The organism is Streptomyces sp. DH24 (genome assembly GCF_029813775.1).
GTDB lineage: Bacteria > Actinomycetota > Actinomycetes > Streptomycetales > Streptomycetaceae > Streptomyces.
This window is the reverse complement of record NZ_JARVKW010000049.1, coordinates 1-51,605: the sequence shown is the minus strand read 5'-3', so window position 1 is coordinate 51,605 and position 51,605 is coordinate 1. Positions and strand designations below refer to the sequence as shown.

The window sequence follows — 51,605 nt, the reverse complement described above, 5'->3', positions numbered from 1 at the left end:
CTGGAGCGGGAGTCGGATGCGCTTCGGAACGGGCATCGGGTTCTTGCGGTGGTGCGTGGCAGTGCGGTGAATCAGGACGGTGCGTCGAATGGTTTGACGGCGCCGAATGGTCCGTCTCAGCAGCGCGTGATCAGGCAGGCCCTCGCCAGTGCCGGTTTGCGGGCCGCTGACGTGGACGTCGTGGAGGCGCACGGCACGGGTACGACCCTCGGGGACCCGATTGAGGCCCAGGCCCTCCTCGCCACCTACGGGCAGGACCGTGAGCGTCCTCTGTTGCTGGGGTCGGTGAAGTCGAATCTGGGGCATACGCAGGCCGCTGCCGGTGTGGCGGGTGTGATCAAGAGTGTGATGGCGATGCGGCACGGGGTGGTGCCGCCGAGTCTGCACGTCGATGCGCCGTCGTCGCATGTCGACTGGTCCGCCGGGGCTGTGGAGTTGGTGCGGGAGGAGACTCTCTGGCCGGAGACGGGCCGGGTCCGTCGGGTGGGTGTGTCGTCGTTCGGGCTGAGCGGGACGAACGCGCACGTGATCCTGGAAGCCGGTCCGGAACCCGGTCCGGAGCCCGGGCCGGTCGACGATCGGCCCGACGGGGTGCTTGTCCCTCTGGTGGTGTCGGCCCGTTCCGAGCAGGCCCTGGACGAGCAGATCGAGCAGATGCAGGGTTGTGACCCTTCGGTGGACGTCGGCTTCTCGCTGGCGGTCGGGCGGGCGCGGTTCCCGCATCGGGCCGTGCTGCTCGCGTCCGGCGACGGCGTCACGGAGGTCGCCCGTGGTATGGCGGGTGAGGGTCCGCTGGCGTTCGTCTTCTCGGGGCAGGGCTCGCAGCGGCTCGGTATGGGCCGTGACCTGTACGAGCGGTTCCCCGTGTTCGCGCGGGCGCTGGACGCTGTCCTCGCCGAACTCGACCTCGGTCTGCGGGACATCATGTGGGGCGACGACGAAGAGGCCCTGAACCGGACCGAGTTCGCCCAACCGGCGCTGCTCGCGGTCCAGGTCGCCCTGTTCAGGCTGGCGGAGTCGCTGGGCCTGCGGCCGGAGTACCTGGCCGGGCATTCCGTCGGTGAGATCGCCGCCGCTCATGTGGCGGGTGTGTTGTCGCTGGCGGATGCGTGTGCGCTGGTGTCGGCTCGGGCTCGGCTGATGCAGGCGTTGCCCGAGGGCGGGTTGATGCTGGCCGTGGAGGCCGCAGAGGACGAAGCCACGCAGCTGCTGGGCGAGGGTGTGTCGATCGCGGCGATCAACGGGCCGTCGTCGTTGGTGTTGTCGGGGTCCGAAGAAGCCGTGCTGGCGGTGGTGGCCGGGCTGCCCGGCCGTCGTACGACGCGGCTGCGGGTCTCGCACGCCTTCCACTCGCCTCTGATGGACCCGATGCTGGAGGACTTCCGGGCCGCGCTGTCCGCGCTGGAGTTCCACGAGCCGCGCATCCCCGTCGTCTGCACGGGCGATCCGGGCGACCCCGAGTACTGGGTCCGCCACGTCCGGGAGACCGTCCGTTTCGCCGACGGCATCCGCACCCTCAGCGAGCGCGGCGTCACGCGTTTCCTCGAACTCGGCCCCGACGGCACCCTCACCGCCCTCATCGAGCAGTCCGCCCCCGGGGACAGCACGGTCGTTCCCGCGCTGCGCAGGGACAGGCCGGAGGAGGAGGCGTTCGCGGCGGCGTTGGGCCGGCTGTTCGCGCACGGTGTGTCGGTCGGCTGGGCGGAGTACTTCGCCGGCACGGGCGCCCGACTGGTCGACGTACCCACGTACCCCTTCCAGCGACGGCGCTATTGGCCTGCCGTCACCGCAGGTGTGCGGGATGCCGTCGCTCTCGGTCTGGAACCGGCCGGACATCCGCTGCTGGGGGCGGCCGTGCCGCTCGCGGAGTCCGACGGTGTCGTGCTCGCCGGGCGGCTCTCGGCGGGCACCCAGACCTGGCTCACCGACCACGAGGTGTACGGCCGGGTCCTGCTTCCGGGCACGGCGTTCCTCGAACTGGCGGTGCGGGCCGGTGACGAGGTGGGATGCGGGCGCGTCGAGGAGTTGACGCTCGGCGCGCCGCTCGTCCTGGACCGGCGTGACGCCGTGCGCATCCAGATCGTCGTCGGTACGCCCGACGAGGCGGGACGGCGCTCGCTGAGCGTCTACTCGCGCCCCGACGTGTCCGACGAGGAACTGCCCTGGACGCGGCACGCCTCGGGAACGCTCGTCGAGGACGGCGCCGTGGCAGGGGCACGGCAGGTGTCCGAGTGGCCGCCCGCGGACGCCCGGGTCGTGGACCTGGACGGTTTCTACGACGAACGGGCCGGTGCCGGGTTCGTCTACGGGCCGGTGTTCCAAGGGCTGCGCGCCGTGTGGCGCCGTGGCGGCGAGGTGTACGTCGACGCCGAACTGCCCGAGCACGTCCCGACCGCCGGGTTCGGCCTGCACCCGGCCCTCCTGGACGCGGTCCTCCAGGCCGCCGCCTTCGCGGGTGAGGGTGAGGCGCCCGAGGGCGGCCTGCTGCCGTTCGCCTGGGAGGGTGTGTCCCTGCACGCGTCCGGGGCCTCCCCGCCGTCCGGGCCGTGCTGCGGCGGACCGGGAGCGGTGGCATCGCCGTCACGGTGGTCGGCCAGGACGGCAACCCGGTCGCCACGGTCGACCGGCTCACCGTCAGGCCGGCCGACGACCGTCTGCCGACCGGTGTTCGGCGCGCGAACGACCTGTACCGGGTCGAGTGGACGCCCGTCGCCTCGTCCGGCACGTACGACGCCCCGTTCGCGCTCGTCGAGGACCGCGACGGGGGCATGGGCGAGACGCTGGGCGTTACCGCGTTCCCCGACCTGGACGGCGTCGGCGACGACGTGCCGGACGTCGTACTCGCCGTCGTCACCGGTGGCGGGACGGAGCCCGCCGACGTTGTCGGCGACCTGCACGCCGTGACGGGGCGCGTTCTGCGGCTCGTTCAGGCGTGGCTGGAGGACGGGCGGTTCACCGCGGCCCGGCTTGTTCTGCTGGTGCGGGACGACCTGCCGGAACCCGTGCTGGGCGCGGTACGGGGTCTGCTCCGCGCGGTGCACAACGAGTGTCCCGGCCGCGTCGGCCTGATCGCGTCGGCCGGTGAGCCCTTCGACCGGAACGCGGTCGTACGGGCCCTCGCGCTCGCCGACGAGCCGGAAGTGGCCGTCCAGGACGGTCGGTTGGTGGTGCCTCGTCTGGTCCGGGCCGCGCTGCCCGATGCCGCTTCCGACGTGTGGACGGGCATCGAATCGGTGCTGGTGACCGGCGGTACGGGTGGCCTGGGTGCACTGGTGGCCCGGCATCTCGTCCGCGCGCACGGAGTGCGGGAACTGCTGCTCGTCTCGCGTCGCGGAGCCCAGGCGCCCGGCGCCGGAGAACTCGTCGCGGACCTCGAAGCGCTGGGTGCCCGGGTCGACGTGGCCGCCTGCGACGTGGCGGACCGGCAGTCCCTGGCCACCGCCGTCGCCGGGCGGTCGATCCACGCCGTCGTCCACGCCGCGGGCGTCCTGGACGACGGGCTCGTGGGCGGTCTGACCGCCGAGCGCCTTGACGCCGTGCTCGCGCCGAAGGCCGACGCGGCATGGCATCTGCACGAACTGCTCCCCGACGTACGCGCCTTCGTGCTGTTCTCGTCGGCGGCCGGCACCTTCGGCGGCACCGGCCAAGCCAACTACGCCGCCGCAAACGCGTTTCTCGACGCCCTCGCGAGCCACCGGCACTCCCTCGGCCTGCCCGCCACCTCGCTCGTCTGGGGCCCCTGGGACCTCGACGGCACCGGCATGACCGGCGAACTCTCCGCCGCAGAGCAGGAACGCATGTCCCGCACCGGCTTCCCCGCCGTGACCGCGGAACAGGGCCTCGCTCTCTTCGACGCCGCCCTCACCACCGGACAGGACGTCGTCGCCCCGTTGCCCCTCGACCTGCGCGCCGTCCGCGCCCACGGCGAAGCTCCCGCCGTGCTGCGGGGCTTGGTGCGGTCGCGTCGTCGGGTGGTGGCGGCTGCGGGGAGCCTGGTGCAGCGGTTGGTGCCGTTGGATGTGGTGGAGCGGGGTGAGGTGCTGCTTGATCTGGTGCGGGGTCAGGTGGCGTTGGTGTTGGGGTATGAGGGTGTGTCGGGGGTGGATGCGTCTCGGTCGTTCCGGGATTTGGGTTTTGATTCGTTGCTCGCGGTTGAGTTGCGTAATGGGTTGCAGGCGGTGACGGGTCTGCGGCTTCCGGCGACGCTGGTTTTTGATTATCCGACGGTGGATCGGCTGGCGGAGTTTTTGCTGGGAGAGGTGCTGGGGGCCAACGCTGAGGCGGCGCCGCCGTCTGTCGCCGAGCGTCTGCCGTCCGTCGCGGATGATCCGGTCGTGATTGTCGGGATGGCGTGCCGTTTCCCGGGTGGGGTGGCTTCGCCCGAGGATTTGTGGCGGCTGGTGTCCGAAGGCGCCGATGCGGTGTCCGAGTTCCCGTCGGACCGTGGCTGGGATCTGGAGCGGCTGTATCACCCGGACCCGGATCACCCCGGAACGTCCTCCGCACGCGAAGGCGGATTCCTCACCGACGCCGGCGCATTCGATCCCGAGTTCTTCGGGATGAGTCCGCGTGAGGCGTTGGCGACGGATGCTCAGCAGCGGTTGCTGCTGGAGTCGTCGTGGGAGGCGATCGAGCGGGCCGGAATCGACCCGAGCTCGCTGCGCGGCAGCCAAACGGGTGTCTTCGCCGGCGTCATGTACAACGACTACGCCAATCTGCTCACTGGGCAGGAGTTCGAGGGCTTCCGGGGCAACGCCAGTTCACCCAGCGTCGCTTCGGGCCGCGTGGCCTACACGCTTGGCTTGGAGGGGCCGACGGTGTCGATTGACACGGCGTGTTCGTCGTCGTTGGTGGCGGTGCATTTGGCTGCGCAGGCGTTGAGGTCGGGGGAGTGCGGTCTGGCGTTGGCCGGTGGTGTGACGGTGATGTCGACGCCGACGACGTTTGTGGAGTTCTCTCGGCAGGGTGGGTTGGCGCCGGACGGCCGGTGCAAGGCGTTTTCGAATGCGGCTGATGGGGTGGGCTGGGCCGAGGGTGTCGGTGTTCTGGTGCTGGAGCGGCAGTCGGATGCGCTTCGGAACGGGCATCGGGTTCTTGCGGTGGTGCGTGGCAGTGCTGTGAACCAGGACGGGGCCTCCAATGGTCTTACCGCGCCCAACGGGCCCTCTCAGCAGCGGGTGATCCGGCAGGCTCTCGCCAGTGCCGGTTTGCGGGCCGCTGACGTGGACGTCGTGGAGGCGCACGGCACGGGTACGACCCTCGGGGACCCGATTGAGGCGCAGGCTCTCCTTGCGACGTACGGGCAGGACCGTGAGCGGCCTCTGTTGCTGGGGTCGGTGAAGTCGAATCTGGGGCATACGCAGGCCGCTGCCGGTGTGGCGGGTGTGATCAAGAGTGTGATGGCGATGCGGCACGGGGTGGTGCCGCCGAGTCTGCATGTCGATGCGCCGTCGTCGCACGTGGACTGGTCTGCCGGGGCTGTGGAGTTGGTGCGGGAGGAGACTCTCTGGCCGGAGACGGGCCGTAGCCGTCGGGTGGGTGTGTCGTCGTTCGGGCTGAGCGGGACGAACGCGCACGTGATCCTGGAAGCCGGTCCGGAGCCCGGTCCGGAGCCCGGGCCGGTCGACGAGCGGCCCGACGGGGTGCTTGTCCCGCTGGTGGTGTCGGCCCGTTCCGAGCAGGCCCTGGACGAGCAGATCGCGCGACTGCGTGCCTACGAGCCCACGGCGGACGTCGGCTACTCACTGGCCGTCGGCCGGACGCAGTTCACGCACCGCGCCGTTCTGGCCGGCTCCGCCGATGGTGTCGCGGAAGTCGCCCGGGGCGTCGTCAGCGAGGGTCTGTCGGCGTTCGTCTTCTCGGGGCAGGGCTCGCAGCGGCTCGGTATGGGCAGGGACTTGTACGAGCGCTTTCCCGTCTTCGCCGAGGCCTTGGACACCGTGCTCGCGGAGCTTGATCCCGCTCTGCTAGGGGTGATGTGGGGCGAGGACGAAGAGGCCCTGAACCGGACGGGGTTCGCGCAGCCCGCTCTCTTCGCCGTGGAGGTCGCCCTCTTCCGGCTCGTCACCTCTCTCGGCGTCACTGCGAAGTACCTGGCCGGGCATTCCGTCGGTGAGATCGCCGCCGCTCATGTGGCGGGTGTGTTGTCGCTGGCGGATGCGTGTGCGCTGGTGTCGGCTCGGGCTCGGCTGATGCAGGCGTTGCCCGAGGGCGGGTTGATGCTGGCCGTGGAGGCCGCAGAGGACGAAGTCACGCCGCTGGTGGGCGAGGGTGTGTCGATCGCGGCGATCAACGGGCCGTCGTCGTTGGTGTTGTCGGGGTCCGAAGAAGCCGTGCTGGCGGTGGTGGCCGGGTTGCCCGGCCGTCGTACGACGCGGCTGCGGGTCTCGCACGCCTTCCACTCGCCTCTGATGGACCCGATGCTGGAGGACTTCCGGGCCGCGCTGTCCGCGCTGGAGTTCCACGAGCCGCGCATCCCCGTCGTCTGCACGGGCGATCCGGGCGACCCCGAGTACTGGGTCCGCCACGTCCGGGAGACCGTCCGTTTCGCCGACGGCATCCGCACCCTCAGCGAGCGCGGCGTCACGCGTTTCCTCGAACTCGGCCCCGACGGCACCCTCACCGCCCTCATCGAGCAGTCCGCCCCCGGGGACAGCACGGTCGTTCCCGTCCTCCGCAAGAACCGGGACGAGGAGACCGCCGTTCTCACGGCGCTCGGCCGGCTGTTCGTGGCGGGCGTGTCCGTGGACTGGCCCGCGCTGTTCACCGGCAGCGGTGCGCGGCTGGTCGACGTACCTACGTATCCCTTCCAACGGCAGCGCTACTGGCCCGAGGTCCAGGCGACGGCCCGCGCGGCGGACCCCGCCGACGCCGAGTTCTGGGACGCGGTGGACCGTACCGACCTGGACGGCCTGGCGGGTCGGCTCGGCCTCGACACCGGGGTGCTGAGCGACGTCGTCCCCGCGCTGTCGGCATGGCGGAGTCGGCGGCGGGCGCGTTCCGTCGTGGACGCCCGGCGCTTCCGTGAGACGTGGCGGTCGCTCGGTGATCCGGTCTCGGCTGAGCGGTCCGGCGGTGTCTGGCTGGCCGTCGTGCCCGAAGGACGGGCTGACGAGCCGTGGGTGCGGTCCGTGTGCGACGGGCTCGGCGCCGCGACGCTCCTGGTGGAGGTCGGTCCGGGTGACGACCGGGAGGCAATGGGCCCACAACTGCTGCGCGCCACAGAGCAGTTGTCGGAAGGAGTGGCGCCGGCCGGTGTTGTCTCGCTGCTCGCGGCGGACACGCAGGTCACGGCCTCCGGGGTGCCGGTTGCCGTCACCGCAACGACCGCCCTGGTGCAGGCCATGGAGGACGTGCGGCTCGACACGCGTCTGTGGGTGGTGACGTGCGGTGCCGTGGCCGTACCGGGGTCCGGGGAGCGCGTCGAGCCCGCTGCCGCCGCCGTCTGGGGGCTCGGGCGGGTCGCCGCACTGGAGTACCCGGAGCGGTGGGGCGGCCTGCTCGACCTGCCCGCGGAACTGGACGGGCAGGCCCTGCGGCGGTTCCTCGTCGGACTGACGCGCGCCGACGGCGAGGACCAGATCGCCGTGCGGTCCGACGGGACGTACGGCCGGCGCATCGTCGCCGCGCCCGCCCCCGCCCCGACACCCGCTGCCCCTTGGCAACCGTCCGGCACCGTCCTCGTCACCGGCGGCACCGGCGCCCTGGGTGCCCACGTCGCCCGGTGGCTGGCCGCACGCGGGGCCCAGCACCTGCTGCTGGTCGGCCGACGCGGCCCCGACGCGCCCGGCGCTGCCGAGCTCAAGGACGAACTCACCGCGCTCGGTGCCCGCGTGACCCTCGCCGCGTGTGACGCCGCCGACCGGGACCGGCTCGCCGGACTGCTCGCCGCGCTCGACGCCGGGCAGCCGCTGACCGCCGTCGTGCACACCGCCGGTGTGCTGGACGACGGGACGCTGCACAGCCTGACGGCGGACCGCTTCGAGAACGTCTTCCGCGCCAAGGTCGCCGCCGCGGACGCGCTGGACGAGCTGACGCGCGGCCACGACCTCGACGCCTTCGTGCTGTTCTCCTCCCTCGCCGGTTCCGTCGGCAACCCGGGACAGGCCAACTACGCTGCGGCCAACGCCGCGTTGGACGCCATCGCCCGCCGTCGCCGGGCCGCCGGACTGCCCGCCACGTCCGTCGCCTGGGGCGCCTGGAGCGGCGCCGGCATGGCCGCCGACGGGCGGCTCGGACGGCATGCCGCGGGAACGGCGCTGGAGCCGCACCTCGCCCTCGAGGCGATGGCCGAACTGGTCGGCGAGGGCGTGGCGGACACGGTCGTCGCCGACCTGGCCGCGCCCGAGCTGCTGGAGAACATGTTCGCGCTGCGGCACACCGCGTCCCTCACCGCGCTGCCCGGCGCCCGGCAGATCGCCACCGCCGCGCAGCAGGCACGGCGGGAACGCGCCGGCGCGGCGGCCGAATTGCGCGACCGGCTGGCCGCCGCCCGCGAGGCCGACCGGCTGCCGCTCCTGCTCGACGTGGTCCGCACCCACGCCGCCGCCGTGCTCGGTCACCCCGGCCCCGACGCCGTCAAGCCCGAACGTGCCTTCCAGGAGGCCGGGTTCGACTCGCTCATGGCAGTCGAGCTGCGCAAACGGCTCACCGTGGCCTGCGGGCTCACTCTGCCCGCGACCATGGTGTTCGACCACCCGACACCGGTCGCCCTCGCGCGGCACCTGCTCGGCGAACTTCTCGCCGACGCGGGCGCCGGGGCCACCGAGGCCGTCGTCGCCGACGTGTCCGAGGAGCCCATCGCCGTCATCGGCATGAGCTGCCGCTTCCCCGGCGGCGCCGACTCCCCGGAGGCGTTCTGGGAGCTGATCGCCTCGGGCACGGACGCCATCGGGGAGTTCCCCGGCAACCGCGGCTGGGACGTCGCCGGCCTGTACGACGCCGACCCCGACCGCAGCGGCACGACATACTCGACGCAGGGCGGATTCCTGGAGCGGGCCGGGGAGTTCGACCCCGTCTTCTTCGGGATCTCGCCGCGCGAGGCGCTGGTGATGGACCCGCAGCAGCGGCTGCTGCTGGAGACCGCCTGGGAGGCGATCGAGCGCGCCGGCATCGACCCGGCCGCGCTGCGCGCCAGCCGCACCGGCGCGTTCGTCGGCTCCAGCTACCAGGACTACGGGCGTGGCGCGGGCGAGGGCAGCGAGGGCCACATGGTCACCGGCTCCAGCCCGAGCGTGCTGTCCGGGCGGCTGTCGTACGTCCTCGGCCTGGAAGGACCCGCCGTCACCGTCGACACCGCCTGCTCGTCCTCGCTCGTCGCGCTGCACCTGGCCTGCCAGTCGCTGCGCAACGGGGAGAGCACGCTGGCGCTGGCCGGCGGTGCGACCGTGATGACGACGCCGGACTCGTTCGTGGCGTTCAGCCGGCAGCGGGCGCTGGCCGCCGACGGCCGGTGCAAGGCGTTCGGGGACGGCGCCGACGGCATGACCCTCGGCGAGGGCGTCGGGCTGCTGCTCGTGGAACGCCTCTCCGACGCCCGCCGCAACGGGCACCCCGTCCTCGCCGTCATCCGGGGCTCCGCCGTCAACCAGGACGGCGCCTCCAACGGCCTCACCGCGCCCAACGGCCCCGCGCAGCAGCGCGTCATCCGGCAGGCCCTCGCCAACGCCCGCGCCGTGCCGGACGACATCGACGCCGTCGAGGCCCACGGCACCGGCACCGCGCTCGGCGACCCCATCGAGGCTCAGGCGCTGGTGGCGACGTACGGGCGCGACCGTGACCCGGAGCGGCCGGTGTGGCTCGGGTCGGTGAAGTCCAACATCGGGCACGCCCAGTCCGCCGCCGGTGTCGCCGGGGTCATGAAAATGGTGCTGGCGCTGCGTCACGGCGTGCTGCCGCCGACGCTGCACGCCGAGACGCCGTCCCGGCACATCGACTGGACGTCGGGCGCACTGCGGCTGCTGGCCGAGGAACGGCCCTGGACCACGAACGGACGGCCGCGCCGCTGCGCCGTCTCCTCGTTCGGCATCAGCGGCACCAACGCGCACGCCGTCCTGGAGGAGGCACCCGCCGAGGCCCCTGTCGCGGCGCCCGTGCGGGACGTGGGACCCGCCGAGGCCGCAGCCGCGACGCCCGTTCGGGACGTGGGGGCCACCGAACTGCCGGCCGCGGCACCGGCGCCGGAAGGGGCACCGGCCGAGACACCAGCCGAGTCGCCCGCCGAGGCACCCGTGCGGGAAGCGGCGCCCGTCGGGCGGCAGGTCCCGGGCGTCGCCACGGCCGCCGTCCCGGTGTCCGGCGCGCTGCCGTGGGTGCTGTCCGCCCGTGGCCGGGCCGCCCTGCGCGACCAGGCCGCCGCGCTCGCCCCGCACCCCACGGCCACCGGCGCCGACCCCGCCGACGTCGGATTCGCCCTCGTCACCACCCGCTCCCTGTTCGAGCACCGCGCGGTCGCCCTCGGTGCCGACAGCGCCGAACTCATCGCCGCGCTCCACGCGTTCGCCGGGCAGGAACCGGGCGCCCGCGTCGTGCACGGCGAGGCGGACGTCGACGGGCGGACCGTGTTCGTGTTCCCCGGCCAGGGCACCCAGTGGGCCGGCATGGGCGCCCGGCTCCTGGACTGCTCCCCGGTGTTCGCCGAACGCGTCACCGCGTGCGCCGCCGCCCTCGCCCCCTTCGTCGACTGGTCGCTCACCGCCGTACTCCGCGAGGAACCCGGCGCGCCCGGCCTCGACCGGGTCGACGTCGTGCAGCCGGTGACCTGGGCCGTGATGGTGTCCCTGGCCGCCGTGTGGGAGGCGTACGGCGTGCGGCCCGACGCCGTCGTCGGCCACTCCCAGGGCGAGATCGCCGCCGCCGTCGTCGCGGGCGCGCTGTCCGTCGAGGACGGCGCACGGGTCGTCGCCCTGCGCAGCCAGGCCATCGGCCGCACCCTCGCCGGGCGTGGCGGCATGATGTCCGTGCCGCTGCCCGCCGAGGAGGCCGCCGCCCGGCTGGAGGCGTGGGACGGCAGGCTGTCCGTCGCTGCCGTCAACGGGCCCGGCACCGTCGTCGTCTGCGGCGACCCCGAGGCACTGGACGCCCTCCACGGCGAACTCACCGCCGAGGGAGTGCGCGCCCGGAAGATCCCCGTGGACTACGCCTCGCACTCCGTCCACGTGGAGGACCTGCGCGACGAACTCCTCGACGTCCTCGCCCCCCTCACCCCGCGCGAGCCCCGCGTCCCCATGCTGTCCACGGTGACCGGCGCATGGCTGGGCGACCCCGCCCGCACCGGCGGCACGGACGCCGACTACTGGTACCGCAACCTGCGGCAGACCGTCCGCTTCGGGCCCGCCGTCGACGATCTGCTGGCCGCGCAGCACCGGGTGTTCATCGAGGTCAGTGCCCACCCCGTGCTCACCATGGGCATCCAGGCCGCGATCGACGGGGCCGGGGTTGCCGCGTTCGCAGGCGGCACCCTGCGGCGCGGTCAGGACGACGCGCGGCGCGTACTGACGTCCGCGGCCGAGGCGTTCGTACGGGGTGTACGGGTGGACTGGACGGCGGCGCTCGGCGGGAGCGACGCGCCACGGCCCCGAGTCGACCTGCCGACCTACCGCTTCCAGCACCAGCAGCTGTGGGTGCCGCCGGTGACACCGGGCGCCGGGAGCGGCGCGGGCGAGGCGGACGACGCGGCGTTCTGGAGCGCCGTCGAGGAAGCGGACCTGACCGGCCTCGCCCGGGACCTGGACGTCGCCGAGGACGCGCTGGCCGCCGTACTGCCGGGGCTGACCGCGTGGCGGCGGCGCCGCAGCGAGCAGTCGACGCTGGACGACTGGCGGTACAAGGTCCGCTGGGTGCCGCTGTCCGGGCCGCCCGCCGCCACCGCCACGGGCCGCTGGCTCGTCCTCACGGCCGACGGCGTGGACGACGCCGACGTGATCGCCGCGCTCGGCGCGCACGGCGCCGCCGCCGAGCGGCTGCTCCTGGACCCCACGCACCTCGACCGCGCGGCGCTGGCCGCGTTGCTCACGCAAGCGGGCGTCCCGTCGGGCGCCACGTCGGGCGCCACGGCGAGTGCCACGGCGAGTGCCACATCGGGCGTCCCGTCGGGCGTTACGGCTGGCGTCACGTCGGGCGAAGACGGCACCGAGCCGTCCGTGGCCGTCGCCGCGCCGCCCGTCGCCGTCACCAGCTCCGCGCCGCCGGTCGCCGGCATGGAGCCGCCGGTCGCCAACCCCGCGCCGTCGGTCGTCGACCCCGCGCCGCCCGTCGTCGGTGTCGTGTCCCTCCTGGCCGGCGCCGAGCAGGACTGCCCCGGGCACCCGGGCGCGGCCCTCGGCACCGCCCTGAACGTCGTCCTCGTCCAGGCCCTCGCCGACCTCGGCGCCGACCGGCCGCTGTGGTTCCTCACCCGGGGTGCCGTGGCGACCGGACGCGCCGACCGGGTCACCCGGCCCACGCAGGCGCAGTCGCTCGGCATCGGCTGGACCGCGGCCCTGGAACACCCCCGCTTCTGGGGCGGCGCCGTCGATCTGCCCGACACCCTGGACGAACGGGCCGCCCGGCGCCTGTCCGGCCTCCTCGCGGGCGGCGACCACACCGCCGAGGACCAGCTCGCGCTGCGCCCCTCCGGCGTCTTCGCCCGCCGCGTCGTCCGCGACCGCACCGGTGACCGGCCGGCGAGCGGTACGTGGACGCCGCGCGGCACCGTCCTCGTCACCGGCGGCACCGGCACCCTCGGCCCCCACGTCGCCCGCTGGCTCGCGGCACAGGGCGCGCGGCGCGTCGTCCTGGTCAGCAGGCGCGGCCCGGACGCGCCCGGCGCGGCCGGACTCGTCGCGGAACTCGGCGAGTCCGGCACCGAGGTCACCGTCGCCGCCTGCGACATCACCGACCGGGCCGCGCTCGGCGGCCTCCTCGACGGGCTGCGCGCCGCCGGGCACGAACTGCGCACCGTCATCCACGCCGCCGCCGTCATCGAACTGCACACTCTCGCCGCCACCGACCTGGCCGCCATCTCCCGCGTCCTGCACGCCAAGGTCGAGGGCGCCAGGAACCTCGACGCGCTCCTCGGCGACGCCGAGCTCGACGCGTTCGTGCTGTTCTCGTCCGTGGCCGGACTGTGGGGCAGCGGACAGCACGCCGCCTACGTCGCAGGCAACGCCCACCTCGGCGCGCTCGCCGCCGAACGCCGTGCCCGGGGCCTGGCCGCCACCTCCGTGCACTGGGGCATCTGGGCCAACGAACTCGGCGTCGGCCGCGTCGCCCCCGACCACGTGCGCCGCACCGGCCTCGTCTTCATGAACGCCGACCTGGCTCTCGCCGGGATGCGGCGCGCCCTGGACGACGGCGAGTCGGTGATCGCCGTCGCCGACGTCGACTGGGACCGCTACTACCCGGTGTTCGGCTCGGTCCGCGAAACCCGCCTGTTCGACGAGATCCCCGAGATCCGGCGGGCGGCCCGGGCCGACGAGAGCAAGTCGCGGGACGGCGCCGGGGAGTTCGCGACCCGGCTGGCCGCACTGCCGGCCGCCGAGCGGGACCGGCTGCTCCTCGACACCGTGCGCGGACAGGCCGCCGCCGTCCTCGGCCTCGCCGGACCCGACGACCTGTCCGAGCGGCGCGCCTTCCGCGACGCCGGCTTCGACTCGCTGACCGCCGTCGACCTGCGCAACCGGCTCGCCCAGGCCACCGGGCTCACCCTGCCCGCCACGCTGGTGTTCGACCACCCGACCCCGGCCGCGCTCGCCGCACACCTGCGCGGCAGGCTCGGTGACCGCCGCGCCCTGCCATCCGGACCCGCCGCGCCCGTCGCCGTCGGCCTCGACGAACCGGTCGCCGTCATCGGCATGGCCTGCCGCTACCCCGGCGGAGTCGACTCGCCCGAGGCCCTGTGGGACCTCGTCATGGCCGGCACGGACGCCATCACCGGCTTCCCCGCCGACCGCGGGTGGCCCCTGGACTCCCTCTACGACCCCGACCCGGACACCCCCGGCCGCACCTACGCCGTCCAGGGCGGCTTCCTGGACGACGCCGCCGGCTTCGACCCGCGGTTCTTCGGCATCTCGCCGCGCGAGGCACTCGCCATGGACCCGCAGCAGCGGCTGCTGCTGGAAACCTCCTGGGAGGCGTTCGAACGGGCCGGCATCGTGCCCGAGCGGATCCGGGGCAGCCGCACCGGCGCGTTCATCGGCGCCAGCTACCACGACTACCCGGTGGCGGGCGGCGACGGCGCCGACGGACACGCCGTGACCGGCTCCCTCACCAGCGTCCTGTCCGGCCGCGTCTCCTACCTGCTCGGCCTGGAGGGCCCGGCCGTCACCCTGGACACCGCCTGCTCCTCCTCCCTGACCGCCCTCCACCTCGCCTGCCAGTCGCTGCGCAACGGCGAGAGCGACCTGGCGCTCGCCGGCGGCGTCAGCCTCATGGCCACGCCCAACACCTTCATCGGCTTCAGCGGCCAGCGCGCCCTCGCCCCCGACGGCCGCTGCAAGGCGTACGGCGACGGCGCCGACGGCATGGCGCTCGCCGAAGGCGTCGGCATCGTCCTGGTGGAACGGCTCTCCGACGCCGTACGCAACGGGCATCCGGTCCTCGCGGTCGTGCGCGGCTCCGCCGTCAACCAGGACGGCGCGTCCAACGGCCTCACCGCGCCCAACGGTCCCGCACAGCAGCGCGTCATCCGGCAGGCCCTCGCCGGCGCCCGCCTGGAACCCGGTGACGTGGACGCCGTGGAGGGCCACGGCACCGGCACCGCGCTCGGCGACCCGATCGAGGCGCAGGCCCTCCTCGCCACGTACGGGCAGGACCGGGAGCGGCCGCTGCTGCTGGGCTCGGTGAAGTCCAACATCGGTCACACGCAGGCCGCTTCGGGTGTCGCCGGGGTCATCAAGACGGTGCTGGCACTGCGGCACGGCATCCTCCCGCCCACCCTGCACGCCGAGCGGCCGTCGCGGCACGTGGACTGGTCGGTGGGTGAGGTGCGGCTGCTCGCCGAGGCCGTTCCGTGGCCCGAGACGGGCCGGCCCCGGCGGGCCGCCGTGTCGTCGTTCGGGATCAGCGGGACCAACGTGCACACGGTGCTGGAACAGGCGCCTGAGACGTACGGGACGCCGGTACCCGCAGAGCTTTCGAAGCCGTCCGAGCCGTCCGAGCGCCGCGGTCCGTCCCAGCCGTCCGAGCCCCGCGATCCCTCCGAGCCCCGCGAGCCGTCCGAGCAGTCGGAGCAGACGGAGGCAGTCGGGCCCTCCGCCGGGGCCGAGCCGCCCGGGACCGTGGGTTCGCACGGCGCGGCACCGGGGCAGCCGGGGCCGGGCCGGCCCGTCGGGCCGCTGCCCGTGCTGGTTTCCGCCCGTGGTGACGACGCCCTGCGGGCCCAGGCCGCCCGCCTGCTGGACTTCGCCGAGGACCGGCCCGAGCTGCCCGTGGCGCACCTCGCCGGCGCCCTCGCCCTGCACCGCTCCGCCTTCGAGCGGCGCGCCGCCGTCGTCGCGCACGACCGGGACGAGCTCCTGCGCGGGCTGCGTGCCGTCCGGGACGGGCAGCCCGACCCGGCGGTGGTCCGCCCGTCGGCGCCCGGCGCCGGCCGGGGCAGGCAGGCGTTCCTCTTCACGGGGCAGGGCGGCCAGCGCCCCGGCACGGGACGTGAACTGTACGACCGTTTCCCGGTGTTCGCCGACGCGCTGGACGCCGTCCTCGCGCATCTCGACACCGGGCTGGACGTCCCGCTGCGCGAGGTGATGTTCGCGCCCGAGGGCAGCCCCGAGGCGGCCCTGCTGGACCGCACCGGCTACACCCAGCCCGCTCTGTTCGCCCTCGAAGTGGCCCTGTTCCGGCTGGTCGAGTCGTGGGGGATCACCCCGGATCACGTAGCCGGACACTCCGTCGGCGAGATCGCCGCCGCGCATGCCGCGGGCATCCTCAGCCTGCCCGACGCCTGCGCCCTGGTGTCCGCCCGGGCCCGCCTCATGGCGGAACTGCCCGAGGGCGGCGCGATGGTGTCCGTGGCGGCCGGCGAGGACGAAGTCACGCCGCTGCTCGGCGAGCGGGTGTCCGTGGCCGCCGTCAACGGCCCGGCGTCACTCGTGATCGCGGGCGACGACGACGCCGTCGAGGCCGTCGCCGCCACCCTCGCCGGACGCGGTCACCGCACGCGCCGGCTGCGCGTCAGCCACGCCTTCCACTCGCCCCGCATGGACGCCATGCTGGACGCCTTCGCCGAGGCCGTGGCCGGAATCCGGACCCACCGGGCCGCGCTGCCCCTGGTGTCCACGCTCACCGGCGACGTCGTCACCGGCGAACAGCTCGCCGACCCCGCGCACTGGGTGCGGCACGTCCGGGACACGGTCCGGTTCGCCGATGCCGTCGGCACCCTCACCGGGCGCGGCGTGCGGACCTTCGTCGAGATCGGACCCGACGCCGTGCTCAGCGGCATGACCCGCGCGATCCTCGACTCCGCACCGGGCGGCGACGCGGCGCCGGCGGCCGTACTGCCGCTGCTGCGCCGCGACCGGGACGAGGTCACGCACCTCACCACCGCCCTCGCGGGCGTCCACGTGCACGGCGCGGCCGTCGACTGGGCCGCCTTCCTCGCCGCCGTCGGCGTCCAGGACCGTCACGTCGACCTGCCCACCTACGCGTTCCAGCGGCAGCGGTACTGGCCGTCGGCACCGGACACCGGGGCTCACCGGGCCGCCGACCCCGCCGACGCCGCGTTCTGGGCCGCCGTCGAGCGGCAGGACGGCGCGGCCCTGGCCGCGCAGCTCGGTCTCGACCCGGACACGGCCGACGCGCTCGCGCCCGCCCTGTCCGCCTGGCGCCGGCGCCGCCACGACCGCGCCCGGCTCGACGCCCTGCGCCACCGGGTCGTCTGGCGGCCCGTCGCCTCTCCCGCCGCCCCGGGCACGCTCGGCGGACGCCGACTGGTCCTGCTGCCCGCCGAGGCCGACGGGGACGCGTGGGCGGAGGCGGTCGTCGCCGCCCTCGGCACCGACGTGGAGCGTGTCACCGTCACCGGCGACCGCGAGGAGACCGCCGAGCGGCTCCGGGCGGCGGGGGGCGGCTTCACGGGTGTGCTGTCGCTGCTCGCGCTCGCCGGTGAGGGCGCCGCCGCGCTCACCGCCACCGCCTTCCAGGCGCTCGGGGACGCGGAGGTCGACGCCCCGCTGTGGTGCCTCACCCGGGGCGCCGTCTCCGTGCTCGGTGAGACGGAGCCGGTCGACCCCGAGCAGGCCGCCGTGTGGGGCCTCGGCCGGGTCGTCGCCCTCGAACACCCCGGCCGGTGGGGCGGCTTGGCCGACCTGCCCGCCCGGGTCGACGCCCAGGTGACGCGCAGGCTGCGCGCCGTCCTGGCGGGCGACGAGACCGAGACCGCCGTACGCGACTCCGGCGTGTACGTCCGCAGGCTCGTCCCCAGCCCCCGAGAGGCGGCGGGGGAGGCCCGCCCGCACGGGCTCGCCGACCCGCACGGCACCGTCCTCGTCACCGGCGGCACCGGCGCCCTCGGTGCCCACGCGGCCCGCCGCCTCGCCCGCGAAGGCGTCGGCCACCTGCTGCTGCTCAGCCGCCGCGGGCCCGACGCGCCCGGCGCGGACGAGCTGCGCCGCGAACTCACCGGGCTCGGCGCCCGGGTGACCGTCGCCGCCTGCGACGCCGCCGACCGGGACGCGCTCGCCGCCGTGCTGGCCGCGCTGCCCGCCGACGCGCCGCTGACCGCCGTCCTGCACACGGCCGGCGTCGTCGAGGACCGCGTCGTCGACGCCCTCACCCCCGACGCCTTCACCGCCGTCCTGCGCGCCAAGGCGACCGCGGCCCGCAACCTGGACGAACTCACCCGGGACCTGCCGCTGACCGCGTTCGTGCTGTACTCCTCCACCGCCGGCGTGATCGGCGCCGCCGGGCAGGGCAACTACGCGGCCGCCAACGCCTGGCTGGACGCCTTCGCCGCCCGGCGCCGCGCCGAGGGCCGGCCCGCGACCGCTCTCGCCTGGGGCCCCTGGGCGGGCAGCGGCATGGCCGGCGGCGAGGACATCGACCGACGGCTGCGCCGCGCCGGGTTCACCCCGCTCGACCCCGAACTCGCCGTGGACGCCCTGCTGGACGCCGTCGCCCACGACGACACCGCCGTCACCGTCGCCGACGTCGACCGGCAGCGGCTCGCCGGTCTGCAGCCCGGCTCCGCCGCGTTCCTCGGGGAATTGGCCACCGCCCCGACCACGCGGGAAAGCGCACAGCCCGCCGCCGCCGACGACCTGCGGGCCCGGCTTTCCGCACTGCCCGCCGCCGAACGCGGCCGGTACCTGCTGAACCTGCTGCTCACGCAGGTCGCGGCCGTCCTCGGGCACAGCGACCGGCGGACCGTCGAGGCCGACCGGACCTTCCGCGACCTCGGCTTCGACTCCCTGACCACGCTCGAACTGCGCAACGGCATCTCCGCCGCCACCGGCCTCACCCTGCCCGCGTCCCTCGTCTACGACCACCCGACCCCGCAGGACCTGGCCGCCTTCCTGCTCACCCGACTCTTCGGCGAGACGGGCGGCGAGCCCGCTCCCCAGGCCCCGGCGGCCCGGCGGGCGGGCGCGGAGACGGCTGACGACCCGATCGCGGTCGTCGGCATCGGCTGCCGCTTCCCCGGCGGCGTCACCGGCCCCGACGACCTGTGGCGGCTCCTCGCCGACGGGCGGGACGCCGTCGGACCGTTCCCGGCCGATCGCGGCTGGGACCTGGCGAGCCTCACCGCCACGGGCGGCGGCGGATTCCTCGACGCAGTCGCCGACTTCGACGCCGACTTCTTCGGCATCAGCCCCCGCGAGGCCCTCGCCATGGACCCGCAGCAGCGGCTCCTGCTGGAGACCTCGTGGGAGGCACTCGAACGCGCCGGCATCGACCCGAGCGCCCTGCGCGGCAGCCCCACCGGCGTCTTCGTCGGCACCAACGGCCAGGACTACGCCACCGTGCTGCGGCGCGGCACCGAGGACGTCCAGGGCTACGCCGCCACCGGCAACACCGCCGGCGTCCTGTCCGGCCGCCTCTCCTACGTCCTCGGCCTGGAGGGCCCCGCCGTCACCGTCGACACCGCCTGCTCGGCCTCGCTCGTCGCCCTGCACTGGGCCACGCGTGCGCTGCGCGACGGGGACTGCGAACTCGCCCTCGCCAGCGGCGTCTCGGTGATGTCGGCACCGGACGCGTTCGTGGAGTTCGGCGCGCAGGGCGGGCTCGCCGCCGACGGCCGCTGCAAGGCGTTCTCCGCCGACGCCGACGGCACGTCCTGGTCCGAGGGCGTCGGCGTCCTGGTCCTCGAACGGCTCTCCGACGCCCGCCGCAACGGCCACCCCGTGCACGGGCTGATCCGCGGCTCCGCGATCAACCAGGACGGCGCGTCCAACGGCCTCACCGCCCCCAACGGCCCCGCCCAGCAGCGCGTCATCCGCCACGCCCTCGCCGACGCCGGACTCACGCCCGCCGACGTCCACGCCGTCGAGGCGCACGGCACCGGCACGCGGCTCGGCGACCCGATCGAGGCGGAGGCCCTGCTCGCCGCCTACGGCCGGGACCGCGAACGGCCGCTGCTGCTCGGCACGGTGAAGTCCAACCTCGGGCACACGCAGGCCGCCGCCGGTGTCGCCGGCGTCATCAAGATGCTCCTGGCCATGCGGCACGGAGTCCTGCCGCGCACCCTCCACGCCGAGGAACCCTCCCCGCACATCGGCTGGACGGCCGGCGGCCTCGCGCTGCTGACCGAGCCCGCCGACTGGCCCACGGCGGCGGGACCGTACCGGGCCGGAGTGTCGGCGTTCGGCATGAGCGGCACCAACGCGCACGTCATCGTGGAACAGGCCCCCGAGACAGCCGGGGCGCCCGAGCCGGCGACGGACGGCGCGGCCCCGCCTACCGAAGAACCCGCACCGCACTCGGTGCCCTGGCCCTGGATCGTCTCCGCCCGCACGGCCGCCGCCCTCGACGCCCAGGTGGACCGGCTGCTCGCCCACACCGCGAACCGTCCCGACCTGCCCGCGCCCGACGTGGCCCGCACCCTCGCCACCGCCCGCGCCGCCTTCCCGCACCGCGCGGTACTGCTCGCCACGCCGGACGGCGTCACGGAGGTGGCACGCGGCCGGGCACGCGGCACACGCGGCCCGCTCGCCGTGATCTTCTCCGGCCAGGGCAGCCAGCGCCTCGGCACGGGCCGTGAACTGTACGGCCGCTTCCCGGTGTTCGCGGACGCCCTGGACGCCGTGCTGGCGCGGCTCGACGTCGGACTCGGCCGCTCCCTGCGCGCGGTGATGTGGGGCGAGGACGCCACCGCCCTCGACCGCACCGGCAACGCGCAGCCCGCCCTGTTCGCCGTCGAGGTGGCCCTGTTCCGGCTGCTGGAGTCGTGGGGGATCACCCCCGAATACGTCGTCGGCCACTCGGTCGGCGAGATCGCCGCCGCCCATGTCGCGGGCGTGCTCGGCCTCGACGACGCGTGCGCCCTGGTGGCCGCGCGGGCCCGGCTGATGGACGCCCTGCCCGCCGGCGGCGCCATGGCCGCCGTACGGGCCACCGAGGACGAGGTGCGGCCGCTGCTCGCCGACGGTGTCGCCGTGGCCGCCGTCAACGCGCCCGACGCGGTGGTCCTGTCCGGCGAGGAGACCGCCCTGGACGCCACGCTGGCCCGGCTCGACGCCGCACGCGTCACCCGCCTGCGCGTCAGCCACGCCTTCCACTCGCCGCTCATGGACCCGATGCTCGACGCCTTCCGGGCGGCCATCGCCGGACTGGACTTCCGCCCGCCGGCCCTCACGGTCGTCTCCGACCTCACCGGTCGGCCCGCCACCGACGCCGAACTGCGCACCCCGGACTACTGGGTGCGGCACGTCCGCGAGACCGTGCGGTTCGCCGACGGCATCGCCGCCCTGCGGGACGCCGGGGTCAGCACTTTCCTGGAGATCGGCCCGGACGCGGTCCTCTCCGGAGCCGTACGGGCCTGCCTCGCCGACGACGGGACGGACGCGGCCGTGGTGCCACTGCTGCGCCGGGACCGGGACGAGCAGACCGCCGCGCTCACCGCGCTGGCCCGGTTCCACACCGACGGAGTCCCCCTCGACTGGGCCGGCTTCTTCACCGGAACCGGCGCCCACGTCGTCGACCTGCCGACGTACGCCTTCCAACGCCGCCGGTACTGGCCCGAGGCCGCGCCCGTGACGGCCACCGACCCTCTGGAGGCCGAGTTCTGGCAGGCCGTCGAGGCGGCCGACCCGGAGGCGCTCGCCGCGGCGCTCGGCACCGACCTGGGCACCGAGGCGACGGCCGCGCTGGCCGCCTGGCGACGCCGGCACCGCGCCCGTGCCGCCGCCGACGACCGGCTGTACCGCGCGGAGTGGGTGCCCGTGCCCCTGCCCGACGCGCCCGCTCCCGGGCGCTGGCTGCTGCTGGCCACCGCCGGGGACGAGGCGTGGGCCGAGGCGGTGGCCGCCGCGCTGGGCACGGAACGCCTGCTGAGTACGGGCGTTGCGGGCTTCGACGTGGATGCCGTCGCGGGCGCCGCCGCCGGTGGCGAGGTGACCGGTGTGCTGGCCCTGCCCGGCGCGGTGCGTGCCCACGGGCCGGGCGGGCTGCTGGACGCGCTGGAGCGAGGCGGTGTGACGGCGCGGCTGTGGTGCGTGACCCGCCTCGGTGTGTCGGCCGGGTCCGGCGATCCGGCGCCGGACGCCGAGTCGGCCGCGGTCTGGGGCGCCGGACGGGTCGCCGCCGTGGAAGCGGCGGACAGGTGGGGCGGGCTGCTCGACCTGGCGGACACCCCCGACGAACGGCTGGGCCGGCTGCTCGCCCTCGCGGCGCGCGGCGGACACACCCGCGAAGGCGAACTCGCCCTGCGCGACGGGGGAGCCCTGGCCCGCCGGATCGTCCGCGCACGGCCCGCCCCGGACGCCGTCGGCTGGTCGCCGCGCGGCACCGTACTGGTCGTCGGCACGGGCCCGATGGGCGTCGCGGTCGCGCGCCGGGCGGCCGTCGGCGGCGCCGAGCACGTCGTACTGGTCGGTCGCGCGCCCGCGCCGGACACCGCGGACCGGGTCCTCGCCGGGGTGCCCGGCACCGCCTGCCCGGTCACCGTCCAGGCCTGCGACACCGCCGACCGCGCCGAACTCGCGGACCTCCTCGCGGCACTGGACGGGGACACGCTGACAGCCGTCGTCCACGCGGAGGAGGCCGCCGGAGAGGCGGCCGAGGGCTCGACGGGGGACTGCGCAGGGGATCGCTCACGGGCGTCCGGCGGGGAGTCCCCGGCGGAGGCCGCCGCGGTATCCGCCGGGGAACCCGCGCGGGCGACTGTCCGGGAGCCGAGGGAGGCCGGTGTCGAGGTGTCCGCGGGGGAAGCCGCGCGGGCCACTGTCCGGGAATCGGCGGAGGCCGCCGCGGTACCCGCCGGGGAACCCGCACGGGCCACTGTCCGGGAGTCGGCGGAGGCCGGTGTCGAGGTGTCTGCGGGGGAAGCCGCGCGGGCGACTGTCCGGGAGCCGGGGGAGGCCGGTGTCGAGGTGTCCGCCGGGGTGACCACCACCGCGGAACGCGTCGGCCTTCCCGCCGGGCGGGCCGCGGCGCTTGGCGGCGGGGAATCCGGCACGGGCCTCGCCGGGGATTCCACCCGGGCCCGGCGCGGGCACGTGCCGACCGGGGTCCGCCATCTCGACGAACTCCTCGCCGACCGGCCGCTGGACGCGTTCGTGCTGTTCGGGTCCGTCGCCGCCACCTGGGGTGCGCGGGGCCGTGCGGCCGAGGCCGCCGCGGGGGCCGCCGTGGCGGCCGTCGCCGAGCGGCGCCGGGCGCGCGGACTGGCGGCCGTGGCGGTCGCCTGGGGCGCCTGGGCCGACACGGTCGAGCCGTCCCTCGCCGGACACCTGCGACTGAGCGGCATGCCCGCCCTCGACACGGAGGCCGCGCTGGCGGCACTCGACCGTGCCGTCGGCCTCGGCCTGCCCTCGGTGACGGCGGTCGACGTGGACTGGGCGGCCCTTATGCCCGCGCACACCGCGGGCGGCGCCTCCGCCGCGCTGTTCACCGCGCTGCCCGAGGCCCGCGACGCCCTCACCTTGGCCGAGGACGGCCCCGGTGACGATCCGGCCGCCGGACTGCGGACGGAACTGCTCGCGCTGCCCGGCACCGAACGGGCCGGCGTGCTGCTCACCCTCGTCCGCGAGAAGAGTGCCCTCGTCCTCGGTCACGGCACGAGCGGTGCCGGAATCGACGCCGTCGAGGCCGACCGGCCCTTCCGCGACCTCGGCTTCGACTCGCTGGCCGCCGTCGACCTGCGCGACCAGCTGTCCCGCGCCACCGGACTCGCGGTCCCCGCCACCGCCGTCTTCGACCACCCGACGCCCGAGGCGCTCGCCCGGCACCTCCTGGCCGAACTCCTCCCGGGCGACCAGGGCGGCGAGCTCGCTGCGGTCGCTTCCCCGGCGGCCGTCGGCGACGTCGCCGACGACGACCCGATCGTCGTCGTCGGCATGAGCTGCCGCTACCCCGGCGGCGTGCGCACCCCCGAGGACCTGTGGGACCTCGTCGTCGCCGGCGCCGACGCGACCGGGGACATGCCGCTCGACCGGGGCTGGGACTTCGACCGGCTGATGTCCGGCGGCCCCGGCGGCAGCGTCACCCGGCGCGGCGGATTCCTGGACGACGCCGCCGACTTCGACCCCGGCTTCTTCGGCATCTCGCCCAACGAGGCCCTGGTGATGGACCCGCAGCAGCGTCTCGTCCTGGAGGCGTCCTGGGAGGCCCTGGAGCGGGCGGGCATCGACCCGACCGGTCTGCGCGGCACGGACGCCGGTGTGTTCGTCGGCGGCACCAGCGGCGACTACCGGCTGCCGGACGACCTCGGCCGCTGGGAGACCGCCCAGTCCGGCGCCCTGCTGTCCGGCCGCGTCGCCTACACCCTCGGCCTCCAGGGGCCGACCGTCTCCGTCGACACCGCCTGCTCCTCCTCGCTGGTGGCCCTGCACCTCGCCGTGCAGGCGCTGCGGGCGGGGGAGTGCGCGGTGGCGCTGGCCGGCGGTGTGACCGTGATGGCGACGCCGGTCGGGTTCGTCGAGTTCACCGCCCAGGGCGCGCTGTCCGCCGACGGCCGCTGCAAGGCGTTCTCCGCCGACGCCGACGGCACCGGCTGGGCCGAGGGCGTCGGCATGCTCGTCGTGGAACGGCTGTCCGAGGCCGTACGCCACGGGCACCCGGTGCTGGCCGTCGTGCGGGGCACCGCGATCAACCAGGACGGCGCCTCCAACGGCCTGACCGCGCCCAACGGCCCGGCCCAGCAGCGCGTCATCCGCCGCGCCCTCGCGAGCGCGGGCCTCGCCCCGGCCGAGGTCGACGCCGTCGAGGCGCACGGCACCGGCACGAGCCTCGGCGACCCGATCGAGGCGCAGGCCCTGCTCGCCGCCTACGGCCGGGACCGCGAACGGCCGCTGCTGCTCGGGTCGGTGAAGTCCAACATCGGCCACAGCCAGGCCGCGTCCGGCGTCGCCGGCGTGATCAAGACGATCCTGGCGATGCGGCACGGCCTCCTCCCGAGGACCCTGCACGCCGACACCCCGTCGCCGCACGTCGACTGGGCCTCCGGCGCCGTACGCCTGCTCACCGAGGCGACCGACTGGCCGGAGACCGGACGGCCGCGCCGCGCGGGCGTGTCCTCCTTCGGCGCGAGCGGCACCAACGCGCACGTCGTCCTCGAACAGGCCCCCGCCGGCACCCCCGAGCCGGAACGGCGGCCCGACCTGCGCCACCCGCTGCCCGTCGTGCTGTCCGCCCGCACGCCCGCCGCCCTGCGCGACCAGGCCCGCCGCCTCCTGGACCGGGTCACCGCAGAACCCGGCACGGGCGTCGCGGACCTGGCCTACTCGCTCGCCACCGGGCGCGCCCTGTTCGAGCACCGGGCCGCCCTGACCGTCACGGGCCGGGACGAGCTCACCGCGGGCCTCGCGGCCGTCGCCGACGGGGAGGACACCGGCCCCGACGTGCTGCGCGCGGACGCGCCGCGCCCCGGCCGGACCGCGTTCCTCTTCCCCGGCCAGGGCAGCCAGCGGCTCGGCATGGGCCGCGAACTGTACGAGGCCTTCCCGGTGTTCGCCGCCGCGCTGGACGAGGTGCTGGGGCACTTCGACCCCGCCGTACGCGCGGTGATGTGGGGCGAGGACGCCGCCGCCCTCGACCGCACGGGCAGCGCGCAGCCGGCGCTGTTCGCCGTCGAGGTGGCCCTGTTCCGGCTGCTGGAGTCGTGGGGCATCACCCCGGACTACGTCATCGGCCACTCGGTCGGCGAGATCGCCGCCGCCCATGCCGCGGGGGTGCTGTCGCTCGCCGACGCCTGCCGGCTCGTCGCCGCCCGCGCCCGGCTCATGGAGCGGCTGCCCGAAGGGGGCGCGATGCTCGCCGTGCGGGCGACCGAGGACGAGGTGCGTCCACTGCTCGGCGACCGGGTGTCCCTGGCCGCCGTCAACGGCCCCGACGCCGTCGTCGTCTCCGGCGACGAGAGCGAAGTCCTGCGTGTCGGCGCCCACTTCGCCGGCCCGGGCCGCCGTACGCACCGGCTGCGGGTGAGCCACGCGTTCCACTCGCCGCTGATGGAACCGATGCTGGAGGAGTTACGGCGGGCGCTGACCGGCCTGACCGGACGCGCGCCCGTCGTCCCGGTCGTCTCGAACGTGACCGGCACGCTCGCCGGGGACGAACTCGGCACGGCCGACTACTGGGTGCGGCACGTCCGGGAGGCCGTCCGCTTCTCCGACGGCGTACGTACTCTGACGGACCGTCAGGTGTCGGTGCTGGTGGAGGTCGGCCCGGGCGGCGTGCTGCTCGGCATGGCGTCCGCCGGGCACGCGGCCGACGCCCTCGCCGTACCGCTGCTGCACCGGGACCGGACCGAGCCCGACGCGCTGGGCCGGGCCGTGGCGCGGCTGCGGCTGGCCGGACTCGGCGTGGACTGGGAGGCGTACTTCGCCGGCAGCGGGGCGCGGCGCGTGGACCTGCCGACGTACCCGTTCCAGAACGAGCGGTTCTGGCCCGACCTGCCCGCCACTGCCACCGCACGTGTGCGTGACCCCCTGGCGGGGCTCGCCGACGAGGACCTCACCGCGCTGGGCGCCCGGCTCGACGTGGACGACGACGCCCTGGCCAAGGTGCTGCCCGCGCTGGCCGACTGGCGCAGGCGGCGCGACACCGAGGCGGAGCTGGACAGTTGGCGCCACCGCGTCGTCTGGCAGCCGCTGTCCGGCGCCCCGGCCCGCCGCCCCGCCGGGACCTGGCTCGCGGTCCTCCCGGAGTCCGGCGCGGACGAGGCGTGGACGGACGCGGTGCTGGGCGCGCTCGGCCCGGACGTGGTGCGGCTGCGGACCGGCACGTACGAGCGTGCCGGACTCGCCCGGCGGCTCAGGGAGACCGGCGGGTCCTTCGCCGGGGTGCTGTCGCTGCTCGCGCTCGACGAGGCCGTGACCGGCGACGGGGTGCCCGTGGGCACCGCGGCGACGGCCGTACTGCTCCAGGCGCTCGGCGACGCGGGTCTCGCCGCGCCGGTGTGGTGCGTCACCCGGGGCGCCGTGTCGGTGGGCGCGGCGGACGCCGTCACGGCGCCGCTCCAGGCCGCCGCCTGGGGGCTGGGGCGGGTGGCCGCGCTGGAGTACCCCGACAGGTGGGGCGGTGTGGTCGACCTGCCCGCCGGCGCGCCGGCCGCCCGTGACCTGGCCGCGCTCGCCGGGGTGCTCGCCTGGCCCGACGGGGAGGGTCACGTGGCCGTCCGCGCGGGCACCGTCTTCGGCCGACGCATCGTCCCGGCGCCCGCGGACCCGGCGCCGACCGGTGCGCCGGGCGAGGCCCCCGCCACGTGGCAACCCACCGGCACCACCCTCCTCACCGGCGGCACCGGGGCGCTCGCCGCCCATGTCGCCCGCCGGCTCGCCCGCGCCGGGGCACCCCACCTCGTACTCGCCGGGCGGCGCGGCCCCGACGCACCGGGCGCCGTCGCCCTGCGCGACGAACTCGCCGCGCTCGGCACCCGGGTCACCCTGGCGGCCTGCGACGTCGCCGACCGCGAGCAGCTGAGCGCGCTGCTCGCCGCGATCCCGGCGGACCTGCCGCTGACCGCCGTCGTGCACACCGCCGGGGTCGTGGACGACGGCATCCTGGACCGGCTCACCCCCGAGCGGTTCGGGCCGGTGTTCCGCGCCAAGGCCGCCTCCGCGCTGCTGCTGGACGAGCTGACGCGGGACGCGGACCTGGAGGTGTTCGCGCTGTTCTCCTCCGCGACCGCCGTCGTCGGCAACCCCGGCCAGGCCAACTACGCCGCCGCCAACGCCGTACTGGACGCCCTTGCCGAACGGCGCGGGGCCGAAGGACTGGCCGCGACCTCCATCGCGTGGGGCGTGTGGGGCGGCGGGGGCATGGCCGGGGCGGCAGCCGCCGAGGCCGCCGCGCGGCGGGCCGGCGTCGCGCCGATGGACCCCGGTCGGGCCGCCGAGATGCTGTGCCGCCTCGTGACCGAAGCCCCGCCGACCGCGCTGGTCGCGAAGGTGACGGAGGGCGCGTTCGACCGCGCGGCGGCCGGCGGCGGGCCGACCAGGCTCCCCGCCGACGGCGCCCCGCAGCCGGACGGCTCGCTGCGCGCCCGGCTGACCAGGCTGCCCGCCGCCCGCCGCACGGAGGCCGTGCTCGACGTCGTACGGGCCCGCACCGCGGAGGTGCTCGGCTACCGGGACGCGGACGCCGTCGGCGCCGAACGCCTCTTCCGGGACCTGGGCGTGGACTCGCTGGGCGCCGTCGAGCTGCGCAACCGGCTCACCGCCGCCACCGGCCTGGCCCTCGCCGCCACGCTCGTCTTCGACCACCCGACCCCGCTGGCCCTCGCCGAACACCTCACGCGGCGGCTCGCGCCCGAGGCACCCGCCCCGGCGCACGACGGCCCGGAGGACGCCCGGATCCGGTCGGTCCTCGCCGCGCTGCCGGTGGCCAGGCTCCGCGAGGCGGGCCTCCTCGACGGCCTCCTCGCCCTCGCCGGGGACGCCCCACCCGCGCCCACCGCGCCCGAGGACGCCGAACCCGCCGCCGACATCGACGCGATGGCCCTGGACGACCTCGTCCGCGCCGCCCTCAAGGGCCACGGCCCCGACACCGCCGACGGCCCCGGACCCGACGACTTCGACGACACCGCCGACGACACGGACGACGACGCGGACGGCGTCGACGTCTCCGCCCAGTGACGGAGCCAGCCATGACCACGACGCCCGACGAGCAGGTCGTCCAGGCCCTGCGGGCCGCGATGAAGGACGTCGAACGCCTGCGCAGGAAGAACCGGCAACTGGTCGCCGCCGCGGCCGAACCGGTCGCCGTCATCGGCATCGGCTGCCGCTACCCCGGCGGGGTCCGCTCCCCGCAGGACCTGTGGCGGCTGGTCGCCGACGGCACCGACGCGATGACCGAGCTGCCCGCCGACCGGGGCTGGGACCTCGACGCGCTGCGTGCCGCGGGAGCCGACGAACGCGGCAACGAACTGAGCACCCGCGGCGGCTTCCTCGACTGCGTCGCCGACTTCGACGCCGGCTTCTTCGGGATCTCGCCGCGCGAGGCACTCCGCCTCGACCCGCAGCAGCGTCTGCTGCTGGAGACGTCCTGGGAGGCCGTCGAACGCGCCGGCATCGACCCGACCACGCTGCGCGGCAGCCGCACCGGCGTCTACATGGGCACCAACGGCCAGGACTACGCCCACCTGGTGCTGCGGACCCTCGAAGACGCCGACGGCGAGGTGGGGAGCGGGATCGCCGCCGGCGCCCTGTCCGGCCGGCTCTCCTACACCCTCGGTCTGGAGGGCCCCGCCCTCACCGTCGACACCGCCTGCTCCTCCTCCCTCGTCGCCCTGCACCTCGCGGCCCAGGCGCTGCGCGGCGGCGAGTGCGCGCTCGCGCTGGCCGGCGGCGCCAACGTGATGGCCACCCCCGGACCGCTCGTCGAGTTCAGCAGGCAGGGCGGCCTCGCCCGCGACGGCCGCTGCAAGGCCTTCGGCGACGGCGCCGACGGCACGGGCTGGGCCGAGGGCGTCGGCGTACTGCTGCTGGAACGGCTCTCCGACGCCGTGCGCAACGGGCACCCGGTGCTTGCCGTCGTCCGCGGCTCGGCCGTCAACCAGGACGGCGCGTCCAACGGCTTCACCGCCCCCAACGGCCCCTCCCAGGAGCGCGTCGTCCGCGCCGCGCTCGCCGCGGCCCGCCTGACCCCCGCCGACGTCGACGTGGTGGAGGCGCACGGCACCGGCACCCCGCTCGGCGACCCCATCGAGGCGCAGAGCCTGCTCGCCACCTACGGCCAGGACCGTGCACGGCCCCTGCTGCTGGGGTCGGTGAAGTCCAACTTCGGGCACGCCCAGGCCGCCTCCGGTGTCGCCGGCGTCATCAAGACGGTGATGGCCCTGCGGCACGGCGTCGCGCCGCGCACCCTGCACGCGGACACCCCGACCCGGCTCGTGGACTGGACGTCCGGCGCGGTGCGCCTGCTCACCGAGGCGACCGACTGGCCCGACACCGGCCGCCCGCGCCGCGCCGGCGTGTCCTCCTTCGGCGTGACCGGCACCAACGCCCACGTCGTCCTCGAACAGGCCCCGCCCGCGCCCGAACCGGCCCCGGGGCGGCCCACCCGCGTCCCGGGCGCGCTGCCCTGGCTGCTCTCCGCCGCGACCCCCGCCGCCCTGCGCGACCAGGCCGGGAGCCTGCGCGACCTGCTCGCCCGCGACCCGGCCCTGCGCCCCCTGGACGTCGCCTACTCGCTCGCCGTCACCCGCGCCGCCCTCGACCACCGCACCGCCCTGGTCGGCACGGCCGACGACTGCGCCCCCTACGCGGCGGCCCTCGCCGATCCCACCGGCCCCGGCACCGTCTGCGGGCACGTCACCGGACGCCCCGGGCTCGCCCTGCTCTTCTCCGGGCAGGGCAGCCAGCGCCTCGGCATGGGCCGCGAACTGCACGCCCGCTTCCCGGTGTTCGCGGCGGCACTGGACGAGGCGCTGGCGCACTTCGGCACCGGGCTGCGCGAGGTGATGTGGGGCGCCGACGCGGCCCTGCTGAACCGCACGGACCACACGCAGGGCGCGCTGTTCGCCGTCGAGGTGGCGCTGTACCGGCTGCTGGAGTCGTGGGGCGTGCGGCCCGGGTTCGTCGCCGGGCACTCGGTCGGCGAGATCGCCGCCGCGCACGTCGCCGGCGTGCTGTCCCTCACCGACGCCTGCGCACTGGTCGCGGCGCGCGGCCGGCTGATGGCGGCGCTCCCGGAAGGTGGCGTGATGGTCGCCGTCGAGGCGGGCGAGGACGACGTACGGCCGCTGCTCACCGACGGCGTGTCGATCGCGGCGGTCAACTCGCCCACCTCGGTCGTCGTCTCGGGCACCGAGGACGACGTCGACCGGGTCCTGGCGGCCCTGGACGGCCGGCGCCGCACCCGGCTCGCGGTGAGCCACGCCTTCCACTCGCCGCTGATGGAGCCGATGCTGGACGACTTCCGGCAGGCGGTCGCGCAACTGGAGTTCCACGAGCCGCGGATCGCCGTCGCGTCGGGGGTGACCGGGCGGATCGCCGAGCCGGAGGAGCTGTGCTCGGCGGAGTACTGGGTGCGGCACGTCCGGGAGACCGTGCGCTTCGCCGACGGCGTGACCGCCCTGTCGGACGCCGGTGCCACCGCCTTCCTGGAGGTCGGCCCGGACGCCGCGCTGACCGCCCCGGCCCGCGCCGTCCTGCCCGAGCGGGCCGTCGCCCTGCCGCTGCTGCGCCGGGACCGCGCCGAGGAACCCGCCCTGGTCACCGCGCTCGCCGGGCTGCACGTGCACGGCGTGGGCGTCGACTGGGCCGCGTTCTTCGCCGGCACGGGCGCCCGGCGCGTGGACCTGCCCACGTACGCCTTCCAGCGCGAGCGGTACTGGCCGTCGGGCGGCCTGCGGACCGCCGACGTGACCGGCGCCGGGCTGGAGGCCGTCCGGCATCCGCTGCTCGGCGCCGCGATGCTGGTCGCCGGGACCGACGAACTGGTGCTGACGGGCGTGCTGTCCCCGGCCGTCCAGCCGTGGCTGGCCGACCACCGCGTCGGCGGCATGATCTTCTTCCCGGGCACCGGCTTCCTGGAACTGGCGATCCGGGCGGGGGACCAGGCGGGCTGTGCCCGCGTGGCCGAACTGACCCTGGCGGTACCGCTGGTACTGCCCCGGGAGGCCGCCGTCCAGGTGCAGGTGAAGGTCGGCGAACCGGACGACGCGGGACGGCGGGAGATCCGCTTCCACGCCCGGCCCGCCGACCGGCCCGACGCCCCCTGGACCCTGCACGCCACCGGACGCCTCGCCCCCGAGGCCGCCGAACCGGCCGCCTTCGACGCGTCCGTGTGGCCGCCGCGCGACGCGACACCCGTCGGCATCGCGGACCGCTACGACCGCTACGCCGAGGCCGGCCTGGAGTACGGGCCCGCCTTCCGCGGGCTGCGCGCCGTGTGGCGGCGCGGCGAGGACCTGTTCGCCGAGATCGCCCTGGACGAGTCCGTCCGGGACACCGGCGACTACGGCGTCCACCCCGGCCTGCTCGACTCCGTCCTGCACGCGGCGGCCCTCGCCGGCGACGAGGAGCGGCTGCTGCCGTTCGAGTGGCGCGGGGTGACCCTGCGCGCGTCCGGGGCCGGTCTGCTGCGGGCGCGGCTGCGGCGCACCGGGCCGGAGACGGTGGTGGTGGACGCCGCCGACGCGCACGGCGCCCCGGTGGTCTCGGTCGAGGGGCTCACCCTGCGGGCCGCCCCGGACGACAGCGCCCCCGTCGCCGTACCGGACCCGGCCGGGTCGCTGTTCCGGCTGGAGTGGCAGGCACGCCGCACGCCCCCTGTCGCGGAGGGCGACTGGGCGGTCGTGGGCGCGGACCCGTTCGGGCTCGCCGGGCACGTGCCGGGCGCGGAACTCGTGCCGTCTCCGGCCGACTTGGGCGGTGAGCGAGCACCGCGTCACCTCGTCGCCTCGGTCGCCGGCTCCGGCACCGGGCCCGAGGCGGCCCACACCGCGACCCGCCACGTGCTGTCCCTGCTGCAGGAGTTCCTTGGCGCGGACCGCTTCCGCCGCTCCCGCCTGCTCCTGGTGACGCGCGGCGCGGTCGCCGCCGACGCCGGTGAGGACCCGGCCGACCTGGCCGCCGCGGCGGTGTGGGGGCTCGTGCGGTCCGCGCAGGCCGAACACCCCGGCCGCCTGATGCTGGTGGACACGGACACCGACGCGGCCTCCGCCGGGCTGCTGCCCGCTCTCCCGGCCCTGTTCGAGGAGGCGGAGCCGCAGGTCGTGCTGCGGGCGGGCGAGGTGCGCGTCGGGCGGCTGGCCCGCGGCGCCGGCGCCGGCTTGGTGCCGCCGGGGCGCGGCCCGTGGCGGCTGGACGTGCGGGAGAAGGGCAGCCTGGACGGGCTCGCCCTCGTGCCGTGCGACGACGCGGAGCCCACGGGACGCCAGATCCGCGTCGCGGTGCGGGCCGCCGGGATCAACTTCCGGGACGTGCTCAGCACGCTCGGCATGTATCCGGGCGAGGCCGGGCCGCTGGGCTCCGAGGCGGCCGGCGTGGTCGTCGCGACCGGCCCGGAGGCCCGGCTGTGGCAGCCCGGCGACCGCGTGATGGGCATGGTCGCGGGCGGTTTCGGACCGTCCGTCGTCGTGGACGAACGGCACATGACGCGCGTACCCGGCGACTGGTCGTGGGAGACGGCCGGATCGGTGCCGCTGGTGTTCCTCACCGCGTACCGGGCGCTCGTCGAACTCGCCGGCCTGCGACCGGGGGAGAAGGTCCTCGTGCACGCCGGAGCCGGAGGCGTCGGCATGGCGGCGATCCGGCTCGCCCGGCACCTCGGCGCCGAGGTGTTCGCCACCGCCAGTGAATCCAAGTGGACCGTGCTGCGCGAACTGGGCCTGGCCGAGGACCACATCGCCTCCTCCCGCGACACCGCGTTCGCCGACCGCTTCGCAGCCGTCGCGGGCGAGCGGGGCATCGACGTCGTCCTCAACGCCCTGTCCGGCGAGTTCGTGGACGCCTCGCTGCGGCTCCTCGGCGACGGCGGCCGGTTCCTGGAGATGGGCAAGACCGACATCCGGGACCCCGGCAGTGTTCCCGAGGGCATCCGGTACGAGGCGTTCGACCTGGGCTGGGTCGAACCCGACGGCATCCGCCGGATGCTGCTGGCCCTGGACGACCTGTTCGCCACGGGCGCCCTGCGGCCCCTCCCGGTGCGCTCCTGGGACGTACGGCGGGCCCCGGAGGCCTTCCGCCTCATGAGCCTGGCCCGGCACACCGGCAAGCTCGTCCTGACCCTGCCGCCCGCCCTGAACCCCGACGGCACGGTCCTGATCACCGGCGGCACCGGCGGCCTCGGCCGTCTCCTCGCCCGCCACCTGGTGACCGCGCACGGCGTCCGGCACCTGCTGCTGGTCAGCCGCGGCGGCCCCGACGCGCCCGGCGCGGGCGACCTGCGCGACGAACTCACCGGCCACGGCGCCCGGGTGGAGGTCGTCGCCCGGGACCTCGCCGAACCCGGCGCCGTACGCGCCGTGCTGGACGCGCTGCCCGCCGCGCACCCGCTCACGGCCGTCGTGCACACCGCGGGCGTCCTGGACGACGGAGTGCTCGACGCCCTCACGCCCGACCGGCTCGCCGCCGTGCTGCGCCCCAAGGCGGACGCCGCCTGGCAGTTGCACGAGGAGACCAAGGACCTCGGCCTCGCCGCCTTCGTCCTGTACTCGTCCACCGCCGGCCTGATGGGCAGCCCCGGCCAGGCCAACTACGCCGCCGCCAACGCCTACCTCGACGCCCTCGCGCAGCACCGCCGGTCGGCGGGCCTGCCCGCGCTGTCGCTGGTGTGGCCGGGCTGGGAGCGCACGGGCGGCGGCATGACCGCAGGCCTCACCGACCGCGACCTGACACGCGTCTCCGCCCTCGGCCTGCCGCCGCTGACCGCCGAGCAGGGCCTCGCCCTGTTCGACGCCGCCGTCACCACCGGCGCGGCCGTCCTGGCGCCGCTGCCCGTCGGCGGCGCGCCCCTGTCGCCCGGGGCGGCCGTCCCCGCGCTGCGGCGCGGCCTGGTGCGCGCCGGACGCCGCACGGCGGGCAGCGGCGCCACCGTCTCGCGCGGCGCGCTCGTGGACCGGCTCGCCGGCCTGCGCCCGGACGAGCGGCAGCGGCATCTGGTGGACCTGGTGCGGGCCGAGGCGGCGGGCGTGCTGGGCCACGGCACGGCCGCCGCCGTCGACGCCGACCAGGAGTTCCGCCGGCTCGGCGTGGACTCGCTGACCGCGATCGAACTGCGCAACCGGCTGGCCTCCGCCACCGGCCTCACCCTGCCCGCCACCCTCGTGTTCGACTACCCGACCCCGCGCCGGGTGGCCGCGCACCTGCTCGGCGAGCTGATCGAGGAAGGCGCCGTGGCCGAGGGCGCGGCGCCGGTGTCCACCGCCGCGCCCGCCCCGGACGAGCCGCTCGCCGTCGTCGGCATGGCCTGCCGCTTCCCCGGCGGCATCACCTCGCCCGACGAGCTGTGGGAGTTCGTGGCGGCGGGCGGCGACGCCATCTCCGGCATCCCCGACGACCGGGGCTGGGAGGACCACACCGGAGTCGGCGCCGACGAGGGTGTGGCGGGCGGATTCCTGCGCGGCGCCGGGGAGTTCGACGCCGGCTTCTTCGAGATCTCGCCGCGTGAGGCGCTGGCGACGGACCCGCAGCAGCGACTGCTGCTGGAGACCGCCTGGGAGGCCCTGGAACGCGCCGACCTCGACCCGCACAGCCTGCGCGGCAGCCGCACCGGCGTCTTCGTCGGCCTCAGCGGACAGGACTACGGCACCCTCGTCATGAACTCCGGCGTCGACGTCGAGGGGCACGCCACCACCGGCCTCAACACGAGTGTCGCCTCGGGGCGGCTGGCGTACGTGTTCGGCCTCGAAGGGCCCGCCCTCACCGTCGACACCGCCTGCTCCTCCTCCCTGGTCGCCCTGCACCTCGCCGGGCAGGCCCTGCGGGGCGGCGAGTGCGGGCTGGCACTCGTCGGCGCGGTCACGGTCATGTCGACCCCGGTCGGCTTCGCCGGGTTCTCCCGCATGGGCGGCCTCGCACCCGACGGCCGCTGCAAGGCCTTCGGCGACGGCGCCGACGGCACCGGCTGGTCCGAGGGTGTGGCGGTGCTGGTCGTGGAGCGGTTGTCGGACGCCGTGCGCGACGGGCACGACGTGCTCGCCGTCGTCCGCGGCACGGCCGTGAACCAGGACGGCGCCTCCAACGGCCTCACCGCGCCCAACGGCCCCTCCCAGCAGCAGGTCATCCGCCAGGCCCTCACGGCGGCCGGTCTCACCCCCGCCGACGTCGACGCCGTGGAGGCGCACGGCACCGGCACCCCGCTCGGCGACCCGATCGAGGCCCAGGCCCTCCTCGCCACCTACGGGCAGGACCGGGACCCCGAACGGCCGCTGCTGCTCGGGTCGGTGAAATCCAACCTGGGCCACACCCAGGCCGCCGCCGGTGCCGCCGGACTCATCAAGACCGTCATGGCGATGCGGCACGGTGTCCTGCCCCGCACCCTGCACGCCGACACGCCGACCCGGCACGTCGACTGGGCGGCCGGGGCCGTGGCCCTGCTGACCGCCAACACGCCCTGGCCGGACACGGGCCGGCCGCGCCGCGCCGCCGTGTCGTCCTTCGGCATCAGCGGCACCAACGCGCACGCCGTCCTCGAACAGCCGCCGACGGCACGGGAACCCGGCCCGCCGCCGACGGCACGGGAACCCGGCCGCGAGCCGGTGACCGCCCTGCTGCCGTGGGTCTTCTCCGCCCGCACGCCCGCCGCGCTGGACGCGCAGATCGACCGCGTCCGCACGGCCGCCGAGGGCCTCGACGCGCCGGACGTGGCCCGGACCCTGGCCGGACGCGCCGCCCTCGAACACCGCGCGGTCCTGCTCACCACGCCCGACGGCACCCTCGAACTCGCCCGGGGCGTGGCCGCCGAACGCCGCCTCGCCGTCGTCTTCACCGGCCAGGGCAGCCAGCGCCTCGGCATGGGCCGCGAACTGCACGCCCGCTTCCCGGTGTTCGCCAGGGCGCTGGACGAGGTGCTGCGGCACTTCGACACCCCCGTCCGGGACGTGATGTGGGGCGAGGACCCGGCCCTGCTGGACCGCACCGACCACGCGCAGTGCGCGCTGTTCGCCGTCGAGGTGGCCCTGTTCCGGCTGGTGGAGTCCCTGGGCGTCACCGTCGCACACGTGGCCGGGCACTCGGTCGGTGAGGTGGCGGCGGCCCATGTCGCCGGGGTGCTGTCCCTGGCCGACGCCTGCGTGCTCGTGGCGGCGCGCGGCCGGCTGATGGCCGCGCTGCCGACGGGCGGCGCGATGGTGGCCGTCGAGGCGGCCGAGGACGAGGTGCGGCCGCTGCTCACCGACGGCGTGTCCCTCGCGGCCGTCAACGGCCCCCGCTCGGTCGTCGTCTCGGGCGCCGAGGCCGAGGTGGACCGTGTCGTCGCGGCCCTCGGCGGGCGACGCCGTACCCGGCTCACGGTCAGCCACGCCTTCCACTCGCCGCTCATGGACCCGATGCTGGACGACTTCCGGCACGCCCTGGCCGGCCTGGAGTTCCACGCACCGCGCCGCACGGTGGCGTCGGCGCTGACCGGCCGCGTCGCGGAACCGGGGGAGCTGTGCTCGGCCGAGTACTGGGTGCGGCACGCGCGGGACACCGTCCGCTTCGCCGACGCCGTGACCGCCCTGTCGGACGCCGGGGCCACCGCTTTCCTCGAGGCCGGCCCGGACGGCGTCCTCAGCGCACTGATCCTGTCCGGCGGACCGCGCGACGACACCACCGTCACGCCCCTGCTGCGCCGCGACCGGGGCGAGGAGGAGGCCTGCGTCGCCGCGCTGGCCACGCTGTACGCGGCGGGCGTCCCCGTCGACTGGCGCGCGCTGTGCGCCGGCACCGGGGCGCGCCGGGTGGACCTGCCCACGTACGCCTTCCAGCGCGAGCGGTACTGGCCCGACGCGGCCACCGCGGCGCGCACCGCGCGACGCGAGACCGGGGCCGGCCGGCCGGCGGCCTCCGGCACGGCGCTCCCGGAGGACCTGCGCGCCCTCGGCGCCGGCGAGCGGCAGCGGCACATGGTGGGACTCGTCCGCGCCGAGACGGCCGTCGTCCTGGGCCACCGCGGCCGTGACGCGGTGGACCCCGACCACGAGTTCGGCCGACTGGGCATGGACTCGCTCACCGCCGTCGAACTGGGCCGGCGACTGGCCGCCGCCACCGGCCTCACCCTGCCCGCCACCGTCGTCTACGACTACCCGAGCCCGCGCCGCCTCGCCGCGCACCTGCTCACCGAACTCGTCGGAAACGGCACGGCCACCGGCAGCCGGACCACCGACAGCCCGGGCACCGGCGCCGTCGCCCCCGACGAACCGCTGGCCGTCGTCGGCATGGCCTGCCGGTTCCCCGGCGGCGTGCGGAACCCGGAGGAGTTCTGGGAGTTGATGCTGGGCGGGCGCGACGGCACCGGCCCGTTCCCGGCCGACCGAGGCTGGGACCTCGAAACACTGCACGGCGACGGCCCCGGCAGCAGCGCCACCACCCGCGGCGGATTCCTGTACGACGCCGCCGAGTTCGACGCCGGGTTCTTCGGGATCAGCCCGCGCGAGGCCCTCGCCATGGACCCGCAGCAGCGGCTGCTGCTGGAGACGTCGTGGGAGGCGTTCGAGCACGCCGGGCTCGACCCGCGGTCGCTGCGCGGCAGCCGCACCGGTGTCTTCGTCGGCACCAACGGCCAGGACTACGTGCACCTCGCCACCCGCGCCCGCGAGGACATCGGCGGCCACCTCGGCACCGGTCTCGCGGCCAGCGTGATCTCCGGACGGCTGTCCTACGTGTTCGGCCTGGAGGGTCCGGCCGTCACCGTCGACACCGCCTGCTCCTCCTCCCTGGTCTCCCTGCACCTGGCCTGCCAGGCGCTGCGCACCGGCGAGTGCTCGATGGCGCTGGCCGGCGGCGTCACCGTGATGACCACCTCCGTCAGCTTCGTCGGCTTCAGCATCCAGGGCGGACTCGCCGCCGACGGGCGCTGCAAGGCGTTCTCCGACGACGCCGACGGCACGGTGTGGTCCGAGGGCATCGGCATGCTCGTCGTGGAGCGGCTCTCCGACGCCGTGCGCAACGGGCACGACGTGCTCGCCGTCGTACGCGGCTCGGCCGTCAACCAGGACGGCGCCTCCAACGGGCTCAGCGCCCCCAACGGCCCCTCCCAGCAGCGCGTCATCCGCCAGGCCCTCGCCGCCGCCCGCCTCGCCCCCGCCGACGTGGACGCCGTGGAGGCCCACGGCACCGGCACCCGGCTGGGCGACCCCATCGAGGCGCAGGCCCTGCTCGCCACCTACGGCCAGGACCGCGAACGCCCGCTGCTGCTCGGCTCGGTGAAGTCCAACATCGGGCACACCCAGGCCGCCGCCGGTGTCGCCGGGGTCATCAAGTCGGTCCTCGCGCTGCGCCACGGCCGCCTGCCCCGCACCCTGTACGCGGACACCCCCTCCAGCCGCGTCGACTGGGACGCCGGCGCCCTGTCCCTCCTCACCGACACCACGCCCTGGCCGGAGACCGGACGGCCACCCCGTATCGCCGTGTCGGCCTTCGGGATCAGCGGCACCAACGCCCACCTGATCCTGGAGGGCGCGCCCGCGCCGGAACCGGAGCGGGCCGGGCCGGAGCCCGCGGTGACACCCTGGCCGGTGTCGGCGCGCACGGCCGAGGCCCTCGACGGCCGGCTCACCGCACTGGCCGACTGGGCCCGGGACCGCGACCCCCGCGACGTGGGCCGTTCCCTGGCCGCCCGCACCCCCTTCACGCACCGCGCCGTGGTCCTCGGCGACGGCGACGTCCCGCGCGGCGCCGCCGCCGAACGCACCCTCGCCCTGGTCTTCTCCGGCCAGGGCGGCCAGCGCCCCGGCATGGGCCGCCAACTGGCCGCCAGGTTCCCGGTGTTCGCCGACGCCCTGGACGAGGTCCTGGCGCACTTCGAGGCGCCGCTGCGGGACGTGATGTGGGGCGACGACCCCGGACCGCTGAACCGCACCGAGCACGCCCAGCCCGCCCTGTTCGCCCTCCAGGTGGCCCTCCACCGGCTCGTCGCGTCCCTCGGCGTGCGCCCCGCCCACGTCACCGGCCACTCCGTCGGCGAGATCGCCGCCGCCCATGTCGCGGGCGTGCTGTCCCTCGCCGACGCCTGCGCCCTGGTGACCGCGCGGGCCCGGCTGATGGGGGAGCTGCCGCCCGGCGGGATCATGGTCGCCGTCTCCGCGACCGAGGACGAGGTCCGGCCGCTGCTCACCGGCGAGGTGGCGGTCGGCGCCGTCAACGGGCCGTCGTCCCTGGTGCTGTCCGGCACCGAGGACGCGGTGGCGGCCGTCCTCGCCCGGCTCGGCGACCGCAGGTCCCGCGCGCTGGACGTGTCCCACGCCTTCCACTCGCCGCTGATGGACCCGGTCCTCGACGGCTTCCGTGCCGTCGCGGAGCGCCTCACGTACCACCGGCCGCGCATCCCGCTGGTCTCCACCCTGACGGGCGCCCCGGCCGCCGACGCCCTCACCTCGCCCGGCCACTGGGTGCGGCACGTCCGGGAGACCGTGCGCTTCGCGGACGCGGTCGGCGCGCTCACCGGCTCCGGAGCCGACGCCTTCCTCGAACTCGGCCCCGACGGCGCACTCACCTCCCTCCTCGCCGACCTCGCCCCCGACGCCGCCGTCGCCGTCCCCGCGCTGCGCCGCGACCAGGGCGAGGAGCGCGCCGCGGTGAGTGCCCTCGCCGCGCTCCACGTGCACGGCGTCACCGTCGACTGGGCCGCCCTGTACGCCGGCACGGGCGCCCGCCGGCTGCCCGACCTGCCCACGTACCCCTTCGAGCGCCGCAGGCTGTGGCCCACCGCCTCGCTGCGCCGGGCCGACGCGGCCGGGCTCGGGCTCGCCGCCACCGACCACCCCCTGCTGGGCGCGGCGCTGCCGGTCGCGGGCGCGCGGGAGCTGGTGCTCACCGGCACGGTCTCCCGTGCCCTGCAACCGTGGCTCGACCGGTCCGCCGTGGACGGCGCGGTCCGGCTGCCCGGCGCCGCCCTGCTGGAGGCCGCCGTGCGCGCCGGCGACCGGGCCGGAAGCCCGCACGTCGCCGAACTCGCCCTCACCGAACCGGTGTTCCTGCCCGAACAGGGCGCGCTCCGGCTGCAACTGCGGATCGGCGCCCCCGACGAGCAGGGCCGCCGCCCTCTGTGGTGCCACAGCCGGCCCGCGCACGAGCCGGACGACGCCGAGTGGACCGAGCACGCCCACGGCCTGCTCACGGCCGAGGAGCCGCCCGTGGACGCCGACGCGACCGCGTTCGCGGCCGGACCGTGGCCGCCGCCCGGGGCGACCGCGCTCGACCTGACCGACCTGTACGACCGGTTCGCCGACGCCGGTGTCGACCACGGCCCGGCCGGGCGCGGCCTGCGCGCCGCCTGGCGGCACGGCACCCGTCTGTACGCCGACGTCGCCCTGCCCAAGGAGGCCGGTGAGCATGCCGGTTTCGGCCTCCACCCGGCGCTGCTCGAGGCCGCCCTGCACGCCGCGCACCTCGTCGCGGGAACCGGGGCCGACGAGCGTGAGCGGCTGCTCGCCGTCGAGTGGCGGGGCGTGTCCCTGCACGCCGTCTCGGCGACCGAACTGCGCGTACGGCTGACCGGAACCGGCGACACCCTGGAACTCGCCGCCGCCGACCCCTCCGGGGCCCCGGTGCTCACCGCGCGGGCCGTCGCCCTGCGCCCGGCGGAGCGCCGCGCGGACGCCCCCGCCGCCGGACCCGACCTGCGCACCTCCCTGTTCCGCCTGGACTGGGAGGACCGGCCCGTGCCGCCCGCGCCCGCCGCCCCGGCGCCCTGGTACGTGCTCGACCCGGGCGAGCCCGCCACCGCGCCCGGCCCCGGCGAGGGTTGCGCCGCCGTGCCCGGCGTGGACGCGGCGGCGCTGCTCGCCGGGCTCGGCCCGGTCGCGGAACCAGTGAAGTCCCTAGCCGGACTGCGAGAAGGTGACGGTGCGCCGGTACGGCTCGTCGCCGTCCCCCTCGCGGGCCGCTCCGCCGAGGGACCCGGGACGGTCCACGAGCTGACGCACCGCGCGCTGACGCTGATGCAGGAGTACCTGGCCGAGGACCGGTTCGCCCGCACCCGTCTGGTGTTCGTCACCGGCGGCGCGGTCGCCCCGGACGGCGAGGACGTCACCGACCCGGCCGCAGCGGCGGTCTGGGGCCTGGTGCGGTCCGCGCAGATGGAGCACCCCGGCCGGTTCCTGCTCGCCGACGTCGACGGCGACCCGGCCTCCGCGGCCGTGCTGCCGACCCTGCCGGGCACGGACGAGGAGCAGTTCATGGTGCGCGACGGATGCCCGCGGGTCCCGCGGCTCGCCCGGGTGCCCGACGCCCCCTCGGCCGTCGCCGCCGCGCCGGCCGGACCCGGCCGCTGGCGCACCGACGGCACGGTCCTGATCACCGGCGGCACCGGCGGCCTCGGCCGCGTCCTCGCCCGGCACCTGGTCACCGCCCACGGCATGCGCCACCTGCTGCTGGCCGGCCGGCGCGGCCCCGACGCGCCCGGCGCCCGCGCACTGCGCGACGAACTCGCCGCCCACGGAGCCCGCGTCACCCTCGCCGCGGCCGACGTCGCCGACCCCGACGACGTGGCCCGCCTCCTCGCCCGGGTCCCCGCCGGGCATCCGCTGACGGCGGTCGTGCACACGGCCGGTGTCCTCGACGACGGCGTCCTCGAAGCCCTCGACCCCGGCCGCCTCGACACCGTGCTGCGGCCCAAGGCGGACGCCGCCTGGCACCTGCACCGGGCCACCCGCCACCTGGACCTGGACGCGTTCGTCACGTACTCGTCCACCGCCGGCGTCATGGGCAGCCCCGGCCAGGCCAACTACGCCGCCGCCAACGCCTTCCTCGACGCCCTCGCCCAGCACCGCGCCGCCAACGGCCTGCCGGGACACTCCCTGTCCTGGGGCCCCTGGGCGCAGGACTCCGGCATGACCGGCTCCCTGAGCGAGGCGCACAGCCGGCGCATGAACCGCTCGGGCACCCCGCCCCTCGATCCCGGACTCGGCCTCGCCCTGTTCGACGCGGCCACCGCCCGCGACGACGCCCGGCCGGTGCTGATGCGCACCTCGGCGCGCGGCGGCGCCGCCCCGCAGTTCGCCGGGCCGGTGCCGCCGATCCTGCGCGGACTGATCGGCGGCCGCCGCACCGCCGCCGGGACGAACCGCGCCGCCGGACTCGCCGCCCGGCTCGACGGACTGCGCCCGCGGGAACGCACCCGGCACCTCACCGACCTGGTGCGCGCCGAGGCCGCCGCCGTCCTCGGCCACGACAGTCCCGAACACGTCGGCGCGGAGGACGAGTTCGCCGGGCTCGGCTTCGACTCCCTCACCTCCGTGGAGATGCGCAACCGGCTCGCCGCCGTCACCGGGCTGCGCATCCCCGCCACCGTCGTCTTCGACCACCCCACACCGCTGGCCGTCGCCGAGCACCTCGCGCGGCGCCTCGGCCGCACCGAGGCCCCGCCCCCCGGCGGGCTGCGCGCGGAACTCGACCGCCTGGACGCCGCCCTGGCCACCGCGCTCGCCGACGGCGGCCTCGACCCGGCCGCCCGGACCGGCGCCGCCGACCGGCTGCGGGCCCTGCTCGCCCGGATCACCGAGGACGGCGGCCCCAAGGAGCGGGGCGCGGACGACGACGTCCGCCGGCGGATCGCCACCGCCGGCGCCGAAGAGATCATCGCCTTCATCGACAGCGAGATCGGCCGACCCACCGACCACTGAACCGGTCGCATCCCACCCCGTGGAAAGGGCATGGACCATGCCGGACGAAGCGAAACTCGTCGAGTACCTCAGGTACGTCACCGCCGACCTGCACGAGACCCGGCGGCGCCTGGCCGAGGCCGAGTCGGGACGCCACGAGCCGGTCGCCGTCGTCGGCATGGCCTGCCGCTTCCCCGGCGGCGTGCACACCCCGGAACAGCTGTGGGAACTGGTCGCCTCCGGCACCGACGCCATCACCGGCTTCCCCGCCGACCGGGGCTGGGACGTACGGGGCAGGGGCGGATTCCTGCACGACGCCGCCGAGTTCGACGCCGGGTTCTTCGGGATCAGCCCGCGCGAGGCGCTCGCCATGGACCCGCAGCAGCGGCTGCTGCTGGAGACCGGCTGGGAGGCGTTCGAACGCGCCGGTGTCGATCCGCAGGCGCTGCGGGGCAGCCGCACCGGCGTCTTCGTCGGCACCAACGGGCAGGACTACGTCCGGCTCGTGCACACCGCCAAGGAGGACCTGTCCGGACACGCCGGCACCGGCCTCGCCGCCAGCGTGATCTCCGGCCGGCTCGCCTACGTCCTCGGCCTCGTCGGACCGGCCGTCACCGTCGACACGGCGTGCTCCTCCTCACTGGTGTCGCTGCACCTGGCCGCGCAGGCGCTGCGCAGCGGCGAGTGCTCGCTGGCGCTCGCCGGTGGTGTGACGGTGATGACGACCCCGGCCGCGTTCGCCGGGTTCGACGTCCAGGGCGGCCTCGCCGCCGACGGCCGCTGCAAGGCGTTTTCCGACGACGCCGACGGCACCACCTGGTCCGAGGGCGCCGGTCTCGTCGTACTGGAGAAGTTGTCGGACGCGGTCCGCAACGGCCGCCGCGTCCTGGCCGTCGTCCGGGGCAGCGCCGTCAACCAGGACGGCGCCTCCAACGGGCTGACGGCGCCGAACGGCCCCGCGCAGCAGCGCGTCATCCGGCAGGCCCTGGAAGCGGCGGGACTGCGGCCCGCCGACGTGGACGCCGTGGAGGCGCACGGCACCGGTACCCGGCTGGGCGACCCGATCGAGGCGCAGGCCCTCCTCGCCACCTACGGGCAGGACCGTGAACGGCCGCTGCTGCTCGGGTCGGTGAAGTCCAACATCGGCCACACCCAGGCCGCCGCCGGTGCCGCCGGGCTCATCAAGACGGTCCTGGCGATCCGGCACGGCGTCCTGCCGCCCACCCTGCACGTCGGCCGGCCCTCCCGCCACGTCGACTGGTCCGAGGGCGCCGTCGAACTCCTCACCTCGGCCACCGACTGGCCCGCCACCGGCCGCCCGCGCCGCGCCGGTGTGTCCTCCTTCGGCATCAGCGGCACCAACGCCCACGTCATCCTGGAACAGGCGGAACCCGCGCCCGGCGAACCCCGGGCCGCCGCCCCGCCCGCCGTCGTCCCGTGGCCCGTATCGGCCCGCACCTCGGGCGCGCTCGACGCCCAGCTCGACCGGCTTCGCGCCCACGCCGAGGACCACAACCCCCTGGACGTCGGCCACTCGCTGGCCGTGGGACGGTCGCGGTTCGACCACCGCGCGGTGCTGCTGGCCACCGGGGAGGGCGTCGCGGAGGCCGCCCGGGGCGAGGCCCACGACGGGCCGCTCGCCGTGGTGTTCCCCGGCCAGGGCGCCCAACGCCTCGGCATGGGACGTGCGTTGTACGGACGCTTTCCGGCCTTCGCGACCGCCCTGGACGAGGTCCTCGCCGAACTGCCGCCCGCCGTACGGGAGGTGATGTGGGGCTCCGACGCGACCGCGCTGGACCGCACCGGCACCGCCCAGCCCGCGCTGTTCGCCGTCGAGGTGGCGCTGTACCGGCTGACGGAGTCGCTGGGCGTGACGCCGCGGTACGTGGCCGGGCACTCCGTCGGGGAGATCGCCGCCGCCCATGTGGCGGGCGCGCTGTCCCTGCGGGACGCGTGCACGCTGGTGACGGCCCGCGCCCGGCTGATGGAGGCGCTGCCCGAGGGCGGCGCGATGGCCGCCGTGGAGGCCGCCGAGGACGAGGTACGGCCGCTGCTCGCCGACGGCGCCGCGCTCGCCGCCGTCAACGGGCCGCACTCCGTGGTCGTGTCCGGCACCGCCGAGGCAGTCGCCGCCGTCACGCAGCGACTGGCCGCGCGGGGCCGCAGAACCACCCCCCTGAAGGTGTCCCACGCCTTCCACTCCCCGCTGATGGACCCGATGCTGGAGGAGTTCCGCACCGCGATCGCCGGGCTCACCCTCCACGAGCCCGCCGTCGACGTGATCTCCACGCTCACCGGGGCGCCCGTCAGCCCCGCCGAACTGGCCGACCCCGGCCACTGGGTGCGGCACGCGCGGGAGACCGTACGGTTCGCGGACGCGGCCCGCGCCCTCGCCGACGCCGGCGTGCGCCACTTCCTGGAGGCCGGCCCCGACGCCGTACTCACGCCCCTCGTCGGGGCCGCCGTGCCGGAAGCGGTCGCCGCCGTGCCGGTGCTGCGCCGCGACCGCGACGAGGAGACCGCCGCCGTCACCGCCCTCGCCCGGCTGCACACGGCCGGCGTCCCCGTGGACTGGGCGGCGTTCTTCGACGGCACCGGCGCCCGTCCCGTCGACCTGCCCACCTACCCCTTCCAGCGCGAGCGCTACTGGCCCGAGACCGCCGACGCCGTACCGGTCTCCGGGGACGGCGACGGGGCCGACGCCGAGTTCTGGGCCGCCGTGGAACGCGAGGACCTGGACGCACTCGCCGCCCGCCTGGACATCGACACGGAGGCGCTCGGCGGGGTCGTACCGGCCCTGTCCGCCTGGCGCAGCAGGCACCGCGCCCGCTCGCTCGCCGACGCGCTGCGCTTCCGGGAGACCTGGCAGCCGCTGCGCACCACGCCCGCCGCCGCGCCGCCCGGCACCTGGCTGGTCGTGCTGCCCGCCGACGGCCCCGACACGGACGCCGCCTGGCTGCGCACCCTCACCGACGGGCTCGGCCCCGACACCGTCACGCTCACCCCGGGCAAGCGCCCGAGCCGCGCCGGCCTCGCCGAGCGGCTGACCGGACTCACCGCCGACGGCACCCGGTTCACCGGCGTCCTGTCGCTGCTCGCCGGCACGGACGCCACCCGCTGGACGAGCGTCCCGGTCGGCCTCGTCGACACCGCCGTACTGCTCCAGGCCCTCGACGACGCGGGCATCCGCACCCGGGTCTGGGCCGCCACCCGCGAGGCGGTCGCCGTCTCGCCCGGCGACCGCGTCAGCCCCGGCCAGGCCGCCCTGTGGGGTCTGGGCCGGGTGGCCGCGCTGGAGTACCCGGACCGGTGGGGCGGTCTCGTCGACCTGCCGCGCGAGGTGGACGAGCGCGCCCTGCGCCGCTTCACCGCGCTGCTCGCCGGCGGCGGCGAGGAGGACGAGGTCGCCGTCCGCGCGACCGGGGTGTACGGCCGCCGACTCGCCCCGGCGCCCGCGAGCGACGGCGCGCCCGTCTGGCAGCCGTCCGGCACGGTCCTCGTCACCGGCGGCACCGGCGCCCTCGGCGGACACCTCGCCCGCCGGCTCGCCTCCCGGGGCGCCGAGCACCTGCTGCTGCTCAGCCGGCGCGGCCGGCAGGCACCCGGCGCGGACGCACTGGAGGCCGAGCTGACCGCACTCGGCGCCCGCGTCACCATCGCCGCCTGCGACACCGCCAACCGGGCCGAACTCACCGCCGCCCTGGACGCCGTGCCCGCCGACGCGCCGCTGACCGCCGTCGTGCACGCCGCCGGCGTCCTGGACGACGCGGTCCTCAACGGCCTGACCCCGCAGCGCTTCGGCGCCGTCTTCCGCGCCAAGGTCAACCCCGCCCTGCTCCTCGACGAACTGACCCGCGGGCACGGCCTGTCGGCGTTCGTGCTGTTCTCGTCGGTCGCCGGTGCCGTCGGCAACCCCGGCCAGGCCAACTACGCCGCCGCCAACACCGTGCTCGACGCGCTCGCGCAACGCCGCCGCGCCGAGGGACTGCCCGCCACCTCCGTCGCCTGGGGCGCCTGGGACGGCGGCGGCATGGCCGCCGGACTCACCGAGGCGCTGCGCGCGACCGGCACCACCGCCCTCGAACCCGGCCTCGCCCTCGACATCCTCGCCGACCTGGCCGTCGCCCCCGAACCCGTCACCGTCGTCGCCGACCTCCAGCAGCCCGACACGCTGCGCATGCTGTTCAGCGTGCGGCCCTGCGCCGCCCTGAGCGACCTGCCCGCCGCCCGGGAGGCCCGCGAGACCGCCGTCCGGCTCCGCGAGGACACCCGCTCGGCCGCCGCCGGGCTGCGCCGCAAGGTCTACGCCGCCCCCGAGGACGAACGCGTCCCGCTCCTCCTCGACGTGATCCGCGAGCACGCCGCCGGCGTCCTCGGCCACTCCGCGCCGGAGGCCGTCGCCGCCGAACGCGCCTTCCACGACATCGGCTTCGACTCCCTCACCTCGATGGAGCTGCGCAGCCGGCTCGCCCGCGCCACCGGTCTCGCCCTGCCGGCCGGCCTCCTCTTCGACCACACCCGGCCGCGGACCCTCGCCGAGCACCTCGTCGGCGAACTCCTCGGCGCCCCCGCCGCCGACGACGGCCCGCTGCCCGCCGCCGCCCCCGCGGACACCGCCGACGACCCGGTCGTGGTCGTCGGCATGGCCTGCCGCTTCCCCGGCGGCGCCGACTCCCCGGAGAAGCTGTGGGACCTCGTCGCCTCCGGCGGCGACGCCATCTCCGCCTTCCCCACCGACCGGGGCTGGGACATCCAGGGCCAGGGCGGATTCCTCCACGACGCCGCCGACTTCGACCCCGGGTTCTTCGGGATCAGCCCGCGCGAGGCCCTCGCCATGGACCCGCAGCAGCGGCTGCTGCTGGAGACCTCCTGGGAGGCCGTCGAACGCTCCGGAATCGACCCGCAGCGCCTGCACGGCAGCCGCACCGGCGTGTTCGTCGGCAGCAACGGCGTCGACTACCACCACCTCCTGGCCCGCGCCAAGGACATGGAGGGCCGCGGCGTGATGCTCGCGGCCAGCGTGATCTCCGGCCGCCTCGCCTACGTCCTCGGCCTGGAGGGCCCCGCCGTCACCGTGGACACCGCCTGCTCCTCCTCGCTGGTGTCCCTGCACCTGGCCGCGCAGGCCCTGCGCAGCGGCGAGTGCACGCTGGCCCTCGCCGGTGGTGTCACCGTGATGACGACCTCAGCGGCCTTCGCCGGGTTCCGGCACCACGGCGGCCTCGCCGAGGACGGCCGCTGCAAGGCGTTCTCCGACGCCGCCGACGGCACCGGCTGGTCCGAGGGCGTCGGCATGGTCGTCCTGGAACGGCTCTCCGACGCCGTGCGCAACGGACACCCCGTCCTCGCGGCCGTGCGCGGCTCCGCCGTCAACCAGGACGGCGCCTCCAACGGCCTCACCGCGCCCAACGGCCCCGCGCAGCAGCGCGTCATCCGGCAGGCACTCGCCTCGGCCGGGCTGCGGCCGGGCGACGTGGACGCCGTGGAGGCGCACGGCACGGGCACCCGGCTGGGCGACCCGATCGAGGCGCAGGCCCTCCTCGCCACCTACGGGCAGGACCGTGAACGGCCGCTGCTGCTCGGGTCGGTGAAGTCCAACATCGGCCACACCCAGGCCGCAGCGGGCGCCGCCGGACTCATCAAGGCCGTCCAGTCCCTGCGGCACGGCGTCGTGCCGCCCACCCTGCACGCCGACGTGCCGTCCTCGCACGTCGACTGGTCCGTCGGCGCCGTCGAGCTCGCCACCTCGGCCACCGAATGGCCCGGCACCGGCCGCCCGCGCCGCATCGGCGTGTCCTCCTTCGGCATCAGCGGCACCAACGCCCACGTCGTCCTGGAACAGGCCCCGGCCGTCGACCCGCCCGAGCCGCAGCCGGTCACCGTCACCCCCCGCGCGGTGCCGTGGCCGGTGACCGCCACCACCGAGGCGGCCCTCGACGCCCAGCTCGACCGGCTCCGCGCACGGGCCGAGGACCACACACCGCTCGACACCGGGTACTCCCTCGCCACCGGCCGCTCCTCCTTCGCACACCGGGCGGTGCTGCTGGCCTGCGACGACGGCCTCACCGAGGCCGCGCGGGCCGTCGCCGAGCCCGGACCGCTCGCCGTGGTCTTCTCCGGGCAGGGCGCCCAGCGGACCGGCATGGGCCGTGGCCTGTACGACCGGTTCCCGGTGTTCGCCGACGCCCTGGACGCCGTACTCGCCGGGCTCGACCCGCGCGTGCGGGACGCCATGTGGGGCGGCGACGAGTCGGCGCTCGACCGCACCGGAGTCGCCCAGCCCGCGCTGTTCGCCGTCGAAGTGGCGCTGTACCGGCTCATGGAGTCCTTCGGCGTCACCCCCAAGTACGTCGCCGGGCACTCCGTCGGGGAGATCGCCGCCGCCCATGTGGCGGGCGTGCTGTCCCTGCGGGACGCGTGCGCGCTGGTGACCGCCCGCGCCCGGCTGATGGAGGCGCTGCCCGAGGGCGGCGCGATGGCCGCGGTGGAGGCAACCGAGGACGAGATACGCCCGCTGCTGACGGACGGTGTGGCCGTCGCCGCCGTCAACGGCCCCCGCTCCGTGGTGGTTTCCGGCGCCGAGAACGAGGTCGCGCGGGTGGTCGACGCGCTGGGGGAGCGGCGGCACACCCGGCTGGCGGTGAGCCACGCCTTCCACTCGCCGCTGATGGACCCGATGCTGGACGACTTCCGCACGGCCCTCGCCGGCGTGCGCTTCGGCGAACCCGCGCTGCGCATCGTGTCGAGCCTCGCCGACGGCGACCCCGGCACCCGCGAGCACTGGGTGCGGCACGTCCGGGAGACCGTGCGGTTCGAGGACGCCGTCCGCTCCCTGGCCGACGCGGGCGTCCGGCACTACCTGGAACTCGGCCCCGACGCCGTACTCACCCCCCTCGTCCGGGAGTCCGCCCCGGCCGACACGGCGGAGGCCGTACCGGCGCTGCGCCGGGACCGGGACGAGGAGACGACGGCCGTGACCGCCCTGGCCCGGCTGTACGCTGCCGGCGTGCCGGTCGACTGGGCCGCGTTCTTCGCGGGCACCGGAGCCCGACGCGTCGACCTGCCCACCTACGCCTTCCAGCGCGCCCGGTACTGGCCCGAGGCGGCCGAACCGGCGCCGCAGGGCACGGGGGCGGACGCCGAGTTCTGGGCCGCCGTCGAGCGGGCGGACGTCGAGGCGCTGGCCGGGCGTCTGGACGTGGCACCGGAGACGCTGGACGCGATCGTGCCGGCGCTCTCCTCGTGGCGCAGCCGCAGCAGGGCACGGGCGACCGTCGACTCCTGGCGCCACCGGGAGACCTGGCAGCCGGTGACCGGCGACGACCGGGCCCGCCCCGAGGGAACGTGGCTCGCCGTGCTCCCCGCCTCCGGGGCCGCGTGGGCGCGGGCGGTCACCGACGCGCTCGGCCCGGACACCGTCGAGTGCACGGTCGGCGCCGACGACCGCCACACGCTGGCCGAGCGGCTGCGGCGACTGACGGACGGGACGTTCACCCGGGTCGTCTCCCTCCTCGCCGCCGACCCCGCGACACTCCCCGGCGGCGTTCCCGCCGGACTGCCCGCGACCGCCGTGCTCCTCCAGGCACTGGACGACGCCGGCATCACCGCCCCGCTGTGGAGCGTGACGTGTGCCGCCGTCGGCACCGGCCCCGGCGAGGCCCCCGATCCGGCGCAGGCCGCCCACTGGGGCCTGGGCCGGGTGGCCGCGCTTGAGTACGCCGACCGGTGGGGCGGTCTCGTCGACCTGCCCGCCGACCCCGGCGAACGGGCCGTGCGGCGCCTCGTCGCCACCATCGCGGCCCCCGGCGACGAGGACCAGGTCGCGGTGCGCCCCGGAGGGAGGTACGGCCGCCGGTTCACCCCGGCGCCCGCGACCGGACCGGCCCCGCAGTGGCAGCCGTCCGGCACCGTACTGATCACCGGCGGCACGGGCGCCCTCGGCGCGCGCCTCGCCCGCAGGCTCGCCGGACAGGGCGCCGCACACCTGCTGCTGCTCAGCCGCCGCGGCCCGGACGCGCCCGGCGCCGACGACCTGCGGACCGAGCTGACCGCGCTCGGCGCCCGCGTCACCATCACCGCCTGCGACACCGCCGACCGCGCCGCACTCACCGCCGCCCTGGACGCCGTGCCCGCCGACGCGCCGCTGACCGCCGTCGTGCACGCCGCCGGCGTCCTGGACGACGCCGTACTGGACGGGCTCACCCCCAGCCGGTTCACGGACGTCTTCCGCGCGAAGGCCGCCCCGGCGCTGCTGCTCGACGAGCTGACGCGCGGGCACGACCTGTCGGCGTTCGTGCTGTTCTCGTCGGTCGCCGGTGCCGTCGGCAACCCGGGACAGGCCAACTACGCCGCCGCCAACGCCCTGCTGGACGCGCTCGCGCAGCGCCGCCGCGCCGAGGGACTGCCCGCCACCTCCATCGCCTGGGGCGCCTGGGACGGTTCCGGCATGGCCGCCGAACTCCCCGACGGGGCACGGCAGTCCGGGGGCACGCTCCTCGAACCGGCGCTGGCGCTCACCGCGCTCGGCGAGCTGGTGGCCGAGAAACACCCCACCGCCGTCGTCGCCGACCTCCAGCACCCGCCGTTCCTCCAGGCGCTGTTCAGCCTGCGCCCGTCGGCCGCCCTGGCCGCGCTGCCCGCCGCCCGCGAGGCCCTGCGCGCGGTGCGGGGCCACCGCACGGCCGACGGCGACGCCCGGCACGCGCTGCGCGAGCGGCTGCGCGCCACCACCCCCGGCGAACGGCTGCCCCTGCTGCTCGACCTCGTGCGCGGCCACGCCGCCGCC

The 51,605-nt window shown here is 76.3% G+C and carries 3 protein-coding genes and 1 pseudogene; all 4 read left to right on the top strand.

Annotated features, from left to right (window positions below):
• Positions 1-2,532 (top strand): annotated as a pseudogene (locus tag QC282_RS28165) (type I polyketide synthase); the annotation flags it as partial.
• A gap of 14 nt (positions 2,533-2,546) precedes the next feature.
• Positions 2,547-28,205: a type I polyketide synthase gene (locus QC282_RS28160; protein WP_279552396.1), complete on the top strand. Its 25,659-nt coding sequence runs from the start codon at positions 2,547-2,549 to the stop codon at positions 28,203-28,205.
• Between the two features lie 11 nt (positions 28,206-28,216).
• Positions 28,217-42,841 (top strand): type I polyketide synthase, encoded by a 14,625-nt coding sequence (locus QC282_RS28155; protein WP_279552395.1) that lies wholly within the window; start codon positions 28,217-28,219, stop codon positions 42,839-42,841.
• 37 nt (positions 42,842-42,878) lie between these two features.
• On the top strand, positions 42,879-51,605 hold an 8,727-nt coding region (locus tag QC282_RS28150; protein WP_279552394.1), incomplete at its 3' end, for a type I polyketide synthase.

What these genes read in the sequence shown, in the direction of transcription:
- QC282_RS28155 (WP_279552395.1), top strand. Translation starts at nt 28,217, where the DNA reads ATGACCACGACGCCCGACGAGCAGGTCGTCCAGGCCCTGCGGGCCGCG.